The 55727-nt window shown below is 68.2% G+C and carries 60 protein-coding genes and 1 tRNA gene (2 of these 61 running past the window's edge); 21 read left to right on the top strand and 40 right to left on the bottom strand.

The genetic code is table 11. The features are described 5' to 3' along the window. From PQI66_RS02980 to PQI66_RS02965, 4 genes are all read right to left on the bottom strand, one after another. On the bottom strand, window positions 1-581 hold the 5' portion of the coding sequence (locus PQI66_RS02980) for an HAD family hydrolase (RefSeq protein ID WP_339995874.1). Its footprint begins 277 nt before the window's first position; only the first 581 of its 858 coding nucleotides appear in the window; it begins with the start codon at window positions 579-581; the stop codon falls past the left edge of the window. Window positions 582-588: 7 nt separating this feature from the next. Then, window positions 589-1056 (bottom strand): META domain-containing protein, encoded by a 468-nt coding sequence (locus tag PQI66_RS02975; RefSeq protein ID WP_339995873.1) that lies wholly within the window; start codon window positions 1054-1056, stop codon window positions 589-591. Beyond that, a complete protein-coding gene (locus PQI66_RS02970) occupies window positions 1056-1469 on the bottom strand; it encodes an META domain-containing protein (RefSeq protein ID WP_339995872.1) in 414 nt (137 codons plus the stop codon). Before PQI66_RS02970 ends, PQI66_RS02975 begins: the two co-directional genes overlap by 1 nt. Window positions 1470-1543: 74 nt before the next feature. Then, window positions 1544-3349, bottom strand: a complete 1806-nt coding sequence (locus tag PQI66_RS02965) for a penicillin-binding transpeptidase domain-containing protein (RefSeq protein ID WP_339995871.1) — start codon at window positions 3347-3349, stop codon at window positions 1544-1546. Window positions 3350-3481: 132 nt separating this feature from the next. On the opposite strand from PQI66_RS02965, the gene PQI66_RS02960 reads away from it, so the two are divergent. Next, window positions 3482-4531 (top strand): alpha/beta fold hydrolase, encoded by a 1050-nt coding sequence (locus PQI66_RS02960; RefSeq protein WP_339995869.1) that lies wholly within the window; start codon window positions 3482-3484, stop codon window positions 4529-4531. Window positions 4532-4561: 30 nt separating this feature from the next. Here PQI66_RS02960 and PQI66_RS02955 read toward each other — a convergent pair whose 3' ends face one another. Continuing rightward, window positions 4562-5305: a GAP family protein gene (locus tag PQI66_RS02955; RefSeq protein WP_339995867.1), complete on the bottom strand. Its 744-nt coding sequence runs from the start codon at window positions 5303-5305 to the stop codon at window positions 4562-4564. Window positions 5306-5393: 88 nt separating this feature from the next. Here PQI66_RS02955 and PQI66_RS02950 point away from each other — a divergent pair, with 88 nt between their 5' ends. The 7 genes from PQI66_RS02950 to PQI66_RS02920 all read left to right on the top strand — a co-directional run bounded on the left by PQI66_RS02950 (window position 5394) and on the right by PQI66_RS02920 (window position 11023). Next, window positions 5394-6617: a sensor histidine kinase gene (locus PQI66_RS02950; RefSeq protein ID WP_339995865.1), complete on the top strand. Its 1224-nt coding sequence runs from the start codon at window positions 5394-5396 to the stop codon at window positions 6615-6617. Continuing rightward, the gene (locus tag PQI66_RS02945) at window positions 6617-7279 is read left to right on the top strand and encodes a response regulator transcription factor (protein WP_339995863.1); all 663 of its coding nucleotides are present in this window, start codon (window positions 6617-6619) and stop codon (window positions 7277-7279) included. Before PQI66_RS02950 ends, PQI66_RS02945 begins: the two co-directional genes overlap by 1 nt. A gap of 5 nt (window positions 7280-7284) precedes the next feature. Beyond that, on the top strand, window positions 7285-8100 hold the full coding sequence (locus PQI66_RS02940) for a thioesterase family protein (protein ID WP_339995862.1): 816 nt from the start codon (window positions 7285-7287) through the stop codon (window positions 8098-8100). 16 nt (window positions 8101-8116) lie between these two features. After that, window positions 8117-8902: a class I SAM-dependent methyltransferase gene (locus PQI66_RS02935; protein WP_339995860.1), complete on the top strand. Its 786-nt coding sequence runs from the start codon at window positions 8117-8119 to the stop codon at window positions 8900-8902. 20 nt (window positions 8903-8922) lie between these two features. Beyond that, window positions 8923-9489: a hypothetical protein gene (locus tag PQI66_RS02930; protein ID WP_339995858.1), complete on the top strand. Its 567-nt coding sequence runs from the start codon at window positions 8923-8925 to the stop codon at window positions 9487-9489. 25 nt (window positions 9490-9514) lie between these two features. Beyond that, window positions 9515-9904 carry a hypothetical protein gene (locus PQI66_RS02925; RefSeq protein ID WP_339995857.1) on the top strand — a complete coding sequence of 130 codons (390 nt, stop codon included), beginning with the start codon at window positions 9515-9517 and terminating at the stop codon, window positions 9902-9904. 150 nt (window positions 9905-10054) lie between these two features. After that, window positions 10055-11023 (top strand): isopenicillin N synthase family dioxygenase, encoded by a 969-nt coding sequence (locus PQI66_RS02920; protein ID WP_339995856.1) that lies wholly within the window; start codon window positions 10055-10057, stop codon window positions 11021-11023. 22 nt (window positions 11024-11045) lie between these two features. Here the strand turns inward: PQI66_RS02920 and PQI66_RS02915 are convergent, their stop codons facing one another. The 3 genes from PQI66_RS02915 to PQI66_RS02905 all read right to left on the bottom strand — a co-directional run bounded on the left by PQI66_RS02915 (window position 11046) and on the right by PQI66_RS02905 (window position 12954). Further along, window positions 11046-11354, bottom strand: a complete 309-nt coding sequence (locus PQI66_RS02915; RefSeq protein WP_339995854.1) for a thiamine-binding protein — start codon at window positions 11352-11354, stop codon at window positions 11046-11048. Between the two features lie 10 nt (window positions 11355-11364). After that, window positions 11365-12495, bottom strand: a complete 1131-nt coding sequence (locus PQI66_RS02910; protein ID WP_339995852.1) for an aminotransferase class V-fold PLP-dependent enzyme — start codon at window positions 12493-12495, stop codon at window positions 11365-11367. A 72-nt stretch (window positions 12496-12567) separates the two neighbouring features. Beyond that, window positions 12568-12954 carry a RidA family protein gene (locus PQI66_RS02905; RefSeq protein ID WP_339995851.1) on the bottom strand — a complete coding sequence of 129 codons (387 nt, stop codon included), beginning with the start codon at window positions 12952-12954 and terminating at the stop codon, window positions 12568-12570. A gap of 65 nt (window positions 12955-13019) precedes the next feature. Between PQI66_RS02905 and PQI66_RS02900 the strand changes: the two genes are divergently transcribed. Then, on the top strand, window positions 13020-13367 hold the full coding sequence (locus PQI66_RS02900; RefSeq protein ID WP_339995850.1) for a DUF952 domain-containing protein: 348 nt from the start codon (window positions 13020-13022) through the stop codon (window positions 13365-13367). 54 nt (window positions 13368-13421) lie between these two features. Further along, window positions 13422-13946: a mycothiol transferase gene (locus PQI66_RS02895; RefSeq protein ID WP_339995849.1), complete on the top strand. Its 525-nt coding sequence runs from the start codon at window positions 13422-13424 to the stop codon at window positions 13944-13946. Between the two features lie 399 nt (window positions 13947-14345). On the opposite strand, the gene mgtE is transcribed toward PQI66_RS02895, so the two are convergent. From mgtE to PQI66_RS02875, 4 genes are read right to left on the bottom strand one after another with little or no spacing between them, the layout of a single operon-like run. Continuing rightward, entirely contained in the window at window positions 14346-15680 is a 1335-nt protein-coding gene (gene mgtE / locus PQI66_RS02890; RefSeq protein ID WP_339995848.1) for a magnesium transporter, read from the bottom strand. A gap of 31 nt (window positions 15681-15711) precedes the next feature. Beyond that, window positions 15712-15897, bottom strand: coding sequence for a hypothetical protein (locus PQI66_RS02885; protein WP_339995847.1), 186 nt, complete (start codon window positions 15895-15897; stop codon window positions 15712-15714). A 19-nt stretch (window positions 15898-15916) separates the two neighbouring features. Further along, on the bottom strand, window positions 15917-16603 hold the full coding sequence (locus PQI66_RS02880) for a YceI family protein (RefSeq protein ID WP_339995846.1): 687 nt from the start codon (window positions 16601-16603) through the stop codon (window positions 15917-15919). 34 nt (window positions 16604-16637) lie between these two features. Next, a complete protein-coding gene (locus tag PQI66_RS02875; RefSeq protein WP_339995845.1) occupies window positions 16638-16997 on the bottom strand; it encodes a hypothetical protein in 360 nt (119 codons plus the stop codon). 138 nt (window positions 16998-17135) lie between these two features. Between PQI66_RS02875 and PQI66_RS02870 the strand changes: the two genes are divergently transcribed. Together PQI66_RS02870 and PQI66_RS02865 are read left to right on the top strand one after the other, a co-directional pair. Next, window positions 17136-17507 carry an RNA polymerase-binding protein RbpA gene (locus PQI66_RS02870; protein ID WP_038548667.1) on the top strand — a complete coding sequence of 124 codons (372 nt, stop codon included), beginning with the start codon at window positions 17136-17138 and terminating at the stop codon, window positions 17505-17507. 484 nt (window positions 17508-17991) lie between these two features. Then, window positions 17992-19113 carry an HNH endonuclease signature motif containing protein gene (locus PQI66_RS02865; protein WP_339995844.1) on the top strand — a complete coding sequence of 374 codons (1122 nt, stop codon included), beginning with the start codon at window positions 17992-17994 and terminating at the stop codon, window positions 19111-19113. Here the strand turns inward: PQI66_RS02865 and PQI66_RS02860 are convergent. From PQI66_RS02860 to PQI66_RS02780, 17 genes are all read right to left on the bottom strand, one after another. Then, entirely contained in the window at window positions 19110-19922 is an 813-nt protein-coding gene (locus PQI66_RS02860; RefSeq protein ID WP_339995843.1) for a polyprenol monophosphomannose synthase, read from the bottom strand. The genes PQI66_RS02865 and PQI66_RS02860 overlap by 4 nt on opposite strands. Before the next feature lie 7 nt (window positions 19923-19929). Further along, complete coding sequence (gene lnt / locus PQI66_RS02855) at window positions 19930-21507, bottom strand: apolipoprotein N-acyltransferase (protein ID WP_339995842.1); 1578 nt, start codon at window positions 21505-21507, stop codon at window positions 19930-19932. Further along, complete coding sequence (locus tag PQI66_RS02850) at window positions 21504-21989, bottom strand: FxsA family protein (protein ID WP_339995841.1); 486 nt, start codon at window positions 21987-21989, stop codon at window positions 21504-21506. The genes lnt and PQI66_RS02850 overlap by 4 nt, the downstream gene beginning before the upstream one ends. Before the next feature lie 10 nt (window positions 21990-21999). Continuing rightward, complete coding sequence (locus PQI66_RS02845; protein ID WP_339995839.1) at window positions 22000-22731, bottom strand: SDR family NAD(P)-dependent oxidoreductase; 732 nt, start codon at window positions 22729-22731, stop codon at window positions 22000-22002. Further along, complete coding sequence (locus PQI66_RS02840; RefSeq protein ID WP_339995838.1) at window positions 22728-23840, bottom strand: M24 family metallopeptidase; 1113 nt, start codon at window positions 23838-23840, stop codon at window positions 22728-22730. Before PQI66_RS02840 ends, PQI66_RS02845 begins: the two co-directional genes overlap by 4 nt. Before the next feature lie 30 nt (window positions 23841-23870). Continuing rightward, complete coding sequence (locus PQI66_RS02835) at window positions 23871-26573, bottom strand: DEAD/DEAH box helicase (protein WP_339995837.1); 2703 nt, start codon at window positions 26571-26573, stop codon at window positions 23871-23873. Beyond that, complete coding sequence (tatC, locus tag PQI66_RS02830) at window positions 26560-27573, bottom strand: twin-arginine translocase subunit TatC (protein ID WP_339995835.1); 1014 nt, start codon at window positions 27571-27573, stop codon at window positions 26560-26562. Before tatC ends, PQI66_RS02835 begins: the two co-directional genes overlap by 14 nt. Continuing rightward, complete coding sequence (gene tatA, locus PQI66_RS02825) at window positions 27566-27817, bottom strand: Sec-independent protein translocase subunit TatA (RefSeq protein ID WP_339995833.1); 252 nt, start codon at window positions 27815-27817, stop codon at window positions 27566-27568. The genes tatC and tatA (PQI66_RS02825) overlap by 8 nt, the downstream gene beginning before the upstream one ends. Before the next feature lie 22 nt (window positions 27818-27839). Further along, window positions 27840-28076, bottom strand: a complete 237-nt coding sequence (tatA, locus tag PQI66_RS02820) for a Sec-independent protein translocase subunit TatA (RefSeq protein WP_339995831.1) — start codon at window positions 28074-28076, stop codon at window positions 27840-27842. Between the two features lie 42 nt (window positions 28077-28118). Next, window positions 28119-29189 carry a WYL domain-containing protein gene (locus PQI66_RS02815; protein WP_339995830.1) on the bottom strand — a complete coding sequence of 357 codons (1071 nt, stop codon included), beginning with the start codon at window positions 29187-29189 and terminating at the stop codon, window positions 28119-28121. Then, window positions 29186-30190: a helix-turn-helix transcriptional regulator gene (locus PQI66_RS02810; RefSeq protein WP_339995829.1), complete on the bottom strand. Its 1005-nt coding sequence runs from the start codon at window positions 30188-30190 to the stop codon at window positions 29186-29188. The genes PQI66_RS02815 and PQI66_RS02810 overlap by 4 nt, the downstream gene beginning before the upstream one ends. After that, the gene (gene pafA, locus PQI66_RS02805; protein WP_339996015.1) at window positions 30187-31584 is read right to left on the bottom strand and encodes a Pup--protein ligase; all 1398 of its coding nucleotides are present in this window, start codon (window positions 31582-31584) and stop codon (window positions 30187-30189) included. The genes PQI66_RS02810 and pafA overlap by 4 nt, the downstream gene beginning before the upstream one ends. 56 nt (window positions 31585-31640) lie before the next feature. Then, window positions 31641-31865 carry a ubiquitin-like protein Pup gene (locus tag PQI66_RS02800; RefSeq protein ID WP_339995828.1) on the bottom strand — a complete coding sequence of 75 codons (225 nt, stop codon included), beginning with the start codon at window positions 31863-31865 and terminating at the stop codon, window positions 31641-31643. Between the two features lie 70 nt (window positions 31866-31935). Next, window positions 31936-33474, bottom strand: coding sequence for a depupylase/deamidase Dop (dop, locus tag PQI66_RS02795; protein ID WP_339995827.1), 1539 nt, complete (start codon window positions 33472-33474; stop codon window positions 31936-31938). After that, entirely contained in the window at window positions 33471-35129 is a 1659-nt protein-coding gene (gene arc / locus PQI66_RS02790; RefSeq protein WP_339995826.1) for a proteasome ATPase, read from the bottom strand. The genes dop and arc overlap by 4 nt, the downstream gene beginning before the upstream one ends. A 56-nt stretch (window positions 35130-35185) precedes the next feature. Beyond that, window positions 35186-36022 carry a tRNA (adenine-N1)-methyltransferase gene (locus tag PQI66_RS02785; protein ID WP_339995825.1) on the bottom strand — a complete coding sequence of 279 codons (837 nt, stop codon included), beginning with the start codon at window positions 36020-36022 and terminating at the stop codon, window positions 35186-35188. A gap of 86 nt (window positions 36023-36108) precedes the next feature. Then, window positions 36109-38097 (bottom strand): thioredoxin domain-containing protein, encoded by a 1989-nt coding sequence (locus PQI66_RS02780; protein ID WP_339995823.1) that lies wholly within the window; start codon window positions 38095-38097, stop codon window positions 36109-36111. Window positions 38098-38182: 85 nt separating this feature from the next. Here PQI66_RS02780 and PQI66_RS02775 point away from each other — a divergent pair, with 85 nt between their 5' ends. The 3 genes from PQI66_RS02775 to PQI66_RS02765 are packed head-to-tail and all read left to right on the top strand — an operon-like array spanning window position 38183 to window position 41786. Further along, a complete protein-coding gene (locus PQI66_RS02775) occupies window positions 38183-39592 on the top strand; it encodes an FAD-binding oxidoreductase (protein ID WP_339995822.1) in 1410 nt (469 codons plus the stop codon). Next, a complete protein-coding gene (locus PQI66_RS02770; RefSeq protein WP_339995821.1) occupies window positions 39589-40983 on the top strand; it encodes an FAD-binding oxidoreductase in 1395 nt (464 codons plus the stop codon). The genes PQI66_RS02775 and PQI66_RS02770 overlap by 4 nt, the downstream gene beginning before the upstream one ends. Further along, window positions 40980-41786, top strand: a complete 807-nt coding sequence (locus tag PQI66_RS02765) for a RecB family exonuclease (protein ID WP_339995820.1) — start codon at window positions 40980-40982, stop codon at window positions 41784-41786. Before PQI66_RS02770 ends, PQI66_RS02765 begins: the two co-directional genes overlap by 4 nt. A gap of 15 nt (window positions 41787-41801) precedes the next feature. Here the strand turns inward: PQI66_RS02765 and PQI66_RS02760 are convergent, their stop codons facing one another. From PQI66_RS02760 to PQI66_RS02735, 6 genes are all read right to left on the bottom strand, one after another. Next, window positions 41802-42731, bottom strand: a complete 930-nt coding sequence (locus tag PQI66_RS02760; protein ID WP_339995819.1) for a Sir2 family NAD-dependent protein deacetylase — start codon at window positions 42729-42731, stop codon at window positions 41802-41804. A gap of 9 nt (window positions 42732-42740) precedes the next feature. Further along, window positions 42741-43529, bottom strand: coding sequence for a DUF1266 domain-containing protein (locus PQI66_RS02755; RefSeq protein WP_339995818.1), 789 nt, complete (start codon window positions 43527-43529; stop codon window positions 42741-42743). Window positions 43530-43643: 114 nt separating this feature from the next. Beyond that, window positions 43644-45236: an aspartate ammonia-lyase gene (gene aspA / locus PQI66_RS02750; RefSeq protein WP_339995816.1), complete on the bottom strand. Its 1593-nt coding sequence runs from the start codon at window positions 45234-45236 to the stop codon at window positions 43644-43646. Window positions 45237-45280: 44 nt separating this feature from the next. Further along, entirely contained in the window at window positions 45281-46126 is an 846-nt protein-coding gene (gene hisG, locus PQI66_RS02745; protein ID WP_339996013.1) for an ATP phosphoribosyltransferase, read from the bottom strand. A 64-nt stretch (window positions 46127-46190) separates the two neighbouring features. Then, window positions 46191-46454, bottom strand: a complete 264-nt coding sequence (locus PQI66_RS02740; protein ID WP_339995814.1) for a phosphoribosyl-ATP diphosphatase — start codon at window positions 46452-46454, stop codon at window positions 46191-46193. A 44-nt stretch (window positions 46455-46498) separates the two neighbouring features. After that, a complete protein-coding gene (locus tag PQI66_RS02735; RefSeq protein WP_339995813.1) occupies window positions 46499-47242 on the bottom strand; it encodes an HAD family hydrolase in 744 nt (247 codons plus the stop codon). Between PQI66_RS02735 and PQI66_RS02730 the strand changes: the two genes are divergently transcribed. Then, complete coding sequence (locus PQI66_RS02730) at window positions 47229-48053, top strand: thioesterase family protein (RefSeq protein ID WP_339995811.1); 825 nt, start codon at window positions 47229-47231, stop codon at window positions 48051-48053. The genes PQI66_RS02735 and PQI66_RS02730 overlap by 14 nt on opposite strands. Here PQI66_RS02730 and PQI66_RS02725 read toward each other — a convergent pair. The 3 genes from PQI66_RS02725 to PQI66_RS02715 all read right to left on the bottom strand — a co-directional run bounded on the left by PQI66_RS02725 (window position 48037) and on the right by PQI66_RS02715 (window position 50619). Beyond that, the gene (locus tag PQI66_RS02725) at window positions 48037-48435 is read right to left on the bottom strand and encodes a hypothetical protein (protein ID WP_339995810.1); all 399 of its coding nucleotides are present in this window, start codon (window positions 48433-48435) and stop codon (window positions 48037-48039) included. The two genes, PQI66_RS02730 and PQI66_RS02725, sit on opposite strands and share 17 nt — an antisense overlap. Beyond that, the gene (mshC, locus tag PQI66_RS02720; protein WP_339995808.1) at window positions 48432-49712 is read right to left on the bottom strand and encodes a cysteine--1-D-myo-inosityl 2-amino-2-deoxy-alpha-D-glucopyranoside ligase; all 1281 of its coding nucleotides are present in this window, start codon (window positions 49710-49712) and stop codon (window positions 48432-48434) included. Before mshC ends, PQI66_RS02725 begins: the two co-directional genes overlap by 4 nt. 79 nt (window positions 49713-49791) lie before the next feature. Next, complete coding sequence (locus PQI66_RS02715) at window positions 49792-50619, bottom strand: undecaprenyl-diphosphate phosphatase (RefSeq protein ID WP_339996011.1); 828 nt, start codon at window positions 50617-50619, stop codon at window positions 49792-49794. Window positions 50620-50760: 141 nt separating this feature from the next. On the opposite strand from PQI66_RS02715, the gene PQI66_RS02710 reads away from it, so the two are divergent. Both PQI66_RS02710 and PQI66_RS02705 read left to right on the top strand, forming a co-directional pair. Then, window positions 50761-51903 (top strand): hypothetical protein, encoded by a 1143-nt coding sequence (locus PQI66_RS02710; RefSeq protein ID WP_339995806.1) that lies wholly within the window; start codon window positions 50761-50763, stop codon window positions 51901-51903. Between the two features lie 4 nt (window positions 51904-51907). After that, window positions 51908-53041 carry a quinone-dependent dihydroorotate dehydrogenase gene (locus PQI66_RS02705; protein ID WP_339995805.1) on the top strand — a complete coding sequence of 378 codons (1134 nt, stop codon included), beginning with the start codon at window positions 51908-51910 and terminating at the stop codon, window positions 53039-53041. Between the two features lie 25 nt (window positions 53042-53066). Here the strand turns inward: PQI66_RS02705 and PQI66_RS02700 are convergent, their stop codons facing one another. After that, window positions 53067-53624, bottom strand: a complete 558-nt coding sequence (locus PQI66_RS02700; protein ID WP_339995803.1) for a YbhB/YbcL family Raf kinase inhibitor-like protein — start codon at window positions 53622-53624, stop codon at window positions 53067-53069. Window positions 53625-53862: 238 nt separating this feature from the next. On the opposite strand from PQI66_RS02700, the gene PQI66_RS02695 reads away from it, so the two are divergent. The 3 genes from PQI66_RS02695 (at window position 53863) to PQI66_RS02685 (ending at window position 55358) form a co-directional block, all read left to right on the top strand. Next, a tRNA-Leu gene (locus PQI66_RS02695) sits at window positions 53863-53951 on the top strand. A gap of 76 nt (window positions 53952-54027) precedes the next feature. Then, the gene (locus tag PQI66_RS02690; RefSeq protein ID WP_339995801.1) at window positions 54028-54705 is read left to right on the top strand and encodes a TVP38/TMEM64 family protein; all 678 of its coding nucleotides are present in this window, start codon (window positions 54028-54030) and stop codon (window positions 54703-54705) included. Window positions 54706-54728: 23 nt separating this feature from the next. Then, window positions 54729-55358, top strand: coding sequence for a DNA-binding protein (locus tag PQI66_RS02685; protein ID WP_339995799.1), 630 nt, complete (start codon window positions 54729-54731; stop codon window positions 55356-55358). Here the strand turns inward: PQI66_RS02685 and PQI66_RS02680 are convergent. Next, window positions 55255-55727 carry the 3' portion of an SPFH domain-containing protein gene (locus PQI66_RS02680; RefSeq protein ID WP_339995798.1) on the bottom strand. It continues 748 nt past the right edge of the window, so only the last 473 of its 1221 coding nucleotides appear in the window; the start codon falls outside the window, past its right edge — the gene reads right to left on this strand; it ends in the stop codon at window positions 55255-55257. The two genes, PQI66_RS02685 and PQI66_RS02680, sit on opposite strands and share 104 nt — an antisense overlap.

Genomic DNA, 55727 nt, shown 5'->3' with positions numbered 1-55727 from the left:
ATCACCTCCACGAACGGGGCACCCGAGAGCGTGATCTCCACGTCGTCGAGCGCGCGGACCTGCTCGGCGACCTCGTCGAACAGGGCAGCGGCACGCACCGTCGGATGACGGAAGACGAGTTTTCCCGCCGGTGCCGACACCAGCCCGGCAACATCCGTCCGTTCCATCGACGCGGGGTCGCGGCTGTGGTCGACGGCCGACGCCAGCGCGGCGTAGTTGTCCTCGGCGAGGAACCGGGCCCCGCAATCCCGCACCGTGGCGAAACAGGTTCCGGGGACGCGAGCGAGGACAGTCGTGATCACCCGGGTGAGTGACTCCGGTGCAGCCTCGAGGCTGAACAACACCTCGCCACTGCCCAGGTGTACACCGCTGGCACCGTTACCGCAGACCGCCCAGCCGGCGAATCCGGTACGCCCGTTGACGGCGTGGACACCGCGGACGTTGCGGGCGGTGGCAGGCACAACCAGCACACCCGCCGCCCGGACGGAGTCCAGTGCGGCGACAGTGCGGTCGCTGACCGACCTGTCGCTCCGCAACAGGGTGTGGTCCAGGTCGGTGGCGACCAGCCGGACCAGAGTCATTCCGGTGTCACTCCGGCACGTCGCCGGGAACCAGTGTGCCGAGCTCCTCGCCGTCCTGCCCCCGGACAGTGAGCGAGCTGTCGCCCAGTTCGACGGTGCTGACGCCGAGCAGCCACTGCGACCAGCCGTCACCGCAGGCCATCATCGTGGTCGGGAAGGGTTCCACCGTGGCGGTGGTGCCGTCGACGGAGTAGGTGGTGGTGATGCCGTTGCAGGCGTCGCTGCCGGTGATGCCGCCGTCGCCGTCAAAGCTCAGGTAGCCCCTGCCGTCAGGGTCCACCCACGTGCCGCTGAAGTCGCCGGGGGTGGCAGGGGGAGTATCAGTGGGCGTGTCTGCGGGGGTGTCGGTCACGGTGCGAGCCTCCGAAGTCTGGGTTGTCGGGGATGCGTCCTGGTCATCGGCATCGCCACAGGCGGTCAGGCCCAGCGTGAGCGCCAGGGCGGCGCAGGCGACGGCCGTGCGTCGTGCCCGCATCAGAAAGCCGGGCGGAGAACGCCGAGGACACCACCGTCGTCACCGTGGACGACGAGGAGGGCACCGTAGTGGTGGATGGTCGACACCCCCTGCAGCCACTGACTCCACGGCCCGGTGCAGGCCATCATCGTGGAGACGAACGGGTCGACGTCGGCGACGTTGCCGGAGACGGTGTAGGACGAACCGACGCCGTTGCACCCGTCCGTCCCCGAGATCCGCCCCTGGTCGAACGTGACCTTCGCGCCGCCGGCGGGATTCGCATCGACCCAGGTGCCGGTGAACGGGACGGCGGGGAGAGACGGGACAGATGAGCCGGGGATCCCCGGCTGCGCGGCAGCGGTCGGGATACCGACCAGGCCGACAGCGGCCAGGGCGGCGACGGCGCCGGTGAGAACCTTGCGTGTGAGGGTCATGACGTTCCACTCCTTGGTGGGGTCGGTGAGGCTCGCTTCTACTGCCCGCTCCATCGCCGCCCACTGGCGGGACGTTAGCCGGTGATCTCGTCCAGGGCATCGTCGCGCAGGAAGTCCCCGGCCATCTCGACAGCCGGCCCGGATGAGTCCGCTCCCTCGATGAAGACACAGAAGGCCAGGTCGCCGACGCTGCCGACGAACCAGCCGTGGGCGTCCCCCTCGCCGACCTCCGCGGTACCGGTCTTGCCCCCCAGTCCGTCGATGTCGCTGAGCGAGGAGGCGGTACCGGAGGACACCGTCTCCCTCATCATCGACCGGAGGGCGTCGACGACGTCCGGGGTGAGGGGGTCGGGTGCCCCGTCCTCCCGGTCGCTGGTGGTCTCCTCCCCCTGGATCACCGACGGGGTGACCATGGCACCGTTGTTGGCGACGGAGGCCTCCATGAGTGCCAGGCCGAAAGGCGAAGCGAGCACCTCGCCCTGTCCGATCGCCGACTCGACCCGCGCGGCACCGGGTTCGGTGACCGGCACCGAACCGGTCATGCTCGTCATCCCCGGTGCGTCGAAGTCGACACCGACCCCGAGCTGCGCTGCCGTGTCCTTCAGGTCCGACGGTTCGAGGTCGCGGGAGATCAACGCCTGGGTGGTGTTGCAGGATTCGGCGAACGCGGTGTGCATCGGCACGGTCCCCAGGTCGAAGTCATTGTCATTGGGGATGACCCTGCCGTCGACCTCGATCTCCGCGGGGCACTCGACCTGCTCGTCCGGGCTGACCGTCCCGCGGGTGAGAGCTGCGGCGGTCGTCACCGTCTTGAACGTGGATCCGGGAGGGAACTGGCCGGTCATCGCCGGGGTGCCCTGACCGTCTGCCGCCGCATTCTGCGCGGAGGCCACGAGACCCCCGGTGGACGGATTGATCGCCACGATCGATGCTGCGCGGTCTTCTGCGTCGAGGGAGTCGAGGGCTCGTTGCGCCGCTGCCTGGACCCCCATGTCCATGGTCGTCCGGATCGGATCAGAGCGCTCGGGGTTCTCACGTCCCAGGACCTCGCCCTCCAGGCCCTGCTCCTCGTCGCCGGTGGTGGTCAACGTCCATCCGGCGGTGTCATCGAGGCGCTTCTCCCAGTACGTCCGTACGTCAGCGTCGACCGGGGACGACGTCCCGTCCGAGGACAGCAGGCGGCCCTCCTCCCGTGAGCTCACCCCGGCGATGTCGTCGAGGGCGCCTGTGACGTCCGCGGCATCGTCCGGACGCAGCGAGAACAGCGCGGTGCCGTCCTCTCCTGCCTCGGTGATCTGTGCGGCGATGTCGTCGGCGTTGATGTCGTCGATCGCGGGTCGTACCGCGTCAGCGATCGCGGAGGCCTGCTGATCGGGTGCCATCCCCTCGGTGGTGGTCGCCGTGAAGACGGTCACCGTGGTCCAGGACATCTGGGTGTCGTTGCGGGCGTCGAGGACGGGAAGGTCGTAGGTACGGTCGTCGGAGTAGGCCACCGTCGTTTCCGGAGTGAGCGACGAGGCGAAGATCCGTGGGTCCCAGGCCACGGGGTCGTTGCCGCCGTCTGTGGTGGACAGTGAGCCTTCTGAGGTCACCTCGTCGCCGGAGGGGACGGTCCAGGTCGTTGTCGTCGTCCCGTCGTCGATGTCCAGGTGCACCGCGGTCTCGCCGGTGGATTCGTCCAGGCCGGTGAGGTAGCGCTCCGCGGTGTCCGGGTCATCGGTCTGCGCGGCGGCCCCGGCCCAGTCGCCCTCGTTGACCAGGCTGATGAAGTCGTCGGTGGGGGAGTCGCTCCACGGCATCGAGCATCCGCCGAGCAGGAGAGCGGTGGACAGGATTGCTCCGGTGGCGGGCAGGACGGTGCGACGGACGGGTGTTCTCATGGCTCCAAGTTCACCGTCCACGGTCCGTGGATGCAAGCGTTCCGGACAACAGGGTAGTTTCTGTGTCAAACGGGAGTGCCGGTGATCCGACCTCCCGCAACCCTTCCAGACCCTTCCAGGAGGCCACCGGACATGATCGAGAACGACTTCTACACCGCACAGACCCAGGGGCCCTACCAGACCGCGTCCATCGGACGGCTCGACCTCGAGGACGGGGGAGTGATCGACGACTGCTGGCTGGCCTACGCCACCGCCGGCACCCTCAACGACGACAAGACTAACGCGGTCCTCATCCCCACCTGGTACTCCGGTACCCACGGGACGTGGTTCCAGCAGTACATCGGTCCCGGGCATGCACTGGACCCGGCAGAATACTTCATCATCTGCGTCAATCAGATCGGCAACGGCATGTCCGTGTCGCCGAGGAACACCGAGGACGACTCCATCGCGATGTCGTCGTTCCCGGCCGTGCGGATCGGCGATGACGTCGTGGCCCAGCAGCGTCTGCTCGCCCAGGAGTTCGGCATCGAGGAGCTTTTCGCGGTCGTGGGTGGGTCGATGGGGGCGCAGCAGACCTATGAGTGGATCGTGCGTTTCCCGGACAGGGTCCACCGTGCCGCCGCGATCGCCGGGACGGCACGGAACACCCCACACGACTTCCTGTTCACCCAGACCCTCAACGAGGCCATCGAATCCGATCCCGGCTACGCCGGGGGAGAGTACACCTCCCACACTGACGTCGCCGAGGGCCTGCGGCGGCAGTCCCACCTGTGGGCCGTGATGGGCTTCTCCACCGAGTGGTGGAAGAAGGAGGCATGGCGCGGACTCGGTCTCGACTCACCGGACGCTGTGCTGACGGACTTCCTGGATCCGCTGTTCATGTCGATGGATCCGAACACGCTGCTCAACAACGCATGGAAATGGCAGAGGGGAGACGTGTCCCGGCATTCCGGCGGCGACCTTGCCGCAGCACTTGCCCGGGTAACCGCCACGACGTTCGTGATGCCGATCAGCGAGGACATGTTCTTCCCGGTCCGTGACTGTGCCGCCGAACAGGAGTTGATTCCCGGCAGTGAGCTCCGGGTCATCGCTGATGACGCGGGACACCTCGGTCTGTTCAACATCAGCCCGGACTTCATGGACCAGGTCGACGCGAACCTCACCGACCTGTTCTCTCGATAGAGGACCCGCACACCGCGGCACCGGAGAATGTCACTGGAGAAATGAGAGGGCTGTCGGTGCGGTGTTCAGGACGATGACCACCCCGACGATGCCCACCGCCCACGAGAATGCCCCCGCCGCGCCGCGCACACTCCAGTCGTGGACGCGGGCGAGCAGACCGTCCAGACGGGCGCCGCCCACCAACCGTGCCACCGCCAGAACCGCGGCCGGAACGACCATGACGACACAGTAGGCAGCGAGAACCGCCGCCGACCGTGCGAGGCCGGTGCCGCTGTCGACGATGATGCCGATCGCCGCCAGATAGGGGACCATGGTCGCCAGTTCCGCGAGGCCCGCCAGTAGCGCCAGCCCCGTCAATGCCCGGTAGCTGGTGCTCGCCCCGCGGACCCGCTCCGACCACCGGCGTGCACCGGCCTCCGGGTCGCCACCGCGGCGGCGGATAGCTTTCGGGTCGATCCGGAACGACCACACCACCAGAACGACACCCAGGACGGCATACACCGTCATCGCCCCCGACGAGGTCAGTGTGTCACCGAAGCGTTCGAGCAGCGGGAGGGCTCCGGCGGTGAGCGCGACGCCCACCGCCCAGTAGAAGACACCGATGACCGCCAGATAGTAGAAGGTCGCCGCGACGACTTTCCGGGCGCTCCCACCGGCGCCGCCGCTGACGACGAGAAGCAGGAGCGGCACGACGAGAGTTCCGATGCTCGTCGAGTCGACGAGCGCCAGGACAGTCAGGGACACGTAGCTGAGAGAGTCGGGGAGAGAATCCATGTGCTGGATCATGCTCGGGCGGGCGACCGGGCGATCTCCTCCATCGGTAGGAGATTTCAGGTCAGCGTCCCTTGCTAGCCTTGTTTCCATGGACACCGGCCGCTTTCCCGTCATCAGCAGAGGTGACGTCCGTGCCGCGGTGCTCTACATGGCCGTGGTTGTGGTGCTGTACCTCTCCGGGGTCGCCAACCAGCCGTTGCTCAGTGGTGTATTCGAGGCGACACCCTGGCCGCCTGTTGTTTCACTGGTGTTGATGCTGACCGGTGCGCTGTGCACCCTGTTCCGGTCCTCACGTCCCGGACTGCTTCTCGTGGTGGTTGTTCCCGTGAGCGTGCTGGAGCTCCTCGGCGGTCACCAGGTCAGTGCCTACATCCTTCTCGTGGAAGGGCTGTGGGCACCGGTGGCGAGGGGCAATGCACGATCCGCGGGATCTGCCACCGTCGCGGGAGTGGTCGTCGGCGCCGTGATGGGGGTGACGATGGTGGTGAGCTGGGGCGACACCGTTGCTCTGGGGACTGCGGTGGTCGTTGGGGCGATGATCATCGTCGTCACCGTGTTCACCCCCCTGGCCTGGGGATGGGAGGTACGACACCACAAGGTGGCCCAGGAGGCGGCCGAAGAACTCGCCCGTACTGAACACGAACTCGCCGGTGAACGCGCCGCCCGCGAGGTCGAGTCGGACCGGTTACGGATCGCCCAGGACCTGCACGACGTGGTGGCGGGGCATCTGACGGCAGTCTCCCTGCACACGAGTCTTGCTCTGGGCCTGGATGAACCCGCGGCACGGGCGCGGTCCCTCGAAACCGCCAGGGACAGTGCGGAGGCGGCGTTGGGCGACCTCCGTGATGTGATCGGCGTGTTGGCGGGGCCCGGGCCCACGGCGGGACGGCAGGCGGCATCCACGGTGCCGACGCTGAACTGGGAGATCTTCCGACAGCGTCTGGGGGAGGAGGCTGTCGTCGAGACCGACCCGCAGGTCGACGACCCCGCGATCGTGCCGACCAGCGTCCGGTCCGTTCTCCTGCATATCTGCGCGGAGGCCGTCACCAACGCCGTGCGGCACGGCACCTCACCACGCTCTCTGCGCGTGGTCGTCCACTCCGGTCGGGTGGAACTGGACTGCCGGAACCGTTGTCTGTTCCCGGCACAGACAGGACCGGCACAGTCAACCACACTCGGACTACGGACCATGGACAACCGTGCACGCGCGCTCGGGGGCGAGGTCGTCGCCGGTACCTGCGGTGAGCGCCCCGACACCTGGATGGTCCAGGCACGCCTGCCGTTGCACACGACCGGACATGGGGTGCCGTGATGCCCAGTGCGCCGATCCGGGTCGTCGTCGCAGACGACCAGGAAGCCTTCCGGGCGGGGATCGTCACCCTCGTCGATTCCGCTCCCGACATGACCGTGGTCGGCGAGGCCGACGACGGCCCGTCCACGGTGGAGATCGCGACCCGGGTACGTCCGGACGTCGTCCTGACCGACGTGCGGATGCCCGGCGCGAGCGGAATCGAGATCACCCCCGCCCTGCGCTCCACCGGGTGCAGGGTCCTGGCGATCTCCGCCTTCGGGCTCGACGGCGACGTCCTCGACGCCATCAGCGCAGGTGCCGACGGATACCTGGTGAAGACGGAACGTCCGGCCAACATCCTTGCTGCAGTGCGGTCCGTGGCCCAGGGAGACGCCGCACTGTCCAACGAGACCACCACCGCCGTGCTCACCGCGCTCCGGCAACGCGCAGAGCCCGCTCAGGGGTCGAACCCCGGGGATGACCACGTGAACGTCCACCTCACGGGGAGGGAAGAAGAGGTCCTGGACCTGGTGGCCGCCGGGCTGTCCAACCACCAGATCGCCACGGAGCTCTACATCAGCGAAACGACGGTGAAAACCCACCTCGGCAACCTGTTCGCCAAGATCGGTGCGGCCTCGCGTCTCCAAGCTGCCCTGTGGCACCGGGAACACCGGGTACAGTGACCCTGGTGAGTGAATACGCAGACGTCAGCGCCGTCACCCCGTGCGGCGACCACCTCTGGACCGCCGAGATCGATCCCGGCTGGACCATCCTGGGTAACCCCAACGGCGGCTACCTGCAGACGATCATGGCCCGGGCAGCGGTGGCGGACGCCGAGGAATCGACGGACGAGGCCACCCACCCCCATACTGTCGCCGCCTCCACCCATTTCCTGCGGTCACCACGTCCTGGGCGAGTGGAACTGACGTCCGAACTGATGCGCGCCGGGCGGACCACGACCCAGGTCCGTGTCCGGATGAGCCAGAACGGTCAGATCACCGGTGAGTCGCTGTTCACCCTCGGAACGCTGACGGAGGCCGACATCGACTGGTCCACTCGGAACCTCCCGGATCCCGGGGCGCCGTTCGCCGACTGCACGCGGTTCACTCCACCCCGCGAACAGTTCCCCGTCGAGATCTTCCACCATGCCGGACTGCACCTGCACCCCGGTCAGACTGCTCTCACAGAAGGAAAACCCCGTGGCCTCGGCGAAGTCAGAGCCTGGGTTGAGCTGCCGGACGGAGAAGACTTCACCCCGGAATCACTGCTACTCGCTGCCGACCTCCTGCCACCGGCACCGTTCGACGTCAAACCGGGCGGATGGGTGCCGACGATTGAACTGTCGACCTACATCCGCGCGGTACCTGTACCCGGACCGGTGAACGTCCTGTTGACGGCCAACCTCATCCAGGGCGACCGGGTCGACGAGTCGGCGACCGTCTGGGATTCGGAGGGCAACCTCGTCGCCCAGTCCCATCAGTTCGCCGGCATCCGGTTCAGCTGACGGGGGGCTACCGACCATGAAGTACACCCACGGGCACGGCCCGGCGGCCCTCGCCAACCACGTGACACGCACTGCGCAGGACTCGGTGGCGTTCGTCCTCCCGTACCTCCACCGCGACTCCCGCGTTCTCGACGTGGGGTGCGGCCCTGGCTCGATCACCCTGGACCTTGCCGCCGTCATCGCCGGTGAGGGCGGTGCGGCGTCCCAGGTCATCGGTGTCGAGAACACCCCGGCACCCGTGGAAGCGGCTCAGCAGCTGGCGCATCAGCGCGGAATCGGTGCAGTGTTCATGACCGGTGACGCCCGGGCACTGCCGTTCCCGGACGGCACCTTCGATGTCGTCGTCGCCCACCAGGTGCTGCAGCACCTGGGCGACCCGGTCGCTGCGCTCCGCGAGTTCGCACGCGTCACCGCACCCGGCGGTGTCGTCGCGGTACGGGACGCCGACTACGACGCTATGTTCTTCCATCCGCAGCCGGCGGGACTGCTCGACTGGCAGCGGGACTACCGGCGTCGGGCACGTGCCAACGGGGGAGAACCCGATGCGGGGCGGTATCTGCTGCAGTGGGCACGTGCCGCGGGCTTCGGGGCCGGACAGCTCACTTACAGCACGACGACGTGGCAGTACAGCTCCGGGACGGGTGCCTCGTGGCTGGCGGACAACTGGATCCGCCGCACCCGCGACTCCGATGCCGTCACGGCGGAGGCGACCGACCGCATCTGTGCCGGGTGGAGGACGTGGAGCGAGGATGCCGCCGCGGTGTTCGTGATGCCGCACGGCGAGTTGTTGATCCGGGTGTGACCTGATGGAAGACTGGTGCCATGAGTAACCAGCAGCCCTACCGGCAGGACCCGAACCGTGGCTACGGTCAGCAGTACGAGCCGACGCGGCAGTATGCGCCTCAGCAACCGCAGCAGAACCAGGGCTACCGGCAGCAGTCCAGTTCACAGCAGCCGCCCCGGAACCAGCCCGAGAACCTGCTGGCCGGACGGTTCGACACGAAGAAGGTCGTCATCAACCTGGTGATCCTCGGTGTCCTCTGTGCGGTGATTTCTTTCGCGGTCCTGTTGGTCGTCGACCTCATCGTCTCCGCCGTGACCGGATGGGCGGCCCAGGGCCCGGGTGCCGCGGTCGTCTACGGGGCGATCGCCGGCATTGTCGGCGTCCTCGCCGGCCTGCTGTACATTCCGGTGGTCGGCACCGGCAACGAGAACCTCTTCGGCGCCGCGATTCTCGCCCTGGCGATCGCCGCGGGCGTGGTGTACGTCCTGCTCGGCGGGCTGCTGGACGGAGACTGGAATACGCTGCTCACCCTCGGCGCGATCCTGTGCACCGCCGGGACGGCCTATGTGGCGCCGACGCGTATCGAGTCCGCCCGTGTGAGGTAGAGGGCAGCAGGGACAGGAGGGGACGATGCCGCGGACGTCAGCTGTAGACGGTGAGATCACCCGGGTGGTACAAGCCACCGGAGTGGCCTGGGACAGCATGGTCCGTGCCTTCGAGGCTGCCGGGGGCGCGACGTCGTCCCATACAGATCTGGCGGCCGCGGTACACCCGCTGATGGTCGGCTCCGGCGTCGACAACCCGGGGTGGTGGGGGCAGGGGGCCACGGTGGCCTACGAGAAGCAGATCGGCCGTCGGGCCACCGGGCAGTCGAGTGCAGGGGACTTCCAGGTAGCGGCGTCACGCACACTGGATGCGGCGACCCCGGGACCGGCAGGCCACGGTCGTCCTGGCGCTGCTCCGTCGAGGACGGAACCTCCCTCGAGGTCGCGGTGGCGCCGAAGAATCCGACGCGGGTAACGGTGACTCTCACCGTCTCCGGAATGGCGTCGGCCGAACAGCGGGAGACGATGCGTGCAGTGCTGAAGGAGATCCTCGCCGACCTGTGACGGGCGTGTACGATATTGCCCACACCGCAGGATGAAGAAAGGCAAACCTTTGACGGTCACGATGCTGGATATCCCTCTGATCGACATCGCCGAGTGGCGCACTGCGCCCGCGGAGCGCCGTGGGGAACTCGCCGCACGTCTGGACCGTGCCATGCAGGACTCCGGGTTCTTCATGGTCAGCGGGCACGGTATCGAGAAGACATGGTCGACCGATCTGCGTGCCGCGGCGGCCGAGTTCTTCCATCTGCCGGACGCCGTCAAGGAAAGGTACCGGACCGTCGTCGGTGGCCGCGGATGGATCCGTACCGGTGATGAAGCCAACGCCTACTACGGTGACGAGGTCGACCCGGACACCGCCGATCTCAAGGAGACACTCACGTTCGGTCGCGAGCACCGCACCGGTGACGAGAACATCGATGCGGTGTACTTCCGTCCCAACGTGTACCCCGGCGAGGTCCCGGCGCTGGAGGAGCTGGTCGTCCGGTGGGCGGACGCAGCCCGTGAGCTCTACCGTGACCTGCTGGAGATGCTCGCCACCGCGCTGGGACTGGACGAGCGCTACTTCGTTGACCGGGCGGAGAGTTCGCCGCACACCTTCAACATCAACCGGTATCCGGCACTGTCGGTTGTCGGACGGGCGAAACAGGGCCAGTACCGGATCGCCCCGCACACGGACTGGGGGATGGTGACGATCCTCGACCGTGAGCCCGGCTACGGCGGACTGCAGGTCCAGACGGTGGACGGGGAGTGGCAGGACGCGCCCTACGTCGAGGGGGCGCTGACGATCAACATCGCCGACCTGCTTGCCCGCTGGACCGGGGACCGCTGGCGGTCGACCCGGCACCGGGTGCTGGCGCCGAGTGAGGACGCGCCCTCCGAGGAGCTGTACAGCATCATCGCCTTCATGGAGCCGGACATGACCCAGGTCGTCGAGCCGCTCGCTCCTCCCGCCGGAGGGGGAGCGGACTATGCGCCGGTACGTGCGGCGGAGTACTTCAGCGAGCGCAATGCGGCGGCGACCGTGAGCTGAGAAGCGAGGTTGCGCGCCGCCCTCAGCGACCGTCGTCGATGGCGCGGTTCAACCGGTCGACCTTCCCGGTGATCTCGCCGTCGTGTCCGGGACGCAGGTCCGCCTTCAGCACGAGTGAGACGCGCGGGGAGTGCTCGCCGACCGCCTCGCAGGCGCGTTTGACCACCGGCATCACCTGGTCCCACTCGCCTTCGACGGTGGTGAACATCGACGTCGTCTCGTGGGGGAGACCGGACTCGCGGACGACCTCGACCGCCTTGGCCACGATGTGGGCCATGGAGCCGTCGGGTTCCGGGGTCGTTGCCGGGGCAATGGAAAACGCGAACAGCATAACGGCAAGCCTACATTCCCAGTGTGTCCAGGGCCTTCCGTAGCCGGTCAACGGTTCCGTCGACGTCGGCGAGCTTGTCGAGGCCGAACAGGCCCAGCCGGAAGGTGGAGAAGTCCTCCGGCTCACCGCACTGCAGCGGTACGCCGCCGGCGACCTGGACGCCGGCCTCCTTGAACTTCGCCCCGGACTTCACGGCCGGGTCGTCGGTGTAGGCCACGACGACACTGGGGGCGGCGAACTCGCCGCTGGAGATCGTGGTGATACCGCGCTCGTTGAGCAGGGCACGGACCTTGGTGCCGAGGTCGATCTGTGCGGCACGCAGGTTCTCCAGCCCGCGGTCACGCGCCTCGACCATGAGCTCGGCGTTGTGCGCCAGCCCGTCGGTCGGCAGTGTGGCGTGGTAGGGGGTACGTCCCTCACCGTATTCGTCGGTGATGAACAACCACTTCCTGAGGTCCACGGCGAAGCTGGTGGAGGTTGAGTTGTTCACGGCGTCGCGCCCTGCCTCGCTGAGCATGACGTATCCGGCGCACGGGGTTCCGCTCCAGCCCTTCTGCGGTGCGCTGACCAGTACGTCGACGCCTGTGTCGGTCATGGAGACCCAGGAGGCGCCGGAGGCGACGCAGTCGAGGACGACCAGTGCGCCGACCTCGTGTGCGGCCTCCGCCATGGCGGTGATGTAGGCGTCGGTGAGCTGGATGCCGGCGGCCGTCTCCACGTGCGGGGCGATGACGACCTCGGGACGCTCACGACGGATCGCGGCGGTGACGTCCTCGATCGGGGCGGGGACCCAGGTGGAGGTCGGTTCGTCGCCCGTCTGCCGGGCCTTGAGCACGGTCACGTCGTCGGTGATCCGGCCGGCGTCGATGATCTGCGACCACCGGAAGGAGAACAACCCGTTGCGGACGATCAGTGTGCGCTTGCCGGTGACGAGCTGCCGGGCGACGGCTTCCATGGCGTAACTGCCCCCGCCGGGGACGACGGCGACGGTGGCAGCGTCGTAGGTCGTGGTCAGGATGTCGCGGATATCCTGCATGACCTTGGTGAACCGGGCCGACATGTGGTTGAGGGACCGGTCGGTGAAGACGACGGAGTACTCGAGCAGTCCGTCGGGGTCGATATCATTGTGTGGGAGGTTCATGCCCTTATTCTCTCACAGAGTGATCTGTCTCTCAGTATGAGGGGTGACATCGGCGTCCGGCCATCGGGCGGGTCAGATGGAGCCGTCTGCGACGACGATCGCGTCGATCTGCACCGAGGCTCCCAAGGGGAGTGCGGCGACCTGCAGGGTGGTGCGGGCGGGGTACGGTTCTGTGAACCACCGGGAGTACTCCTCATTGATGGCTCCGAAGTCGTCGTACGAGGTGAGATAGACGGTGGTCCTCGCTATCTGGGACCAGGCGAGTCCGTTCTCGGTAAGGAGTACACCGAGATTGTCCATCATCAGTGAACATTGCTCACCCACGTCGTCGGAGACGAGTTCGCCGGTCCGCCGGTCCTGACCGATGATCCCTGCTGTGTACGTGATCCCGTTGTGTGTGGTCAGGTGGGAGAACGGTGCCGAAGACTGATGAAGTGCGGAACTGTAGAAGTGGTCCATGGGGATTCAGCTTAGATCCCGGGCGGGGTGCTGCGACGGAAAGCCGTCTACGGCAGAGTGGTGACATGACGATCTACCATATCGCGCACGTTTCTGAGTGGGCTGATGCTCTGCAGGAAGGGGAGTACCGGGTCTCGACGTCTGGCCTGTTGTTGGACGAGACCGGATTTATTCACGCGTCCACAAGGGAGCAGGTCGCGTCGACGGCCGAACGTTTCTACCGTGATGTGACCGCCCCTCTGTGCGTCCTGGTCATCGACGAGGGAGCCGTCCGACGTTCCGGTACCGAGGTCCGTGAGGAGGAGGGCGACGACGGTCAGCGGTACCCGCACATTTACGGAGTATTGAAACCGGACTGGGTTGTCGATGCGCGGCCTGCCCGTTTCGGGGAGGACGGACGGTTCACCTGGTGACTTTGCGCGGGGACACCGGTCACGACGGGGGCGCGGCGCGTACGGTGGACCGGTATGAAGGCTACAGAAGTTCTGCAGGATCTCACCGGCCGTGTGCGCGATGCCGTGGGGGAGATTCCCCGGGGTCTCCCGACAGGCGTCGTCAACGCACACCCGTCGGGCCACCCGAATTCAGTGGCCTGGCTGCTCTGGCACTCCGGCAGAGAACTTGATGTCCAGCTGTCTGGTCTCACCGCCAATGAACAGGTCTGGACGTCGGAGGGGTACGACAGTTCCTCGGGTGTTCACGGGGCAGGCGATTCGATGGGATTCGGACAGTCACCTGCTCAGGCGCGGGAGGTGACTGCCGCTGAGGTCGGTCCGGTCATCGACTATGTGGCTGCCGTCTGTGACGCTGTGGACACCTATCTCTTCACGTTGGGTGACGCTGACCTCGACGCAGTCATCGACGATGCCTGGGATCCGCCAGTCACCAGAGGTGTTCGTCTCATCAGCATCCTGCATGACGCCGTGATACACCTCGGCCAGGCTGCCTATGTGCTGGGTACCGACAGTGAAGGCGTCGAAGACTCACAGTGAGCGTTCGCGGCGCGGGGCAGCGTGCCAGATCATTGAAGTGTCATAATGTATATTATCGGCGAAAAGGGGAAGTCGGCCCGTGGGGTGGGAACGCGGCATGGGTCTGTGGCGTTCTGTCGGGTTCCTGTCGCCCGCGCGTCGACGCTCCGGTGTTGTCTGGCCGGGTCTCGTTGCCGGGGTTGCCTGGGTCGCCGTCAGCCGTCGCACATCCGCGACCGGCGGCCCGTTCATTCGGTGACATCGTGCGATGGTCTGCACGTACCCCGCACGTACGGCAATCGCGGGAAGTCATGGCGGCATCGGTCCCCGCGCAGTGTGGCAAGCCAAGAGGATCAATGCACCTATCAATTCGTCACTGTGACGTAAATGGGGTGGGCTTCCCCTGTGTCGCGACCGTGCCTACAACATGCTCGACAGAATGACCTGGGCGATGCTGAAGTAGATGACCAGGCCGGTCGCGTCCACCAGGGTCGAGACCACCGGCGTCGAGAACACTGCGGGGTCCACCCCGATCTTGCGGGCGATCAGCGGAAGCACACCGCCGACGATGCAGGCCCACGTACAGATCGCCACGATCGTCAATGCCATCACGGCGCCGATGCGCCACTCGTAGAACAACGTGATGAACGGGAAGATCAGCGCGCCGAGGAATATCCCGAGCATGAATCCGACACGGACCTCCCGCCAGATCACCCTCCAGATGTCCCGCGGGCGGACTTCGTCGACGGCAAGTGCACGAACCACCGATGAGGCGGCCTGCGACCCTGCATTGCCACCGGTGCCGGTGATCATCGGCACGAACGTCGCCAGGACAACCACCTTCGCCAGTGTGTCCTCGAAGAACGACATGACGTTGACCGTCAGCACAGCCGTCAGGATCAGGACCAGGAGCCAGACCCCACGTTTGCGGGCCAGGTGGAACACCGTCGCCGTCAGGTACGGCTGCTTCAGCGGTTCCGAACCACCGGAACGGTAGACATCCTCGGTGACCTCCAGTTCCAGGATCTCCATGGCGTCGTCGACGGTGATCACGCCGAGGAACCGTCCCTCGTCATCGACCACGGGCAGCGCGAGCAGGTCGGCCTCCTGCACCAGCCGCGCGGCGACCTCCTGGTCCTCGGTGGCGTTGACGGCATGGGTCTCGACGTTCATCAGCTCGGACACCGGGGTGCCGTCGGCGGCGGTCACCAGTGAGGCGAGATTCACGACGCCGACGAGCTGTCGCGTGGAATCCGTGACAGCCAGGACCGCAATATCGCGGTTCCTCAGTTCACGGCCACGCAGTTTCTTCAGGGCCTGTTCCCTGCTGTTGCCGACGTCGATGACCGTGGGGACGGGCGTCATGACACGCCCTGCCGACTCGTTCGGGTACCCGAGCAGTTCGGCGGTGATCTTCCTGCGCTCGGCGGGCAAGTCAGCCATCATGCGGGCGGCGACCGCTGCGGGCATCTCCCCGAGCAGCTGCGCCCGGTCATCGTCGGGCAGGTTGAGCAGGAGATCGGCGAACCGCGCCTCCCTCAGGCCGGTCAACAGCTCTGCCTGGTGGACGACGTCCAGATACTCGAACACCTGGATGGCGCGGTCCTTGTCGAGGAGCCGGAACATCACCGCCTGCTCGTCGCTTCCCCGTCGGGACATTTCGTCGGCGACGGCAACGGTCGAGAGGCCGTTGAGCTCGGCCTGCAGAGCGGCCACGTCCTGGCGTTCCAGAAGGCCGGTGATGTCGTGTCCCACGGGGACCTCCTGAGATCTGTGACGGTGACTGCTATGTACGGTACCGCTCGTCCCGGTACAGTTTCAGCAACTGCCAGGACGTGACGCCGATGAAGAGTACACAGACGGCGGCGAAGATGTACCCGAGGGTCCCGCCGGTGAACGCCATGAAGGCGGTGGCCGCGATCAGTGCGGCGAGCCGGATCCACCGGGTGAAGACCATGACGTCTCTGTCCATGGTGATGTCCTCTCGAAGGTCAGCTCTGGAGGCCGAAGACCAGCAGCAGGTCCACGGTGCCCTCGTCGGCGATCTGTGACGCGACGAACTCCGGGGTGACGATACCGAAGTCTTCCCGCTTGACCGGTACCTGGCCTTCCACGATGACGTTCTCCCCTGTCCTGAGCACCCTCAGGTCGGTGGACACCTCGTTGGTCTGGCCGTGCATGGTGAGTTCGCCCGTCACGGTTACCGTGTCGACACTACCGTCCTCGGGGAGGGACGACAGGTCCACGGGGTCGGTGATACTGAAGACGGCGTCGGGGTACCGGTCTGTGTGCAGGATGTTGTCCCGCACGTGGATGTCGCGCTTCTCGATGTCAGACTCGATGCTGGCGACATCGACGGTGACCCGGCCCTCCTCCAGGATTCCGTCCGTCACCACGAGTGAACCGTGGACGGAGGATGTCCTGCCTGAGGTTGACTTCTCCTGACCTGGCAACACCTCGTCGAACGTGTAGCCCGCTTCGGTGGAGTTCTCCCCCGCTCCGGCGACAATGTCCCAGTGGCCGTCCAGCCCCACCGAGGCAGGCTCACCGCTTCCGTCGGCGATGGATGCGGTCTGCAGGCCCTCACTGGTGAGAAGTCTGTACACCGGGGGGCCGACGATGGCGATGGCCAGAGCGACGACCGCGACAACTACCAGCGTGACAATACCTTTCCGCATGTCTGTCCATGCTAGCCGTCTGTCGCCCGCAGCCCTATTCGCTTCTCCCCCGGACCCCCTCCGCATCCCGGGCGAGGGTGACCAGCTCCTGGCAGAGTTCGAGGACGCTGTCCGTCGGTTCGCCGTCGGACACCGCCGCGTGAATGTCCTCGGCGGCGCACCGGACCTCGAAGAGTCGGTCGGTGAGTTCATCCGCTGTGGCCCTGGGCAGGATCACCGAGTCTGCGGGGATGGTCGTGTCCTTCAACGACTGGCGTTGTTCGTAGGCTCGCTGGCGGCAGGACTGGCTGCAGTAGCGGCGCCGGCGCCCGGGTCCCTCCTGGATGATCTCACGGTTGCACCATTCGCACCGCTGGGGTGAGGACCGGTGGGTGTCAGGGGCGTGATCGCTCATGTCGTCCATCATTGCACCTCTGCTGTAGAGTGATGTGGTTGAGCTTTGTGGTGTCGCCCGGGAATTATCCGGGCGTCTCGTCCGTTGTACCGGAGGAATGATCCACCACGTCCGCATGATGAGAAGGGTGATGCACCGATGGCAGATCGCGTACTGCGTGGCAGTCGTATGGGAGCGGTGTCCTACGAGACCGACCGTGACCACGACCTGGCTCCCCGCCAGATGACCAAATACCAGACTGAGTCCGGTGAGATCTTCGAGGTAGCCTTCGCCAATGACGCGGAGATCCCCAGCGAGTGGATGTGCAAGAACGGCCAGCTCGGCCAGCTCATTGAAGGCGTCGGGCAGGACGCCAAGCCGCAGAAGCCGGCACGTACCCACTGGGACATGCTGCGTGAGCGCCGCTCGCTCGAGGAACTGGACGTGCTTCTCGAGGAGCGCATCGAACTGCTGCGCAAGCGTCGTCGCACCGCGATGAAGCTGATGAAGGAGCAGGCGGCGAACTCCTGAGTCCTTCGGCGATGACCTGGTAGAAGCCCTCTGGCAGTGCCGGAGGGTTTCTATTTTTCTTTCTTTCGATTCGATCATAAGTTCGATGCTTGTTTAGTTGCATCATTCTGTGTCCGCATGGTTCGGTAGTATGTTCGACATGGATGACACCGCGTCACAGCCTGCTCCCCCACCTCCCGAGCACGACCCTCCACAGGCGAGGCCGGGGCACCCCGATCTCGTGTTTGTTTCCGGAATCCTCATTGACTGGGGTGAGCTGTACGAACCCTCGTTCACGTTCCGACAGTGGTCGATCGAGACGTCGACGGACACTGCCGCCGTCGCAGTCAGAAGGATGAACCGTGCGATGATCGAGATCGCCGTCCAGTGCGTTCCTCAGGGCGCCGTCGATGTTGTGGCCCATCACGCGCGCCTTCAGTCCAGGCTGTCGCTGACGCGGTGCAGGGCTGAAACCTACACGGACATCGGGTTACTGTGCGCCCGCATGCCCCGGCTCAAGGCTCACCTGCTCCGGGGGATGCTGAGCTTCGACCATCTCCGGGTATTGGCGCGTAGCGCAGACGGTATCCGGCCTGACGACACCGACGCAGCGGAGGAGGCCCTGATTACCGTCCTCACTCCCCGACGGGACAGGCAGGTGATGCCGGGGCCGCGCGCGATGGTGAAGAAGATTCTCAAGGCGATGCACAGGATCGATGAACTCGCGCGTCCCGTCGACCACACGGATCCTGAACCACCACCCGTCAGTTGTGCGGAGATGATAGGAACGACGGGGTCGGCCCTGACCTCCGACGCTGTCGGGCCACCCGCCGGTGTCGATCCCCGCGACTGTGGTACACCCACCCGACGCGTCAGTGTCGACACCTATGACCCCTGCGCCACCGTAGTCACCGCAACGCTCCCGCCTGAGGAAGCTGAGGAGGTCGTCGCCGTCCTCGACGCGGTCTGCCGTGAAATGTCCTGTTCACGCGCAGACGGCCTGCTTCATCTGGTCCGCGGTACCGCCGATGTCAGCGTGACCCTGAACATCTACCGCGAGATCAACAGCAAGGTTGCTGCGACATCAGGCGGGCACTGGCTCGACGCCGTCGCGACCGACGCATTCATGGAGCGCGTCACCCACCTCCGGATTCCCGGCCACGAAGCCACGGACACCTATACACCCACCAGGAGGATGGTGGAGTTCCTGGAAGGCGTGTACACCAGTTGTACCTTCCCCGGGTGCGAGGTACCCGCAGCGAAATGCGATATCGACCACGTGCGTCGCTACAACCACGGGGATCCGGACTCCGGCGGGCCGACCGACACCGGGAACCTCCATCCCCTGTGCCGTTCCCACCATCTCCTCAAGACACTCGGCTGGGTCGACGCCACCAAGGCCGGTGACGGCTCGGTGATGTGGTCGAGCGTCGACGACGGGCACACCTATGTCACCGAACCGACGGGGCCTCTCGCCGGATTCGCGAGAACCAGCTTTGCCACCCTGGCGAGCAGGCGCTACAGGACGGTACGGGAGCACAATGAGAGACGAAAGGCAGTACGTGCATCCCAGCAGGCGGTACTCACCGCGGCACGCAGAGCGAGCACGGAAGAGGTGCCGTTCTAGCGACCGATCTTCTGCCTGACCGAATCCCTGCCCAACCGCCAGAACGCCCCGGCAAGAGTGCTGATCTGGGCGGCACGGTGGCGGATCCCCCACGCCGTCACGACCATCAGACTGTCCTTGACGAAACTGCCCGCCAGCTTGGACTCCCCGATCTCCCGCTCGGTGAAGGTGATCGGTACCTCGTCGACGGCGAAACCGCCCTGGACCGCCCGGAAGGCGAGGTCGACCTGGAAGATGTAACCGGCGTTCGACAACTCGTCGAGGTCCAGCGACTCCACCAGCGACCGGCGGTAGGCGCGGTAACCGGCGGTCATGTCGGAGAGCCCGCCGCCGAGGGCGATGGAGATGTAGATGTTCCCCGCCTTGGACAGGAACCACCGGTTCCACGGCCAGTTGACGACCTTTCCGCCGGGAACGTAACGCGACCCGACGACGAGATCCGACCCTGCGTCGACCTGCTCCAGCAACCGGTCCAGCTGCTCCGGGGCATGGGAACCGTCGGCGTCCATCTCGCACAGCACCTGGTAGTCATGCTCGAGCCCCCACCGGAAGCCGGCGACATAGGCACCGCACAGGCCGCCCTTCCCCTCACGGTGGAGGACGTTGATGTGCCCGTCGCCGGCGGCGAGTTCGTCGGCGAGTTCTCCGGTGCCGTCCGGACTGTTGTCGTCGACGATGAGGATGTCCACGCGGTCAGGCTCTGCCGCACGGAGGCGACCCACGATGAGCGGGAGATTCTCCAACTCCTCGTAGGTCGGGATGATGACCAGGGTGCGGTCACTGGGGTTCGTCGAATGTCCCGTAGCCAACCTCTGCCTACCTCTTCTTCTGCCGGAAATTCTTCTGCCGGAAACCTGTATAAAGCACGAATGCTACGCCAACGGCGGCGAGGATCCACTCTCCGACGGGGCCGATGCGTGCCGACAACGTCTCAGTATCGCGCACCGGAACGTCCTCCTGCAAAAGACCCGCACGGGAAATCTCCGTCCGGTCCATCACAGCGCCCTCCGGTGACACGATCGCCGAGACCCCTGAGGTCGCAGCGACAATAACGGACCGGTCGTACTCGATCGCCCGCATCCGGCTGATCGCCAGCTGCTGGAACGTCATGTCGGTGAACCCGAAGGTCGCGTTGTTCGTCGGACTGGCGAAGAGCGTGGCCCCGGCGCGCACCGCATCACGGAACGCGCCGTCGAAGCTCACCTCGTAGCAGGTCGCCACACCGACCCGCACGCCGTCCATGTCCACCACGCCGTCGCCGTCGCCGGGCTTGAAGTCACCCGCCATGTCCACGTACGGGCTGACGTGGCGCAACAGGTCACGGTAGGGCATGTACTCGCCGAAGGGCTGGAGGAACTTCTTCACGTGCTGGTCGCCGGCACCGGTCTCGGGATCCCACACCACGGCGGTGTTCCGGGACCCTTCCTCGTCGCGGGTGAGTGTCCCCACCAGCAGGGGTGCCCCGACGGCCTTCGCGGCGGCGCTGATCTGCTCGGCGGCGCTCTCGTTGACGAAGGGGTTGATGTCCGAGGCGTTCTCCGGCCAGATCACCAGGTCCGGGCGCGGTCGCTCCCCCCGGTCGATCTCCTCGGCGAGTGCGAAGGTCTGCGTGAGGTGGTTGTTCAGTACGGCGCTGCGCTGGGAGTTGAAGTCCAGCCCGAGCCGTGGAACGTTGCCCTGTACGGCGACGACGTTGAGGGTCTCGTCGACGTCACCTCCCCACGAGGTCGGGACAGCGCCCAGGACGAGTCCACCGCCCACGGTCACGGCCACGGCGGAGGCCGTGGTGACGTAGCGGCGGCGCGTCAGCAGCGCGAGCGCCACACCGGTGAGTACCACCGCGAAGGTGACCAGGGCAGGCCCGGCCACCGTCGACCACTCTGCCAGCGGCCCGGTGATCTGGCCCCACGCGACCCGGGCCCATCCGAATCCACCGAAGGGCCATGAGGCGCGGAGCCACTCCGTGGCCACGAACCAGGCAGGCACCGTCACGAGCAGAAGGGCCGATCGGCCGTGACGTTTACGGCCGCCCCTGTCCCACGCCCGTGCCACGACGCAGATCAGTCCCAGGCCCAGCCCGAAGAGCAGGCTGTAAAGGGATTCGAGGAGGGACAGCCCGATCCACGCGATGGCACCGACGTACTCGCCGACCCAGGGCAACAGGAACAGGAAGCACACCAGGCCCTGGACCCAGCTGAGCCACATCACCCACCGTCGGACGTTACGGGGCCCGGTCGCGTCCGTGGGAGCGCCTGACACCGCGCGGTCCACCGCGATGAAGAAGAGCGCGAAGCCCAGTGGGGCCGCCCACCACAGACCGGTGGGCTGGTAGGAGGCGAACTGGGCCACCCCGGCGGCCGCTGCAGCGGCCGTCAGCAGGAGGAAACGGATCACGCCCTGTCGTCCCTGCTGTCATCCCTGTCGTCGAACTCGTCGGTGCGGTGGTCGATGACCTCGCCCCATCCGTCCACGTCCCGGGTCTGCGGCATGCTCACACCGGAGACGGTCGTGAAGGACGCGCCGCCGAAACTGGTGATCCTGCGGCGCAGCGCGCCGCCCAGCCCGCGACGCACCAGCGAGCGGGTCGGCGGCAGGAGCAGGACGATGCCGAGCACGGCGGTGACCAGTCCGGGCAGGGCGACGAGGACGGCACCGACGGCGCTCAACGCGGCGTCGGCGGTGAGCCGGCCCGGGTGTGCCCGGTCGGTCATCGACCGCCGGACAAGTTCACGGAACTGCCACCCGGCGAGCAGCATGCCGCCGATGAACGTCGCCAGGACCAGCAGGACCGTCCACCCGAACCCGATCCACTTCCCGACCAGGAAGAACACGAGGATTTCGGCGACGATGTACAGCAGGGGCAGCAGTCTGGGCATACTCCCCACCCTACCGCGGTGCCCGTCGCCACAGTGCTCTCGGGACCAGCGGCATGATCCGGGCCAGGACGGCGAGTTTCCGGGGGACCCACACGTCGCTCCGTCGCGAGGCCAGTGCGGTCACCGTGGCGTCAGCGACGACGTCCGGCGTCACCGACATCGGCGCCGGGTCCATCCCCTCGGTCATGCGTCCGATGACGAATCCGGGACGGACCACCGTCAGCCGGACCCCGGTGCCGCGCAGCGCGTCCTGCATGCCCTGGCAGAATCCGTCGAGGCCGGCCTTCGCCGAGCCGTAGACGTAGTTCGGTCGACGGACCCGTGCACCGGCGATCGAGGAGAAGGCGACGAGGTCACCTCGTCCGCGTGCCGCCATCCGCGTGGACAGTTCGGTGAGCAGGACGGCCTGGGCGGTGAAGTCGGTGTGCAGGATACGTTCGACCTCTCCCCCGTCGTGCTCGGCGAGGTCCTGGTCGCCGAGGACCCCGAAGGTCGCGACCGCGGTGTCGATCGGACCGGACGCCTCGATGGTGTCGATGACGCCTGCCTGACCGGTGCAGTCGGAGGCGTCGAAGTGGACGGTCTCCACCCGGGTTGCCCCGGCCTCCTGACATGCGGTCACCAGGTCCGCGAGGGCGTCGGGGCGTCGTGCGGCCAGGACGATGTCGTTGCCGGCGGCGAGCCGGGTGATGATCTCCGCTCCGATCTCGCTGGTGGCACCGAACAGTGCGATGCGTGTCATGCGGGCACCTCTGACGTGCCGACGGCGGTGAGGTCGTGCGTCGTGGTGTTGAGCGGTGTGCAGCCGTCGGCGGTGAGGACCACGATGTCCTCGATCCGCGCACCCCACCGGCCGGGGACGTAGATCCCGGGTTCGACGGAGAAAGCCATCCCCTCGGTCAGCACGGTGTCGTTCCCGGCGATGATGAACGGTTCCTCGTGGCCGGAGACACCGATGCCGTGACCGGTGCGGTGGGTGAAGTAGTCGCCGTACCCGGCGGCGTCGATGATCTCGCGGACCACGCTGTCGAGTTCGGCGGCGGTGACACCGGGCCGCGCGGCGGCCACTCCCGCGTCCTGCGCGTGCTGCAGGACGCGGTAGGCCTCCTGCTGCTCCTCGGAGGCGGCACCGAGCACGTAGGTGCGGGTGCAGTCGGAGTGGTAGCCGGAGTCGAGGGTGCCGCCGATGTCGACGACGACCACGTCCCCCTCACCCAGGACGCGGTCGGAGTAGCTGTGGTGCGGGTCGGCCCCGTGCGGTCCGGAACCGACGATGACGAAGTCCACGGCGACGTGCTCGGCGAGGATCAGGGTGGTGAGCTCGGCGGCGACCTCGCGCTCGGTGCGTCCCGCCCGCAGCAGGCCCGGAACCTGCCGGTGGACGGCGTCGATGGCGTGGCCCGCGCGGGCGAGTTCGGCGATCTCGACGTCGTCCTTGACCATGAACACGTCACGCAGCACCGTGGTGGCGTTGCGGGTCCGCACTCCCCTGCCCTGGAGGGTGAGCAGGTGGTCGGCGGTCATGGTGCCGGAGACCGCGACGGTGGCACCGTCCGGCAGGCCGAGCAACTCCACGGGATCCTCCCCGTCGTTCCACGGCACGACCTCGACCCCGGCCTCCCCCGCCACGCCGTCACGGAGGGCGGCGGCGTCCACGCCGGGGACGACGATTCTACGCGACGACGGGCCGACCACCAGCGCGGCGAAACGTTCGTGGGTCTCGATGTCGGAGTCGAGGAGGAACCGCAGGTCCGGGCCGGGGGTCAGCACCGCCGCGGCGAGACCCTGCTCGTCGAGGAGCCGTGCGACGGCGTCGAGACGGGCGGTGTAGGTGGGGACAGGAAAGCTCATGGGAAGCCAGTGTAGGCCAGAGCCGGTCCCCTACGCGCCCAGTTCCACCACGCCCCGCCGGATCGCCGGTACAGCCTTCCTGGCGGAGGCCTTCACGGAGGACGAGTACCCGGTGTGACGGATCTGCTCCAGCAGGTCGATGACCCGGTTGCACCAACGCACGAAATCACCGGCGCTCAACGTCGCCCCGGACGCTTCCGCGGCACGCAGGCAGTAGTCCAGGGGTGCGCCGGCAGCCCACTGGTGCACCGCCGTGGCGAAGCCCATGTCCGGGTCACGGGTCAGCGGCAGCCGGTGCCGGGACTCGTCGGAGACGAGCTCGCCGTGGATGCGGAAGACCGCGCTCACCGCGTCGGCCAGTGCTTCCGTGGGGACACCGTCCTCGTGACGGCCCTCGCTCTCCCGCCGGTTCTCGAAGACGCAGGTGGATACCACGGCGGCGAGCTCGGCGGGATCGAGGTCGTCCCACACACCGCGACGCAGGCACTGGGCGACGAGGAGATCCGCCTCATGGTGGACCTGGGCGAGTCGCCGCCCCTCCGCGGTGACGCGGGTGCCGGTGCGGTCGGCGGACGGGGCCGCCTCGTCCCGCTCCACGTAGTCGAGCTCACCGAGGAGGTCGAGGATACGGTCGAAGGTCCGTGACAGTGACTCGGTCTCCGGGGCGACGACCTCCAACTCGCGTTCGAGGGTACGTCGGGCCGCGACGACCCGCTCCGCCGGGCGTACCAGGTCCTCACGCTCGGCCAGCAGGTGGACGGGATGCACGTGTACCTTGTCGCGGAGTTCGGCGGCCTTTCGGGAGCCGCTCTTCGCCTTCGGCTTGAGGACGCGTGGCCGGTCGACCTTCTGCCGACGCAGGTTGGACGCCACGGCGCGGGCGTTGCGCTTCGGACTGCGCTGGACGCCCTTGTGCAGCGACATGTGCCCCAGGGGGACGGGGACGTTGCCGAACGTCTCGGCACTCACCGGGCCGCACCACCCGTCCTCGGTGATGATCCAGGGGCGGGGACGGCGGTGGTCGGAGTCGCTGCGGGCCACGGTGGCGAGTTGCGGATGCCGACCGGTCGGCAACGCGATGATGTCGCCGACGGACAGGCTGGACAGCAGCCGGGCGGTCTCGGCCTGCCGGTCGGAGGCGGAGTCCTTCTTCGCCCGACGTTCCTCCAGGGTGAGGTCCCGGCGGAGTCCGGCGTACTCGATGGCGTCCTCGGCGCTGACCTTCGCCCCCCGGAGCGAGGACAAGGCCTTCGACAGGTCCCGTTCCAGGCTGGCGAGGTCGCGTCGGCGCCGGCTCGCCCGCTCCGCCTGTTCCACCACCGTGGACGCCGCCTGGTACTGGGCGAACGAGCGGTCGAGCAGACGGTGGGACTCGGTGTAGCCCTTCGTGGAGATCAGGTTGACCGCCATGTTGTACCCCGGGCGGAACGTGGAGTCCAGGGGGTAGGTGCGGGTCTGGGCGAGGTTGGCCACCGCGTACGGGTCGATGCCCTTGGACCACAGCACCAGTGCGTGGCCTTCGGTGTCGATGCCCCGGCGGCCGGCGCGTCCGGTGAGCTGGGTGTACTGACCCGGTGTGAGGTCCACGTGGGCCTCGCCGTTGAATTTGATGAGCTTCTCGAGCACCACGGTGCGCGCGGGCATGTTGATGCCCAGTGCGAGGGTCTCGGTCGCGAAGCAGACCTTCAGCAGGCTGCGGGAGAACAGGTCCTCGACGATGTGCCGGAACGCGGGGAGCATCCCGGCATGGTGCGCCCCGTAGCCGTTGCCCAGGGCCCGGCGCCACTGGCGGAACCCGAGCACCCCGAGATCCTCGGACGGGATGCCGTCGACGCCCCTGTCGACGGTGGCGAGGATCTCGTCGCGTTCGGTGTCGGTGGTCAGACGTACACGGTCGACGAGCAGCTGACGGACCGCACCGTCGCAGCCGGCGCGGGAGAAGATGAAGTAGATCGCCGGGAGCATCGATGCGCCGCGCATCTGGGCGACGACATCGGACCGTTTCGGCCCCTGACGCCGGCCTGACTCCTCCGCCCGGGTGGCCGCGGCGACGACGGCCCGGTTGACGTCGGTGTCCTTCCCGCTGCCGTAGAGCGGCATGATCTGCGATCCGACCATCATCGACTGGTGCAACGGGACGGGACGGTGGGTGGTGACCACGAGGTCGGTCTGGCCGCGCACCGTGGAGAGCCAGGAGCCGAACTCCTCGGCGTTGCTCACCGTCGCCGACAGACTGACCAGGATCACCGACGGGTCGAGGTTGAGGATGGTCTCCTCCCAGACCGGCCCGCGGGACGGGTCGGCGAGGAAGTGGACCTCGTCCATCACCACGTGGGTGAGGGTGTCGAGACGGTCGGAGTCGGCGTAGATCATGTTGCGCAGGACCTCGGTGGTCATCACGACCACCGGGGCGTCACCGTTGATGCTGACGTCGCCGGTGAGCAGGCCGACCCGGTCCTCCCCGTAGCGTGCGACGAGGTCGTGGTACTTCTGGTTGCTCAGTGCCTTGATCGGGGTGGTGTAGAAGCAGGTGCCGTCGAGGCGGAACGCCTCGTGGACGGCGAACTCCCCCACCACGGTCTTTCCGGCGCCGGTGGGGGCGCAGACGAGGACGCCGCGGCCCTCGGCGACGGAGGTTGCGGCGGTGAGCTGGAACTCGTCCAGCGGGAAGGGGTACGCGGCGGCGAAGGCCGCGACGGCTGCCGGGAGGGTGCCCGGGTCAGAGGAGGTCATCGAGATTGTTGTGGTCCATCCTGGGTGTCGTGGGGGTGGGGGTGGGGGTCGGGGCCGCGCGTGGTGCGCTGAGCCGGGAGGCGGGGGCGATCGAGGACGCTGTTTCGTCGTCGAGGTCATCGGGAACACCGTCGACCCCGTCGATGCCGGCCTTCCTCGCACGCCGTCGGTCGTTGACGCGGGCGATCTGGATCGCGATCTCCATCATGAAGACCAGCGAGATCGCGAGGATCACCATGGAGACGGGATCCTGTCCCGGGGTGATGAAGGCCGCGAAAATGAAGAGCACGAGGATGATGTACCGACGCTTGTCCTTGAGGACCTGGTAACTGAGAATTCCGGTGAGATTGAGCATCACCGTGATCAGCGGCAGTTCGAAACTCACCCCGAAGATCAGCAGCAGGCCGAGGGCGAAGTTGAAGTACGAACTGCCGTTGAGCGCGGCGATCTGGGCTTCGTCACCGATGGTGAGCAGGAACTCCAGTCCGAAGGCCAGGACGAAGTAGGCCAGAACTGCGCCGATGACGAAAAGAAGTGTTGCCGCAGTGACGAAGGTCTGTGTCCAGCGCCTCTCATTCTTCCTCAGTCCCGGGGTGATGAAACCCCAGATCTGGGTCAGCCAGACAGGCGCCGACAATACCAGCCCGGCAAGGAAGCCAACTTTGAGCCGCAGCATGAACATTTCGAAGGGGCCGGTTGCGAGGAGGCGGCATTCGCCGTCGGATGCTCCGAACCGGTTCTCCGGGGGCAACTGGCAGTAGGGGTCCTTGAGGATCTCGCCGAGACTCGGGGTGCCGAAAACCCCGTTGGAGTACCACAGATACCCCAGGACAGTGCCGACACCAATCGCTGCCAGCGCGATCAGGATCCGTCGCCGGAGTTCCTTGAGATGCTCGACGAGAGACATCTCGGCATCCGTCGGGCGACGCTGCTTCCTCGCCAGGCGTCGTGTGCGCGGCACACGGACCCGACGGGGAGCCTCAGGGGAACTGTCAGCCATTGCTCTTCGGGGTGGTCTTCAGGTCATTCAGCTCCGTTGCGGCGACAGGCTCGTCGTACACCGTCGGCGCGGCAGCGGATTCGACCGCGGGAGTGGTGCCGTCCTTCTTCATCTCGGTCATCTCCGACTTGAAGATACGCATGGACCGCCCGAGGGAGCGTGCCATGGTCGGCAGTTTGGCGGCACCGAAGAGAAGGACGAGTACGAGTACGACGATGAGCAGTTGCATGGGTCCGGGCATCATGGGGTTGTCGCTCCTCGGCCGGTCAGGCCTGGTTGTTCTTGTCGTGGTCGGTTACCGGGTCGGTGGCACCAGCGTCAGTGGTGGGGCCGCCGTCGACGGAGGACGGCTGTCCGTCGTTCTTCATCTCGGTCATCTCCGACTTGAAGATGCGCATTGACCTGCCGGCGGACCGGGCGAGCGTCGGTAGCTTCGTTGCCCCGAAGAGCAGGACGATGACGAGGAGAATAATGAGTATCTCAGGCCAACCGAGGGATCCCATGGGCTAGTGCCTTTCCGTCGTGTGGATCAGTCACCGGTAACCCTACGCCAGAGAGCGGTAGGCATCCAGCGCAGCACGGGCGCGGCGGGCCACGCGGTGGGAGAGATCACAGCCGGTGTCCGTGGTGTCAGCGTCGGCCGCGGGGCTCTGTGGCGCCACCGACCGGATCGTCGGCGCGTAGGCCAGGAGGAAGCGCTCCAACCAGTCCCCTGTGTCCGGGATCGCCGCACGCAGCGCGCCGGTGTCGTCGTCGATCTGCCAGATCGGCAGGTACTCGAACATCCACGCCGCGCCGTTCTCCAGCTCGATCTCGGCCCAGCGCTGACCGTCACGGTCGAAACCGAAGGGGTCGTCGGCGTCGATCTCACGCTCCCGGGCCTCCGGGGCGACCCGGTCCGTGACCCGGACGCGGGACATCCGGGACACGTTGAAGCAACGCTGGACGTCGGTGTCGTCCCGGGCCCACAGGTACGCCTGTCCGTCGATGAACTCCAACTGGTCAGGGACGAGCTCACGGTGACGCACCGAGTCCGAGGACGCCGAGCGGTAGGTCAGTACCACCCACCGGCGCGTCGACAGTGCCTCCCGCAGGGCCGGCAGGTTCCCGGCCAGTACGGCAGACCCCCCGTCTGCGGGGGTGCCGGCTCCGGCGTCAGGTCGCGCAGGTGTGGTGAACTCGTCGGCGACGAAACGGTCGCGGCGGTCCCGGACGTCCCGCTGCAGGTCACGGATCACCTCCGCGGCGGCGTCGATGTCGGCGCGCCCGGGGCCGGTGACCACACTGGCCAGCCGGTCCAGACTGAGCAGCAGCGCGCCCGACTCCGCGGTCGTCAACGACGGCGCGCGGTCGAGCCCGAGCGACGACATGACGTCGACGTGCATGCCCGAGGTCGTGAACTCCAGCAGCGAGCCCGGGAGATACGGTGGAAGGCCGCAGGTCGCGGCCTGCGTCAACTCACGACGGAGTTGGGGCACGCTCACCCCGAACTGTGCCGCGGCCCGCATCAGCGAGCCGTCCGGATGGCGACGGAACCAGGCGACGGCGGTCAGGATGCGCCGGACCTGCCAGGTGGTGTAGCCGACGGTGCGTCGGCGCGGGGCGGACTCGGTCATGGCCGGTCCTCCTGTCCCCCGAAGGTGCGCACGGCGTCCTCCAGGTGGGCGATGATGTCGGACACGAGGTCGGGTGGGTCCACCACCAGCACATCCGTGGCATAGGAGGCCGCGGTACGGATCAGCCAGCGTCGGTCGACGGGACCGAGCGGGTGCCCACCGTCGTCACCGGCAGGACCGGCGAGCACACGGAGTTCCTGGGCGCCGTCGGTGAGGAAACGTACCCGGGCGGTGACCATCGTCGAGGAGGCCTTCAACCCCTCGGTCACAAGCTCGGCGGCAGGACGGCCCGGCGCGCGGTGCCGGATCAGTGTCGCGGCGGTCTCCAGGTCGGCGATGCGGGACAGGCGGAAGGTGCGCTGCCCGTCCCGGTCGAGATCGAATCCGGTGAGGTAGAGCCGGCCGTCAACGGCGGCCACCGCCCAGGGGTCGAGGTGGCGCACCTGCGGTTGTTCGGTCAGCGCCGGCCAGTAGTGGAAGGTCAGGCTCAGATTGCGGTCCAGACAGACGTTCAGGGCCTCGATGTCGGCGTCGGTGAGGTCGACGGCGTCGGGCACCGGGGCGGAGAAACCGGGATCGCCGCCGTCGGCGTCGGAGGCAGGGGCAACGGTCGACAACTTCTGCAGCGCCTGGCGCACCGGCGCGGCCAGGGACTGGTTCGGTACCCACTGGACCGCCGGCCGCAGGGCCTGCCACCGGGCGTCGGTGAGGGCGAGGTCAGGAAGGAAACTGGACGTGGGGTCAAGGCCGTAGTGCAGTTCGGGGTGCCCGTCGGTGTCGGTCCCGGTGGATTCGGTGACGACGAGGCCGAGGTCGTCGATCAGCGAGCGGTCCCGGTCGAACCGCCGGCGGACGGTGTCGGCGTCGCCCGCGTAGCCGTCGACGTGACTGTGGATCCAGGTGAACGGACGGGGGTGGTCCGTCAGCGCGAGGATGAGGTTGAGCAGGCGGGAGGACGCCGGGTCCCAGTGCACCTCCGCCGGGCGGTTCCGGGTGCTCACCGCGGGTCCTCCTCCAGGATCTCGAGGAGCTGGTCCAGGCCGTCGGCGGTGGGGGTGAACGGGTCCGGGAGGACGATCTCGGCGCCGCCGTCCCCGTTGACCTTCAGGCGGGTCCAGTCCACCGTGGTCTGCCGCGCGCTGGCTTCCGCCGCGGTGAGGAACCGGCCGCGTGCGGCGGCGCGTGTCGTCGGCGGGGCCGTCTGTGCGGCGGTGGCGATGTCGGCGGGGTCCACGAGGGTGGCCGCCTGCCCCCGACGTGCCAGCATGTGGAACAGTCCGCGGTCCGGGTTGATGTCGTGGTAGGTCAGGTCGACCTGGGCGAGCCGGGGGTCGGTGATGTCGAGGGATCCGCGTTCGGCGACCCGGTCGAGGAGCTTCTTCTTGATCACCCAGTCGATCTCGGTGTCGACGGCGGAGAAGTCGCCGGATTCCACGCAGTCGAGCACCCTCCCCCACAGGTCGACCACGGGGAGGAGTTGGGAGGTCGGGGTGCCGGAGTCGGTCTCCGGTCGGTTGTCGAGCCAGTCGACGGCCGCGGCGTGGAAAGCCCGCTGGATGCCCAGCGGTGTCGCGGTGCCTCCGTCGCGCAGGGACAGTGGTGTGGTGCCGGTGGCGTCGCGGGCGATCTCGCGGATCGAGCGGATCTCGTTCGAGAGTTCGCAGTCCGGCAGGGCGACCCCGGCCTCGATCATCTCGAGCACCAGCAGAGCGGAGCCGACCTTCACCGCGGTGGTGGTCTCGGACATGTTCGAGTCACCGACGATGATGTGCAGGCGGCGGTACCGGGAGGAGTCCGCGTGCGGTTCATCGCGGGTGTTGATGATCGGGCGCGAGCGTGTGGTGGCGGACGACACCCCTTCCCACACGTGGTCGGCGCGCTGGGACAGGCAGTAGCCGGGGCCGAAGTTCTCGTTCGGGGCCCCGGCGGTCGGCACGCTGATCTTGCCCGCGCCGCAGATCAGCTGGCGGGTCACCAGGAACGGCAGCAGCTGGGCCGAGAGGCTCTTCAGCGGCATGTCCCGGCCCACCAGGTAGTTCTCGTGGCAGCCGTAGGAGTTGCCGACCGAGTCGGTGTTGTTCTTCAGCAGGTAGACCTTGCCGCCGATCCCGCGCTCGTTCAGTGACGCCTCGCACCGGGAGGCCAGTTCATGGAAGATCTGTTCCCCGGCACGGTCGTAGGCGACCAGCTGGTGCAGTGAGTCGCACTCGGCGGTGGCGAACTCCGGGTGCGCGCCGACGTCGAGGTACACCCGGGAGGCGTTGGGCCAGTAGACGTTGCTGCTGCGGTACTTCTCCACCACCGGGGCGAAGAGGTGCCGGGCGACCTCGTCCGGGCCGAGCCGACGGTGACTGTCGAGCACGCTGGTGATACCGAATTCGGTCTCCAGGCCCATGATCCGGCGGGTGAACACGCGCGGTCCGGACGACACAGGCGGTACGGGCGACGTGACTACTGCCCGCCCTTCTGCACGTAGGACTTCACGAACTCCTCGGCGTTGGACTCCAGCAGACCGTCGATCTCATCCAGCAGGTCGTCGGTGCCGCTGACCTTGAGCTGCTCCTGCCCGGAGGCGGCGTCAGTGTCGTGCAGGCCGGTGTCCTCGTCGGCGGGCCCGCGGCCCCCGTGCACCTGGCCCTGGTGAGAGCCGCCCGTCGAGCCTGATCCGGCTGCCATGTGGAACCACTTCCTTCAGGAATGCGTGAATGCGTGGGTGATAGTGAAACTGTGTTCTTGTGCCTACAGGCTAGCAGTCGACGCCGTCGAGGGAGCCGGGAATGAGTTCGCCCAGCACCCGGACGAGCCCGGCGGCGTCAGTGACGTCGGTCAGGGCGTCCTGCAGCTGCTCCGCGGTCCCCTGCAGCGGGTCGGAGAGCAGCACCCGTGTCGTCGACGACGCCCCGTAGGGGGTGTCCAGGACCAGCGTGTCCCAGTTCGCCGCGAGCAGTTCGTCGGAGAACCGCCGGGCGACCTCGCCGCGCAGCCAGGCGCGGGTGTCGGTGGGCGCCTGGCCGGCTGCGGCGGCGACGTCCTCGGCGGGGACGAGGGTGCGCATCCGGCCCTTCCGGACCAGGGCGTTGTACAGCCCCTTCGCCGGGTCGATGTCGTGGTACTGGATGTCGACCACAGCCAGCGTGGGATGGTCCCAGTCGAGGCCACGGGCCCGGTAGGCGGTGAGCAGACTGAGTTTGGCCGTCCAGTCCAGCCGGTCGGCGGTGCTGGCGGGGTCCCGCTCCAGGTCGTCGAGAATCTCCCCCCACAGTTCCAGCACGAGGTCGTCGGTGGTGTGGCGGCGGGTGGGCGGGACGGCGTCGGTGACCCGGCGACGGATCTCGCGCTGGATGTCGACCGCGGTGCGTTCCACGTTGCCGTAGAGCCGCAGCGGGGCCGCGCAGTCCAGGTCCCGGGAGACCTGCTGGACGGCGGCCACCGGCTCGTAGAGGGCCAGGTCGGAGAAGTCCGCGCCTGCGCCGACGGCGTCGAGTACGAGCGCGGTGGTGCCGAGTTTGAGGAAGGTGGCGTACTCCGAGAGGTTCGCGTCCCCGATGATCACGTGCATCCGGGCCCAGTCGTCGCCCACGTGGGACTCGTCGCGGGTGTTGATGATGCCCCGGTTGAGCGTGGTCTCCAGGGAGACGGTGGTCTCGATGTAGTCGGCGCGCTGGCTGATCTGGAAGCCCGGGGACTGGCTCTCGGCGCCGAGGCCCAGACGTCCGGCGCCGGTGTAGATCTGCCGGGTCACGAAGTGCGGGATCAGTGCGGCCTGGACGGCGTCGGTGTTGTAGGCGCGTGGGTAGAGGTAGTTCTCGTGGGAACCGTAGGAGGCGCCCTTGCCGTCCACGTTGTTTTTGTGGATCTTCAGGGTGGGCTGGTCCTCGATCTCCCCGGACGCCTGCGCGGCGGTGTGCATCACCCGTTCGCCGGCCTTGTCCCAGATCACCGCGTCCCAGGCGTTGGTCGTCTCCGGCGAGGAGTATTCGGGGTGCGCGTGGTCGACGTAGAACCGGGCACCGGAGGTGGTGACCACATTCGCCGAGCCCAGGGCGTTGGGGTCGATGACCGGGGCGGTGCGGTAGCGGCGCAGGTCGAAACCGCGCACATCGCGCAGTGGGGACTCGGCGTTGTAGTCCCACCGGGTCCGCCGGTTCACCCCCAGCCCTGTCGCCCCCGCGTAGGCGACGACGGCCTGGGTGGACGTCTCGATCGGGCTGGCGTGGGGGTCGCCCTCGGCGATGATGCCGAACTCGGTCTCGGTGCCGATCAGGCGGCGGGGCGCGTCGCTCACTGGTCGGCCTTCCGGTCTGCCCCACGGTCGGCCCCACGGTCGGCCATGGTGATCTCCACGACCCGGCGTGACGAGTGACCGGAGATCCGGGCCCATTCGGCGGGATTGGTGGTGTCGGGCAGGTCGTCGTTGTCCCGGCATTCCTCGTCGACGGCGGTGTCCACGTGGGCCTCGGTGACCCCGTCGCCCTCGTCGCGCAGCACGTCCTTGATGGCGAGCTTCTTGACCCGGTCGACGATGTTGGCCAGCATCGCACCCGAGGCGAAGTCGCGGAAGAACAGGTCGGTGTGGGTGCCGTCGGCGTAGTGCAGCGTGAGGTAGGGGCGGTCGTCGGAGTAGAGGTTGTCGATCACCCGGGCGCGCAGCCCGGCGGCGGCGGCCTCCGGCCCCCCGGCGGCCTCGCTGAGCGCACTCGACATCGGGACCTCCGCGGTGAGGTACTTCTCCAGGATGTCGGCGGCGGCGGCACGGTCGGGTCGCTCCACCCGGATCTTCACGTCGAGACGACCCGGACGCAGGATCGCCGGGTCGATGAGTTCCTCCCGGTTGGAGGCGCCGATGACGATGACGTTGCGCAGACCCTCCACGCCGTCGATCTCCGCCAGCAGCTGCGGCACCACGGTGGACTCGACGTCGGACGAGACACCGGTGCCACGGGTGCGGAAGATGGCCTCCATCTCGTCGAAGAAGATGATCACCGGCTGACCGGCGGAGGCGATCTTGCGGGCGCGTTCGAAGATCAGCCGGATCTGACGCTCGGTCTCACCGACGAACTTGTTGAGCAGCTCCGGGCCCTTGATGTTCAGGAAGTACGACTTCGCGTCCGGTGTTCCCGCCTCGGAGTTGATCTTGCGGGACAGGGAGGACGCCACCGCCTTGGCGATCAGCGTCTTGCCGCAGCCGGGTGGGCCGTAGAGCAGCACGCCCTTCGGGGGCAGCAGTCCGTAGTCGCGGTAGAGCTCGGGATGAAGGAACGGCAGCTCGACGGCGTCGTGGAGCTGTTCGATCTGACTCTCCAGGCCACCGATGTCGGTGTAGGAGACGTCCGGGACCTCCTCGAGCACCAGGTCCTCGACCTCGGCGCGGGAGATCACCTCGAAGGCGTACCCGGCGCGGCGGTCGACGATGACGCTGTCGCCGGGGCCGACCTGTTTCGCGGCGAGTTCCGAGGTGAGGGCGCCGGCGCATTTCATCAGGGCCTCCTCCCCCAGCTTGTCGGCGACGACGATGCGGTCAGCGTCGACGACCTCGACGACCGTGCCGATGTCGCCGGCGTCGGCGTAGCCGCAGACCTCGACGACCTGCTGACCCTCCCCCAGTCGCACCAGGGCGCCGGGGTGGAGCTCTCCCGGGGAGACCCGGGGGCTGACGGCCAGTCGCATCCGACGTCCGGCGGTGTAGACCTCGGCGGTCAGACCACCGTCCCCGGTGTCCAGCAGGGTGCCGTAGGTGCTCGGAGGTTCGGCGAGGGCGTCCAGCCGGGAGTTCAGTTCGTCCAGCTTGTCGCGGCTGGACTTGAGCATCTCGGTGAGTTTCGCGTTGCGGGTACCCAGGGTCCGGTTGGCCAGTTGCAGCTGGCGGTAGGACTCAGGGCCGGAGTCGACCCGGGCGGTCGGTCCGTCATGGAGATTCTGGTCCGTGGTGTGCTGCGTCATAGGGGGCCAGTCTACATGCGGAGGAAAGGTAGCCTATCCAGTACCGCCGAAATGCACTACTTCCGCGCCCGTCGCTGTGGCCGCGGCGCCACGGTACCGTCGGCGAGTCGACGTGCCCAGACCAGGAAGGCGGTGTGGGCGTTCATCCGGTGCTCCGGGCGGGTGGCCAGCCCCTCGACCTTCCATTCGCGGACCAGCGACTCCCACGCCTTCGGTTCGGTGAAGCACCCCAGTTCACGGATGCCCTCCATGACCTTCATCAGCTGAGGGACCGTGGCGACGTAGGTCATGAAGACTCCGCCGGGGATGAGCAGGTCGCGGACGGTGTCCAGGCATTCCCAGGGGGCGAGCATGTCCAGGATGACCCGGTCGACCGGGCCGTCGGTGTCCTCGACGGTGACGTCGTTGAGGTCGCCGAGACGCAGGTCCCAGTTCGCCGGGTGCTCCCCCATGTACTCGGTCACGTTGTTCTCCGCGTACTCCAGGTGGTCCTCGCGGATCTCGTAGGAGATCAGCTGACCGTGCCCGCCGACGGCACGGAGCAGCGTCATCGACAGCGCACCGGAGCCGGCCCCGGCCTCGAGGACCTTGGCACCGGGGAAGATGTCGCCCTCCACCAGGATCTGCGCGGCGTCCTTGGGGTAGATCACCGCGGCACCGCGGGGCATCGAGAGCACGTGGTCGACCAGCAGGTGCCGGAAACACAGGTACTCGCCGCCGACGTGGGAGACGACGACGGTGCCCTCGTCGCTGCCGATGATGTCGTCGTGCCTGATCTCGCCCTTGTGGGTGAAGTAACTGCCACCGGTCTCCAGGGTGATGGTGTAGTGGCGGCGTTTGGCGTCGGTGAGCTGGACCCGGTCGCCGGGCTGGAACGGGCCGGAGTAGGCCACGGTGTTCCCCTTTACGTTGGTGCGGCAGTGGACCCGATCAGTGTAACGGCCGGTCGGCGCACACGCGCTCAGCGGGCTCGGAAGGCTCACAGGGCCGTGGGGACCCCGCAGACCCCCGCCCGGCACACCTGGACCACCGCTGTCCCGGGTGCGTCGCCGGTGCCGAGCATCCGGGCGCCCTGTTCGACGGGCAGGACCAGGCAGGACGTCCCCAGCGTCGAGCGCAGTGCCGAGACCTGCTCCGCGGACGCCCCGGAGACGGTGGCCTGGACGGGGCCGGCGAGGTGGCACTCCAGCGCACTCAGCCAGCCGCCGGCCTGCGCCAGATGCTGGTCGACGACGCCGGTGTGGGCGTCGAGGATCCGACGTGCCTCGGCCGACCAGCGGGCACCGAGGGCACGCAGGTCGGCGTCGTCGAGGGAGGTGGCCAGTGTGCCGGCCATGCTCAGAGCTTCCGCCAGCACCGACACCGCCGAGGGTGTCGCCCCGTCGTAGGGGTCCCGGGGGCGCACCCCGGTACCGGCGACAGACGTGGCGGCGTCGTACCAGGTGCCCGGGCCACGGTGGAAGGTGAGCTGGGTGTGGCGCACCAGTTCCGAGACCGCCGCCGGGACGTCCAGCCCGCCGCCGGTCTCGTCGGTCTCGCCGGTCTCGCCCCGGTGCTCCCACAGGCGGACGAGGGCGAGCAACAGCCAGGCGCAGTCCTCCAGTGTGCCTGGTGCCTGCGGGGAGCCGGTGCACCGCACCACCTCGACGATGCCGCCGTCGGCGTCGGTGGTCACCGCGTGACCCCACAGGGCGGTGGTGACCGCGGCCCCGGACCCCGGGTCCCCGGCCTCGGTGAGCGCGACCGCCGCCATGGCGTTCCACGCCGTGACGACCTTGCCGTCGACCGCGGGGCGGGGCCGGGACGAACGCGCCTGCCGTAGGGCGTCACGCAGCTCAGACGACAGCGGCAGGCCCTCGCGCCGGGTGAGGACGACACGTCCGTCCACGTCACCGTCACCGGACAGTCCCAGACCCTCCAGTTCACCGGGGGCCCAGGTGTAGGTGAATCCCTCGACGCGGGTGCCGTCGACGACGGTGTCGGCGTCGAGTCCGCTGGCCAGCAGCCCGGGCACACCGGTGCCCAACCCGTGGGTCAGGAACGACCGGGTGAGTCCGACGGCTTCAGCGACGAGCGCGTCGTCGGGCCGTCGGGCGCTGTAGGCGGCCAGGGCGCGCAGCAGCAGGGCGTTGTCGTACAGCGTCTTCTCGAAATGCGGGACCGTCCAGTTCTCGTCCACGCAGTAGCGGTGGAAGCCGCCCTCGACCGGGTCGACCAACCCGCCCTGCAGCAGCGCCGCCGTCGTGCGTCCCACGATGTCCAGCACCTGCGTCGAGGCGGTGTCGGAGTCCGTGCGCTCCGCCCACCGCACCAGGCCCAGCAGCGCCGCCGCCGGCGGGAACTTCGGGGCACCGCCGAATCCGCCGGTCGGGTGCTCGGAGGCCCGCATCTTCTGCACGATCCGTGTCGGCAGTTCCGCGGTGGCGTCCTGTGCGGCCCACGACGCTCCCGCACCGTCCTCCTCCCCACTGGCCTGGATCGCCTCGTTGAGCCGGGCGGTCAACTCGTCCACCCGGTCCCGTTCCTCCGTCCAGGTCCGCGCCACCGCCTCGAGGACCTGGCGGAACGACGGTCTGCCCTGCTTCGGGACCGGCGGGAAGTAGGTGTCGGCGAAGAACGGCCGCCCCTCGGTGTCCGTGACCACCGTCATCGGCCAGCCCCCCTGCCCACTCAGGGCGAGGGCGGCCTGCATGTAGTACGCGTCGACGTCCGGGTGCTGCTCCCGGTCGACCTTCACCGCCACCATGTTCCCGTTGATCAGCGCGGCGGTCTCCGCGTCGCTGAAGGACTCTGCGGCCATCACGTGGCACCAGTGACAGGTGGCGTAACCGATCGACACCAGGACGGGCACACCACGCTCCCGGGCCTCGGCGAAGGGTTCCGGGCCCCAGGGCTGCCAGTGCACCGGGTTGTCGGCGTGGGCCTGCAGGTACGGGGACGTCGATCCGGCGAGACGGTTGGAGTTCATGCCCACCACGGTAGCCGGAGGTGCCCGGCAACCACCGGTACGGCGCTGGCACGGCGCTGGGACGGCAGCGACTACAGTGGCGGCAATGACGTCCCCGACCTCCCCCACCGTCACCGGAATCGCCACACGACTGGGCCCGTTGTTGTCCGGGTCGGTGACTACCGACCCGGACGTGCTCACCGCCCACGCCACCGACCAGTCGCTCTACAGCCCGGTCGGGGCTCCTGCCGCGTTGATCCGGGCCACCACGGTGGAGGACGTCGTCGCCACCTTGCGTTTCGCCCACGACCACGGGATCCCGGTGGTCCCGCAGGGGGCCCGGTCGGGTATCTCCGGGGGCGCGAACGCCGTCGACGGCTGCCTCCTGCTGTCGGTGGCGTCGATGAACCGCGTGCTCGAGGTGGACGAGGCGAACATGACCGTCACCGTGGAGCCGGGGATCATCAACAAGGACCTCAAGGACGCCCTGCGCCCCCACCACCTCGCCTATCCACCGGACCCCGGCAGCGTGGCCATGTGCTCCATCGGCGGCAACATCGCCACCAACGCCGGCGGCATGTGCTGCGTGAAGTACGGCGTGACCCGCGAGTACGTCCGCGAGCTGACCGTTGTCCTGGCCGACGGGACGGTCACCCGGCTCGGACACCGCACCGTCAAGGGCGTGGCGGGCCTCGACCTGGCCGGCCTGGTCACCGGGTCCGAAGGCACCCTGGGGATCATCGTCGAGGCCACGCTCAAGGTCGTGCCCCTGGGGCCGGACCCGCTGAGCGCATTGGCGACCTTCCCCACGGTCCGGTCCGCCGCGGAAGCGGTCTCGGCCTACATGGCCACCGGAGCCACCCCCTCCCTGCTGGAGATGATGGACGCCGCCACCGTCGCCATGGTCAACGAGCTCGGCGACTTCGGTCTCGACACCGAGGTCGGCGCCGTGCTGATCATGCAGTCGGACTCGGTCACTGCGGCACAGGACACCGAAGCCTTCGCCCGGGTCGCCGAAACGCACGGCGCGGCGGACGTCGCCTTCGCCGACAACCCGGTCGACTCCGACCTCCTCGTCGCCGCCCGGCGCTGTGCCCAACCCGCCTGGGAGCACTACGCCCGGGCGCACGGGGGCGGCCAGCTCCTCGACGACGTGTGCGTCCCCCGCTCCCGTATCGCCGAGTTCTGTGACCGGGTGGCCGAGATCAGCGACGACACCGGCGCGCTGGTCACCGTCATCGGCCACGCCGGCGACGGCAACATGCACCCCTCGGTCTTCTTCGACACCGCTGACCGTGACTCCGTGACAGCCGCCCAGGACGCCTTCGACCGCATCATGGCCCTCGGGCTGGAACTCGGGGGCACGATCACCGGCGAGCACGGTGTCGGCAACCTCAAGAACCGTTGGCTGGCCAGCGAACTCGACGAGGGTAGCCGGCGCCTGCACCGCGAGATCAAGAACGCCGTCGACCCCACCGGGGTCCTCAACCCCGGAAAGATGCTGGAGCACCTGTGACACGCGTCCCCGACACCCTGACCGCGTTGGCTGCCCGACTCCAGGGCACGCTGAGCACCGACCCCGACGTCGTCGCCTCCTGTTCCACCGATGAATCCGTCCACCCCGGCACCGGCGACGCCCTCGCCGTGGTGCGCGCCGGGTGTGTGGAGGACGTCGCTCTGACTGTGCGCTTCGCCCACCACCACGGGATCCCGGTGGTCCCGCAGGGGGCCCGCTCCGGACTGTCGGGTGGAGCCTGCGCCGAGTCCGGCTGCATCCTGCTCTCGGTGGCGTCGATGAACCGGGTCCTGGACATCGACGAGGCGAACATGACGGTCACCGTGGAGCCGGGGATCATCAACAAGGACCTCAAGGACACGCTGCGTCCCCACGGACTGGCGTACCCACCGGACCCTGGTTCCGTGGCGATATCGTCGATCGGCGGCAACATCGCCACCAACGCCGGCGGCATGTGCTGTGTGAAGTACGGCGTCACCCGCAGGTACGTCCGCGAGCTCACCGTCGTGCTTGCTGACGGCACGGTGACCCGGCTGGGACAACGCACCGTCAAGGGGGTCGCCGGACTCGACCTGGTGTCGCTGTTCACCGGCTCCGAGGGAACGCTGGGCATCATCGTGGAGGCCACGCTGACGGTCATCCCCCTGGGACCCGACCCCCTCACCGCACTGGCGACGTTCCCGACGGTCGGCAGCGCCGTGGAGGCCGTCGCCGCCTACATGGCGACCGGGGCGTCCCCCTCCATGCTGGAGATGATGGACGGGATGACCATCGGCCTGCTCGCCGGGATTGGCGACTTCGGACTCGACGCCACCGTCGGTGCCGTGCTGATCATGCAGTCCGACGCCGCCACCGCCGCGCAGGACACCGCGGCCTTCGCCCGTGTTGCCGAGGCACACGGCGCAGTGGACGTCGCGTTCGCCGACAATGCCGTGGACTCCGAGCTCCTGGTGGCCGCCCGACGCTCGGTGCAGATCGCCAACGAACGGTATGCCGCCGCCCATGGCGGTGGCCAGATGATCGACGACGTGTGTGTCCCGCGCAGCCGTCTGGCCGACTTCTGCGCCGGTGTCGAGGCGATCCGGGACGACACCGGGACCACCGTCGCCCTCGTCGCCCACGCCGGTGACGGCAACGTCCACCCGTCGGTCTTCTACGATCTCGCCGACGAGGACTCCGTGGCCGCAGGAACCGAGGCGTTCGACCGCATCATGCGGCTCGGACTTGAACTCGGGGGTACGATCACCGGCGAACACGGTGTCGGTGCGCTGAAGTCGGCGTGGCTTCCGCGGGAACTTGATGAGGCGAACCGCCGCCTGCACCGCAGAATCAAGGATGCCGTCGACCCGACCGCCGTCCTCAACCCCGGAAAGATGTTGGAGGCCCTGTGACCCGCCGTCCCCTCGCCCTGTCACCCTCGCGTGTCGGTGACTACCGGCAGTGTCCGCTGCTCTACCGCCTGCGGGCGATCGACCGGCTGCCGGAGCCCAGTACCGTCGCGCAGGTCAAGGGCACCCTGGTGCACGCGGTCCTGGAGGACCTGCACGGCCTGCCGCGGGAGGAGCGCACCTACCCCGCCGCGGTGAAGATGCTCACCCCGCACTGGACGGCGATGAAGGACGCGGACGCGCAGCTTGAGGAGCTGGTGCCCGCCGAATCGACGACGGACTTCCTCGTCGAGGCCCGGTCCCTGGTCAAGGGCTACTTCGCGATGGAGAACCCCTCCGGTTTCGACGCGGAGTCGGTGGAGAAGTTCGTGGACACCACCCTGCCCAACGGGGTACCCGTCCGGGGGTTCATCGACCGGGTGGATGTCGCCCCCACTGGCCAGGTCCGCGTGGTCGACTACAAGACCGGGAAGAAGCCCATCCCCCGGTTCTCCGAGCAGGCGGTGTTCCAGATGCGCTTCTACGCCCTTGTCTGGTGGCGCCTGTTCGACCACATTCCCGAGCAGCTGCGCCTGATGTACCTCAAGGTCCGCGACGACATGGTGCTCTCCCCCACCCCGGCGGAGCTGAACTACGTCGAGCGCGACCTCGGTGAGATCTGGACGGCGATCGGCCGGGACGCCCGCAGCGGCGACTTCGCCCCGAAGACCTCGAAGCTGTGCGGCTGGTGCTCCTTCCAGGCGTTGTGTCCCGCCTTCAACGGCACACCGCCGGACTACCCCGGTGTGCCGGAGGAGTTCGCCTGAGTGGAGGCCCCGGGGTCAGGAGATCCCCAGGGTGTCGATGAGGTCGAGGAACGCCGGGGCGACGGGCGTGCGCCACACGACCCCGGCCTTGGGGTCGGCCCGCCCGGGCCCGCCGTTGATCACGGCGACGGGCTTGCCCTGCTTCCGTGCGTCAAGCACCAGACGGTAGCCGCTCATCACCGCCAGGGATGATCCGACGACCAACAGACTGGAGGCCTCCGCCAGCATCCGGGTGGCCTGCCGTTTGCGTTCCTGCGGCACCGGTTCGCCGAAGTAGACCACGTCGGGCTTGAGCAGCACCGAGCCACATCGCTCGCACCCGACCATGGAGAACCTGCGGACGTGGTCGTTGCCGAGGGTGACATCGCCGTCCGGGTTGACCAGGGACGGGTCCAGGGCGATGCTCTCCAGGTAACCGGGGTTGTGGGCCACCAGGCGGGCGTCGAGCGCGGCCCGGTCCTCACGGTGCCCGCAGTGCAGGCAGATCACCCGGGAGAGGTCACCGTGCAGGGAGAGCAGGTTCCGGGTGCCGGCGTCGGCGTGGAGACCGTCGACATTCTGGGTGACCACCCCGGTGACGAGCCCGGCCTGCTCGAGTTCGGCGAGCGCGTAGTGCGTGAGGTTCGGCCGCGCCGCGGCCATGTGCCGCCAGCCTACGAAGGAGCGGGCCCAGTAGCGGTGTGAGGCTTCAGGATCGTGCCGAAACTCTTGGTAGGTCATGGGGCGGTGCCGGGTCAGTGAGCCGGACGGGCCGCGGTAGTCCGGGACACCGGAGTCCGTGGACACACCGGCCCCGGTGACCGCCAGCGCCGGTGCCTGCAGGAGCTGACCGGCGACCAGGGACAGTGCGACGTCCGGCGCGGTCGGGGTGGTCGTCTCCGAGACCACACGGGCGATGGAGCGCAGCGCGGACCGGTGGGCCGGAGTGACGGGATCAGGGAGCACCCCCTCAGGCTACGCCCGCAGTTCCAGCCGGTACCACGGCGAGTCGGGGTGGTTGAGGACCACGGCAACGTCGCGGACGAAGTATAGACAGGAGTCGTCCAGTCGACCGTCGGCGACCGCGCGCCCCACTACGGCGCCGTCGGCGTAGTCCTGCCAGGTGGTGTAGGTCGACTGCGCCAGACCGAGGGCGTCGGACAGCATGCCGGAACACCGGTCCTCCGTGATCAGCCCGCCACCGTGGGCCAGCCACAGCAGATGGACGGCGACGGAGATGTCCCAGGCCGTGGTGTCCACCGGCGGAGTCTCCGGCAGCGCCAGGGCCGCCTCGTCCTGGAGGAACGGGATGATCAGGTGGTGGTGGGCAGGATCGACCGGTCCGAGCACCGTATGGGCGGCGGGACGGTCGGCCACGGGGGTGTCGCACAGTGACTGCAGGGCCGGAAGGTACTGGCGGTAGTCCGCGTCGCCGGCGTCCCGGAGCCGGTCGGCGGCCGTCCGGAGGACGTCCTGCGCGGTCCGGATGCCGAACACCCGGGCCAGGTGGTGGCGGTGGACCTCGCCAGGATCGACGACGAAGAGTTTCTGGAACCCCTCATTCGGGGGGTGTGCTTCCGGCGGGCCGTTGACCGTCCGTCCGTCGGTCAGCCCGTGCGGCAGGCCCAGTGCCCAGCTACGGGAGGAGCCTTCGCTCCGGTCGGGGTCCCAGGTCAACCGGAGTCCCCGTCCGGACGGGGGAAGCTGCTGCAGGAGAGAGCGGTAGGTGGTGGCAGTCGTGGTGTTGTCTGCAGGGTAGGTCACACCGACAATGTTAGCTACATGAACTAACTGGTGTGGGAGGTCGTCGTCTCCTCCCCTCGTCCGGGGACACCCGGGGAACACCCCCGGTGTCCGCTAGGGACCCGCCGGGGCCCGTCAGGACTCGACGTACAGCTTTCCTCGCCACACCGGGTGCAGCAGGTTCTCCTTGCTGAGCACCTGGTCGACGGTCTCGGCGTCCAGCAGACCGCGCTCGAGCACGACCTCACGCACCGACTTGCCCGTCCGCGCGCACTCCTTGCCGACGAGGTCGCCGTTGTGGTGGCCGATCAGCGGATTGAGGTAGGTCACGATGCCGATGGAGTGGTCCACGTAGGACCGGCAGACGTCCTCGTTGGCCGTGATCCCCACGACACACAGCGTACGCAGGGTGGTGCAGGCCCGCGCCAGCAGACGGATCGACTCGAACAGGGACTGGGCGATCACCGGCTCCATCACGTTGAGCTGCAGCTGGCCGGCCTCGGCCGCCATCGAGATCGTGACATCGTTGCCGAAGACCTTGAAGCAGATCTGGTTGACGACCTCCGGGATCACCGGGTTCACCTTCGCCGGCATGATCGAGGAACCGGCCTGGCGTTCCGGCAGGTTGATCTCGTTGAGGCCCGCGCGCGGGCCTGAGGAGAGCAGCCGCAGGTCGTTGCAGATCTTCGACAGCTTCATCGCCACCCGCTTGACCACCGAACTGGCGTTGACGTAGGCGCCGGTGTCGCTGGTGGCCTCCAACAGGTCGTTGGCGGCGAGCACCTTGAGGTCGGTGACCTCCCGCAACGCCGCGATGACCTGCTGCTGGTAGCCGGACGGGGCGTTGACTCCCGTGCCGATCGCCGTTCCCCCGAGGTTGACCTCGAGCATGAAGTCGGCGGCGCGGGTGAGCTGCGACTGCTCCTCGGAGAGGTTCTGGGCGAAGGCGGTGAGCTCGTCCCCGAGGCTCACCGGCACCGCGTCCTGCAGCTGGGTGCGGCCCATGGTGATGACGTCGCGGAACTCGTCGCCCTTGTTGGAGAACGCCCGCTCCAGTGCGCTGAGGTGCCGGATCAGGTCCTGGAAGGCGGTGTGGATGCCCAGCCGGAAGCCCGTGGGGTAGGCGTCGTTGGTCGACTGGCTCATGTTGACGTCGTCATTGGGGTTGATGACGTGGTAGCTGCCCTTGGGCTCCCCCAGGTACTCCAGGGCGAGGTTGGCGACGACCTCGTTGACGTTCATGTTCGTCGACGTGCCCGCACCACCCTGGTACACGTCGATCGGGAACTGGTCCATGCACCGGTGGTCCAGCAGGATCCGGTCACACGCCCAGACGATGGCCTCCGCCTTCTCCCGCGGAAGGGCGTGCAGGCGCTGGTTGGCGATCGCCGCGGCCTTCTTCACCTGCACCATGCCCCGGATGAACTCGGGGAGCTGGTTCAGCGTGGTCCGGGAGATCTGGAAGTTGTCCACCGCGCGCAGGGCGTGGATCCCGTAGTAGGCGTGCTCAGGGACCTCCATCGTGCCCAGCAGGTCTTCCTCGGTACGGAAGCTGTCGGCGGCGTGTGCGCTGAGTGAGTGGGTCTCGGCCGCCGTGATCAGCTGGGTCGACGAGGTGACGGGCGTGGACCTCGGCCGGGATGCGGGCTGGGACGCGGGCTGGGACCCGGCCTGGGACGCGGCCTGGGCTTCAGGTTGGGGTTCGGGCCGGAACTCGGGAACGGTCATGGGGTGTGGACCTTTCGTGGTGGAAGGGGCGACGTGTGGTGTGGTCAGATCCGTGCGATGCGGATGTCGCTGGCGAGGATGGCTTCGGCGCCGAGCGCCGAGAGGTTGTCCATCAGGGTGTTGGCGTCCTTGCGGGGAACCATCGCGCGCACGGCGACCCAGTTGTCCTGGGCCAGCGGGGACACCGTCGGCGCCGAGAGGCCGGGGGTGACGGCGGCGGCGCTGTCGAGGATGTCCCGGGAGCAGTTGTAGTCCAGCATCACGTAGTTCCGGGCGTGGAGGATGCCTTCAATGCGCTTGAGCAGGACCTGCTGGCGCTCGTCGACGGAGGCGCCCCGGCGTCCCACGACCACCGCGGTCGAGCTGATCACCGGGTCGCCGAACGGACGCAGTCCCTGCTGGCGCAGGGTCCGACCGGTGGAGACGACGTCGGCGATCGCGTCGGCCACGCCCAGCCGGATCGAGATCTCCACGGCACCGTCCAGGCGGACGACGGTGGCGTCGATCCCCCGGGACGTCAGGTCGCGCCGGACCAGGTTCGGGTAGGACGTGGCGATGCGCCGTCCCTCGAGCTTCTCGACGCTCCACTCCTCGTCGGCGGGGGCGGCGTACCGGAAGGTGGAGTCGCCGAAGCCGAGCTCCAGCAGTTCCTCGGTCTCCTCGCGGGTGTCTGCGGCGAGGTCACGTCCGGTGATGCCCATGTCCAGGTGCCCACTGGCCACGTAGATCGCGATGTCCTTCGGGCGCAGGAAGTAGAACTCCACGCCGTTGTCGGCGTCGACGACGGTCAGTGACTTGGAGTCCCCGCGTCCGGGGTACCCGGCCTCGGAGAGGATCTCGGTGGCGGTCTCCGACAGTGAGCCCTTGTTCGGTACAGCGACCCGCAGCAGCTCGGCCGGGGTGTCGACGACGGAGGACACGGGGGATGATGCGGACTGTGTCACGGCGGGCACCTCAGAGGAACTTGTAGACGTCGGACGGGGTGAGGCCGCGGCCGACCATGACGACCTGCAGCCAGTAGAGCAGCTGGGAGATCTCCTCGGAGAGTTCGTCGTCGGACTGGTACTCCGCGGCGAGCCAGACTTCGCCGGCCTCCTCGACGATCTTCTTGCCCTGGAAATGCACCCCGGCGTCGAGCGCCTCCACGGTGCCGGAGCCGGCGGGACGATCCGCGGCACGCTGGGACAGTTCCTCAAACAGGGAGTCGAAGTTCTTCACGGCACTCATTCTGTCACATCCGGCACACCGGCGCGGGGACGCGGTCACCCTACACGGCTGCGTCCCAGCTGTTCCCAGAATGCACGCAGATCGGACAGTCCGAGGCCGCTGAGGTCAGTGCGCCCGTCCCGCAGCGACGACACCGGGACAGCACCCTCGGGAACCGCTGCTCCGTCGGCCGGGAGCCCGACCACCCGGCACCCTGCGGCCACCGCGGCACGCATGCCGTTGGTGGAGTCCTCGAACACCAGGCAGTCGTCCGGAGCGACGTCCAGGCGACGCGCGGCGGTGAGGTAGGACATCGGATCGGGCTTACCGGCGGACACCTCGTCGCCGCAGACGGAGCCGACGAAGAAGTTCCCGCCGACGGTCTCGAGCGCCTGGTCGGTCAGCGACCGGAAGGTGTTGGTCACCACCATCATCGGCAGCTGCGCGTCGCGGCCCTCACTGAGCAGCCCGTGGACGCCGGGAAGCAGGTCGAGTCCCTGGGCGAACAGGACGGACACCCGGGCGTAGAGCCAGGAGATCCACCGGTCCACCTCGTCGTCGGTGGGCTCCAGCCCGGCCCAGCGGGCACACCGGCGCACCGTGCCGTCGGCGGTCCCCCCGACCGTCTCGGCACGGACCGCCGGGGTGAGCTCGCGTCCCATGGCCGCGGCCATGGCGTAGGTCGCCTCGCCCCACCGTGGCTCCGTGTCGATGAGCGTGCCGTCCATGTCCCAGAGAATCGCCTTCATCCCTGCCATCTTGCCCGCCCGGATAGAATCCGACACCATGAGCTTCGTCACCGCCCCCGACACCGACGCCTACTTCCTGCAGGGAGCCACCTTCACCGACGACACCGGGACAGTGTGGACCGACTTCACGGCCACACGGCACACCGTGAGTCCGTGGGGGCCGGACCTGCAGCACGGCGCTCCCCCGTCAGCCCTGGTCACCCACGTGCTCGAACAGTCCGTCCCGGAGGGCGGACGCCTGGTCAGGGTGACGACCGAGCTCCTCGGCGCCGTGCCCGTCGACCGGCTCCGCGCCACGGCGCGGGTGGTGCGCCCCGGGCGTCGGATCTCCTATCTCGAGGCTGTGGTCACCGACAGCGCCGGACGGGAGGTGGTGCGCGGGAGCGGCTGGTGGATCCGGTCCACCGACACCCGCGAGCTGGAGAACCCGGACGTCCCCAGCGCCTCAGACCTGGTGCCCTGGGAACAGTGCACCGAGGCGGAGACCTTCCTCACCGCATGGAAGAGCCCGTACATCGACACCCTCGAGACCCGGGCCGCCGAGCGGCAGCTCTGGGTACGCAGCACGGTACCGGTGGTCGCCGGCGCGGAGGACACCCCGTGGACGCGGCTGATGTCGGTGGCCGACGTCGCCAACGGGATCGACCGAGTGCTCGACCCCGCGCAGTGGCTGTTCATGAACACCGACCTCACCGTCGCCCTGCACCGCCTGCCGGACGGGCCGTGGACGGCGGTGCGGGCGGAGGCCAACGTCGGTCCCGACGGTGTCGGGCTCACCGTCGGGCGTCTCTACGACCGTCGGGGGCCGGTGGGAACCACCACGCAGTCACTGCTGGTGCAGGAACTCACTCCTGTTCGATGATGCGGTCCAGGTCGTCGAGGACCTGCCCGGCGTCCGCCCCGACCTCCTCGCACAGGACGGTGACCAGGGTCCGGAAGTCCGAGATCTCCTCGTCCTCGTAGACGGCGCCGGCATGACGGTCGCTCAGGGCGCGCAGGGCGTCGTGGGCGGAGATCACCTGCAGGACGACCTCCCCGGACGGGTCGGCGCGCACCCCCGCCACCAGCCGGTGGAGGATTTCGGCGGCTTCGTCCACGACGGACGCGGGGAACGGCGCCTCCCAGAACTCGCGGTCCTCCTCGCGGAGGTAGCTTCCGGTCGCCATCGAGGTGAGGTTCTCGAGGAAGTCGTGTCGGGCGGCGTCGGTCGCCGCGGCGAAGGACCTGTCGTCGGAGGCGCTCACAGTGCCACCCCCAGCAGGGCGGCGCACAGGGTGCGCAGCGTGGCACCGGCCGATGTCCCGGGGTCGACGACGGCCTCCGTCCCCGCTCCGACAGTGCCCACGTCCCGGCACCAGGCGTCGATCAGGTCCAGGGCGGTCGGGGTGTCCAGGTCGTCGGCCAGCGCGGCACGCACCCCGGCGACGAGTCCGGTGGCGCGGTCGGCGGGGAGTCGTTGCGCTGCGTCGGCGGCCCGACGCCACCGTGACAGCCTCTCCTCGGCCCGCTGGAGGACCGCGTCAGACCAGTCGCGGTCGCGACGGTAGTGGTCCTCGTAGAGTCCCAGCCGGATCGCGGACGGGTCGTGGCCCTCGGCGGACAACCGGGACACGAACACCAGGTTCCCCAGGGACTTGCTCATCTTCGTGCCGTCCAGCCCGATCATGCCGGTGTGCACGTAGTGCCCGGCCATCCGGTCGACGCCGTGTGCCGCCTCGGCATGGGCGGCGGAGAACTCGTGGTGCGGGAAGCGTAGGTCACTGCCGCCGCCCTGGATCGCGAACGACGACCCCAACCGGTTGGTCGCGATCGCCGAACACTCGACGTGCCAGCCGGGGCGTCCCGGACCGAAGGGCGACTCCCAGGCGGGTTCACCGTCCCGGTGGGCACGCCACACCAGGGCGTCCATCGGGTGCCGTTTGCCGGGGCGCTCCGGGTCACCGCCGCGCTCGGCGAAGAATCCCGCCATGGTTTCCTCGTCGTAGCGGGACTCGTAGCCGAACTGGTCGGTGAAGGTGTAGTCGACGTAGATGTCCGGGTACTCGTCGTCCATCCGGTAGGCGGCACCGGCGGACAGGAGTCGGTCGACCATGTCGATGACTTCGTCGACCGACTCCATCGCACCGATGTAGTCGCGTGGGGGGAGGACCGAGAGGGTCTCCATGTCGGACCGGAAGAGGTCGATCTGACCGGTCCCGAGGTCGCGCCAGTCCACCCCGTCGCGCTCGGCGCGTTCGAACAGTGGATCGTCGACGTCGGTGATGTTCTGCACGTAGTGCACGCCGTGGCCGTTGTCGATCAGCTGGCGGATCGCCAGGTCGAAGGTGACGTAGGTGGCGGCGTGGCCGAGGTGGGTGGAGTCGTAGGGGGTGATCCCGCAGACGTAGACCCCCACCTCCCCTGCGTCGGTGAGAAGGCCGGTGTCGACCGGGAGGACACGGTCGGCGGCGGTGTCGTGGAGTGTGAGGGCGACACCGTCGCCCGGGAGGACGGGGATGTCAGGGGTGGGCCATGAACGCATGGGCCCTGATTCTAGTCACCGCGGCCGGCCATCCGCCCCACCGGCCCGTCCCACGGTGCGTCCCCGACCGGGTCATCGATCAGGCGTTGATGACGCCGGTCGCCAGCAGCACGAGCACAGCCACACCGACCGGGATACGCCACAGCGCGAACCAGGCGAAGGAGTGGTTGGCCACGAACTTCAGCAGCCAGGCGATCGAGATGTAGCCCAGGACGAAGGCGATCGACGTGCCGACGAGCAGCTGCACACCACTGGCGGCCTGTCCGGCGGCCGGGGCGAAGGCGTCGGGCAGGCTGAACAGGCCCGACGCCAGGACGGCGGGAATGGCGAGCAGGAAGGAGAACCGGGTCGCGACCTCGCGGTCCAGGTTGAGGAACAGACCTGCCGACACCGTGGCGCCCGAGCGGGAGACACCCGGCACCAGTGCGAGGCACTGGGCGAAGCCCATCAGCACGGCGTCCTTCATGGTGAGTTTCTCGTAGGTGCGCCGGTGGGTGCCGACCTTCTCGGCCCAGATGAACACGAACGAGAACAGGATCAGCACGATCGCCGTGATCCAGAGGTTACGCAGGTTGTCGCGGATGAGGTCCTTCGCCAGGAAACCGATCAGCCCGACCGGAATGGTGGCGACGATGACCATCCAGCCCATCCGGTAGTTGAGGTTGTCGCGCTTCGTCCGGTCGAAGACACCGGCGAACCAGGCCGACAGGATGATCCAGATGTCCTTGGCGAAGAACACCAGGACCGCCAACTCCGTACCCAGCTGGACCACCGCCGTGAAGGACGCGCCGGCGTCCTCCCCCCACACCAGTTGGGAGACGATGCGCATGTGTCCGGAGGACGAGACCGGGAGGAACTCGGTGAGTCCCTGGACGATCGACAGGATGATGGTCTGCATCCACCCCATGTCGGTGGTGGTGACGGCGTCGCCAGCGGATGCGGCGAGATGTGAGGAGAGCTCCATGGCAGAAGAGCGTACCCTGCGGCGGCGGCCGCCTCACGTCGGGCGGGGGCGGTGTCCTGCACCCGGTGTAGTAGCGTGAACGGCGTGAGAAGCCTGGTGAACCGGCCCCGGACGTGGCCGAAGAAGAGCATGGCGGCGACGGTGGCTCTACCGGCTGCCGTGGCGCTGACACTGTCCGGATGTGCCGAGCAGATGTACGGAACCGACGGTGACGACGGGGAGGGCGGGGACGGCGAGACCATCGTCGGCGTCGCCGCCGAGCCGGTGGACTCGCCCGGGGGGGCGGACACCTCCGATGCGACGGGGACGCTGGACGACGGAGACGAACTGCTGGGTCTGGTACGCGCCGGGGTCGGCGACGCGGTCTCGGAAGACTCCCCCGCCCCCGTGGCCGCCCTGCAGCAGGGCCGGCTGAGCATCGGCCCGCTCGCCGATGTCGCCGCAGGACGGGCCGACACCGTCGACGTCGACGACGACTGCACCACGGTCACCGGAGCCGTGGACGGTGTCGTCCTCGGGTGCGGGACGACCGTACGCGTCCTCGACGCCGACGGGCAGGAACAGCGTCGGATCGACGCCCCGGGCGAGGTGACCTCGGCGGCCGTCCATCCCGACGGCGCGGTGGCCCTGACCGTCGAGTCCGACAGTGACGTGCACTGGTTCTCCGCCGACGGCGGGGACGAGGGCACCGAGGACGTGACAGCCACCGGCAGTGCCATGCAGTTGGTCGGCAACACCCGCAACGGTGGGGACGACGGTCCCCAGTGGCGTGCCGCGCTCATCGACGCCGCGCAGACCAGCGTGACCGACCTCGACCTCGTCGACCGGGCCCGGGTCGCGGCCCTGCGCATCGGTCAGGGTGTCGGCACGGTGTCGGCGGGGACGAAGGCGGACGGGGTCCTGGTGGCTTCCGACGCACGCCGAAACCAGGCGCTGGTCTACACCGTCACCGACGTGATCAGGCACACCCAGTCCGTCCCCACCGGCGAGGGGGCGTGGGCGGTGCTGTGGGACTCCGACCGTGAGGTGATGTGGGTCTCCACCACCGGTGACAGTCAGCTGACCGGCTATGAGCTGTCCAGTGGAACTCCCGTCGAGATCGGTCGGGTGGCCACCGCCCCTGATGTCCGGCACATCATCGACGACGGCAGCGGTGACCTGCTGCTGGTCACCGCGGACGGCACCCGCGAAGTGATCTCCTCCGGCGACCTGCCCCGAAAGGACTGACCCCATGACCTCCACGACCTCCACCACGTCCACGAGTGGCTTCCGCCGTGCCCGGGGTGTCGTCTACGACGCATCCCTGACAGTACTGTTCCGCCTGCGCGCCGAGCGTATCCACGGACTGATGTCGCGTGCCCTCGCCGCCGCCGCTAGCTCGGCGTCCGCCCGGGCGGCATTGCGTCGCAGCTTCGTCGTCACCGATCCGGTGCTCGCGCAGACGGTCGCCGGTGTGCGCTTCCCCCGTCCCCTCGGGTTGGCCGCCGGATTCGACAAGAACGCCACGGAGGTCGACGTATGGGGTCCCCTCGGATTCGGGTCGTCCGAGGTCGGTACCGTCACGGCCGTGCGGCAGCCGGGCAACCCCACTCCCCGCCTGTTCCGGCTGCCCGCCGACCGGGCACTGCTCAACCGCATGGGGTTCAACAACGAGGGCGCCCAGGCGGCGGCGAACCGGCTGCGGACCCGGGTCGAGTCCGAGCCGGTGGGCGTCAACCTCGGAAAGACGAAGACCACCCCGGCCGACCGGGCACCGGCCGACTACTTCGAGTCCGCGCGTGCCGTCGACGACGTCGCCGACTACCTGGTCATCAACGTGTCGTCGCCGAACACCCCGGGCCTGCGCGACCTGCAGGCCGTGGAAAGTCTGCGTCCCATCGTCGATGCCGTCCGGCGGGCCAGCGACCGGCCCCTCTTCGTGAAGATCGCCCCGGACCTCTCCGACGCCGACGTCGACGCGGTGACTGACCTGGCCCTGGAGCTGGAGCTCACCGGACTCATCGCGACGAACACGACGGTCAGCAGGGACGACCTCCGGACACCGGCCTCTGAAGTGACGGCGTTGGGGGCGGGAGGGATCTCCGGGGCACCGGTGGCCACACGGTCACTGGAGGTGCTGCGCCGGATCAGGTCGCGTGCCGGTGACCGGTTGACGCTCATCGGTGTCGGCGGGATCGAGACCGCCGAACAGGCCTGGGAGCGGATCGGTGCCGGGGCGACGCTGCTGCAGGGCTACACGGGGTTCATCTACGGCGGCCCGGACTGGATCCGGGACATCCACCAGGGGCTGGCCGGGCAGGTCCGCCGCCACGGGCTGACGAACCTCGCTGAGGCCGTGGGTGCCGAACTCCCCTGGGAAGACTGAGGAGCACCGGGGACGCCGGGAAAACTCAGTTCTCGGCCCAGCCCCACAGCAACCCGCGGGCGGTGGCGGTGAAGTTGAGGTTGAAGCCGAGGATGGTCGGCGTCGACCGGTCGTTGATGTCCAGGAACTGCGGGACAGCATGGACGGCGAAGATGTAGCGGTGCGGGCCGTGGCCGGCGGGGGGTTCGGCACCGTAGTACCCGCGACTCCCTGAATCGCCGCGCAGGGCGACGGCACCGTCCGGGAGGCCTGCGAGTTCGGCGTCGCCGGTGCCCGCGTCCAGCGAGGTGACGGACGCCGGAATGTTGTACACCGACCAGTGCCAGAATCCCGATGTCGTCGGTGCATCCGGGTCGTAGCACGACACCGCGTAGGACACGGTGCCCTCCGGGCCCTCCGACCACGACAGCTGCGGGGAGGTGTCCTGTCCGCCGAGCTGTGCGGACGGGAGCCGGTCGCCGTCGGAGAAGTCGGCACTGGTGACGCTCAAGGGGGGAAGGTCAGTCAACGGCGCGTAGGGGTCGGCGGCCGGGAACCGGTCGTCGAGGTACGTGGGCTGATGGTGTCGGGTGGAATCATTCATGGCCCCAGTATGCCGTAGGACCGTCTGACCTGCCGAAACTAGTTGTGTCGATATATACAGCTGCCGCCCCCGTGGGGGTCAGTTCCCGGCCTCGTGGTGGTGCGCCGTTGCCTGTGCCGGCGAATGACGGGATGACCAGCCTATTTGTCAGTGATCGGGCGAATGGCTATAGTTACCGGAGTGCGACGGACACCGGGTTGGGAAAACAACCGTAACCGTGTTCGGCGTCCGCATCCATGTCCGGGTGGCGGAATGGCAGACGCGCTAGCTTGAGGTGCTAGTGTCCTATTAACGGACGTGGGGGTTCAAGTCCCCCTCCGGACACCACGAAAGAGACCTACTTCGGTGGGTCTCTTTTTTCGTCTGCCGGCCCCCGGGGTGGGGCCGGGAAAGGGTGTGTCCGGTGAGCAGAGATCTCCGACTGTCGATCGGCGCACTCGTCGGTCTCGGTGTCCTCGTCGTCCTGGCCACCGTCCTACTCCCCTCCCCGGACATCGCGACGATCAGGGCGACGGTCCAGGGCAGCGGCCCCCTGGCCTGGGCAACCTTCCTGGCGCTGATGGTGACTGCCACCCAGTTGCCGGTCCCCCGCACCGTCTGGACCGTCGCTGCAGGTGTCCTGTTCGGGCCGGGTGCGGGGAGCGTCATCGCCCTCAGCGGCATGGCGCTGTCGGTGACCCTCTCGCTGACCCTCCTGCGCTGGCTCGGCGGACCGGCGGTGCGCCGAGCGGAACGCGCGCCGAAGTTCCGGGCCCTGCAGGCCGTCCTCGAGGACCGTGGGTGGGTCGCGGTGCTCGGCCTCCGGATGATCCCGGTCATCCCCTTCAGTCTGCTGAACTACGCCTGCGGCCTCAGCCGCATTCCCCTGCTTCCGTGTGTGGCGGCGACCGTCGTCGGATCGGCGCCGCTCACCGTGGCGGTCGTCGCCTCCTCGGACGCCCTGGTCAGCGGCGGTGAGCCCTGGTTTCCGGCGGTCAGTGTCCTGCTCGCGGCCGTGGGTCTGGTGCTGACCGCCCGTGAAGGGGCCCGCATGCGGGCGGCGCTGTCGGACGGACAGGCCCCGGTCAAGCCCTCACCGTAGACGGACGCTGTAGGATGGCCGACATGTATTCCGTCCACGCCCTCTACCGCGGCACGTCACTACGACGGGCCGACTACGTCCGTCAGGTCTCCGACGCGCTCGGGAACGCACACAACGTCGTGGAGGTCCGGGGCCGGGGGCCGGAGGAGTTCGTGGTGCTGGCTGATGACGCGGACAGTGCGGCGGGAGTGGTGATGAACCTCATCCAGGCCGGTGACTTCGCCATCGGCATCGGCGCCGTCGTCGGCGACCCTGGTACCGGTCAGGCTGACGGGGCGCTGCGGGACCATCTCGCCAGCGCCGCGGCCAGGGCCGTCCAGGGCGCGCGGCGTGCCGGTGTCATCCAGGCGAGAGTCGAGCTCCCCGGTCCCGGAGGAGTGCAGGCCTCCGGTGCCGGCGCGGACGTGGCCGGGGACATCGCCGCCGCGTTCACGCTGGTGTCCCATGTGCTGAGCCGCCGCACCGCCGAGGGGCGGGAGGCGACGGCTCTGGTCCGGCAGGGCCACCTCCAGAGTGAGGCGGCCGAGCTGGTGGGGATCTCGAAGCAGGCTATGTCTCAGCGTCTGGCTGCTGCGGGGTGGCAGGCTGAGCAGGCGGGGTGGCTCCTTGCGGTGCATATGTTGGCCAGGACGGAGACTCTTTCTCCGGCGTGACGGGTGCCGGTTCGGCCGGGTCATCGACCGACCTGTTGGCCACCGCGTTCGCCTCCGCCACCGCCTTGGCGATCTCGGGTGCGGATTCGGTGTTGAACCAGTCTTCGGAGGTGGTTTCGTTGGCGACGTCCCGCAGGGCGTCGTCCACCGGGACCGGTTCATACCGGAAGGTGCCGTCGTCGTCCTTGTTCGCGAATGCCTTGGCGAACTGCTCGAGGGAGTCACCGAACTGCATCGGCAGCATCCACAGCTTGTTCGCGTCGCCCTGGGCCATCTCGGGCAGCTTCTCCAGGTACTGGTAGGACAGCACCTCCGGGGTGACCTGGGACGACTTGATGGCCGCGGTGACTTTCTGGATGGCCTTCGCCT

The organism is Corynebacterium sp. USCH3 (genome assembly GCF_037619475.1).
Taxonomy (GTDB): Bacteria; Actinomycetota; Actinomycetes; order Mycobacteriales; family Mycobacteriaceae; genus Corynebacterium.
The sequence above is the reverse complement of the archived record's forward strand: the minus strand, read 5'-3'. Positions and strand labels throughout refer to the sequence as shown.

Coding starts and splice junctions, on each gene's coding strand:
- PQI66_RS02975 (WP_339995873.1), bottom strand. CDS start 1,056: ATGCGGGCACGACGCACGGCCGTCGCCTGCGCCGCCCTGGCGCTCACG.
- PQI66_RS02970 (WP_339995872.1), bottom strand. CDS start 1,469: ATGACCCTCACACGCAAGGTTCTCACCGGCGCCGTCGCCGCCCTGGCC.
- PQI66_RS02965 (WP_339995871.1), bottom strand. CDS start 3,349: ATGAGAACACCCGTCCGTCGCACCGTCCTGCCCGCCACCGGAGCAATC.
- PQI66_RS02960 (WP_339995869.1), top strand. CDS start 3,482: ATGATCGAGAACGACTTCTACACCGCACAGACCCAGGGGCCCTACCAG.
- PQI66_RS02955 (WP_339995867.1), bottom strand. CDS start 5,305: ATGGATTCTCTCCCCGACTCTCTCAGCTACGTGTCCCTGACTGTCCTG.
- PQI66_RS02950 (WP_339995865.1), top strand. CDS start 5,394: ATGGACACCGGCCGCTTTCCCGTCATCAGCAGAGGTGACGTCCGTGCC.
- PQI66_RS02945 (WP_339995863.1), top strand. CDS start 6,617: ATGCCCAGTGCGCCGATCCGGGTCGTCGTCGCAGACGACCAGGAAGCC.
- PQI66_RS02935 (WP_339995860.1), top strand. CDS start 8,117: ATGAAGTACACCCACGGGCACGGCCCGGCGGCCCTCGCCAACCACGTG.
- PQI66_RS02930 (WP_339995858.1), top strand. CDS start 8,923: ATGAGTAACCAGCAGCCCTACCGGCAGGACCCGAACCGTGGCTACGGT.
- PQI66_RS02925 (WP_339995857.1), top strand. CDS start 9,515: ATGCCGCGGACGTCAGCTGTAGACGGTGAGATCACCCGGGTGGTACAA.
- PQI66_RS02920 (WP_339995856.1), top strand. CDS start 10,055: ATGCTGGATATCCCTCTGATCGACATCGCCGAGTGGCGCACTGCGCCC.
- PQI66_RS02915 (WP_339995854.1), bottom strand. CDS start 11,354: ATGCTGTTCGCGTTTTCCATTGCCCCGGCAACGACCCCGGAACCCGAC.
- PQI66_RS02910 (WP_339995852.1), bottom strand. CDS start 12,495: ATGAACCTCCCACACAATGATATCGACCCCGACGGACTGCTCGAGTAC.
- PQI66_RS02905 (WP_339995851.1), bottom strand. CDS start 12,954: ATGGACCACTTCTACAGTTCCGCACTTCATCAGTCTTCGGCACCGTTC.
- PQI66_RS02900 (WP_339995850.1), top strand. CDS start 13,020: ATGACGATCTACCATATCGCGCACGTTTCTGAGTGGGCTGATGCTCTG.
- PQI66_RS02895 (WP_339995849.1), top strand. CDS start 13,422: ATGAAGGCTACAGAAGTTCTGCAGGATCTCACCGGCCGTGTGCGCGAT.
- PQI66_RS02885 (WP_339995847.1), bottom strand. CDS start 15,897: ATGGACAGAGACGTCATGGTCTTCACCCGGTGGATCCGGCTCGCCGCA.
- PQI66_RS02880 (WP_339995846.1), bottom strand. CDS start 16,603: ATGCGGAAAGGTATTGTCACGCTGGTAGTTGTCGCGGTCGTCGCTCTG.
- PQI66_RS02875 (WP_339995845.1), bottom strand. CDS start 16,997: ATGAGCGATCACGCCCCTGACACCCACCGGTCCTCACCCCAGCGGTGC.
- PQI66_RS02870 (WP_038548667.1), top strand. CDS start 17,136: ATGGCAGATCGCGTACTGCGTGGCAGTCGTATGGGAGCGGTGTCCTAC.
- PQI66_RS02865 (WP_339995844.1), top strand. CDS start 17,992: ATGCCCCGGCTCAAGGCTCACCTGCTCCGGGGGATGCTGAGCTTCGAC.
- PQI66_RS02850 (WP_339995841.1), bottom strand. CDS start 21,989: ATGCCCAGACTGCTGCCCCTGCTGTACATCGTCGCCGAAATCCTCGTG.
- PQI66_RS02845 (WP_339995839.1), bottom strand. CDS start 22,731: ATGACACGCATCGCACTGTTCGGTGCCACCAGCGAGATCGGAGCGGAG.
- PQI66_RS02840 (WP_339995838.1), bottom strand. CDS start 23,840: ATGAGCTTTCCTGTCCCCACCTACACCGCCCGTCTCGACGCCGTCGCA.
- PQI66_RS02835 (WP_339995837.1), bottom strand. CDS start 26,573: ATGACCTCCTCTGACCCGGGCACCCTCCCGGCAGCCGTCGCGGCCTTC.
- tatC (WP_339995835.1), bottom strand. CDS start 27,573: ATGGCTGACAGTTCCCCTGAGGCTCCCCGTCGGGTCCGTGTGCCGCGC.
- tatA (WP_339995833.1), bottom strand. CDS start 27,817: ATGATGCCCGGACCCATGCAACTGCTCATCGTCGTACTCGTACTCGTC.
- tatA (WP_339995831.1), bottom strand. CDS start 28,076: ATGGGATCCCTCGGTTGGCCTGAGATACTCATTATTCTCCTCGTCATC.
- PQI66_RS02815 (WP_339995830.1), bottom strand. CDS start 29,189: ATGACCGAGTCCGCCCCGCGCCGACGCACCGTCGGCTACACCACCTGG.
- pafA (WP_339996015.1), bottom strand. CDS start 31,584: ATGGGCCTGGAGACCGAATTCGGTATCACCAGCGTGCTCGACAGTCAC.
- PQI66_RS02800 (WP_339995828.1), bottom strand. CDS start 31,865: ATGGCAGCCGGATCAGGCTCGACGGGCGGCTCTCACCAGGGCCAGGTG.
- arc (WP_339995826.1), bottom strand. CDS start 35,129: ATGACGCAGCACACCACGGACCAGAATCTCCATGACGGACCGACCGCC.
- PQI66_RS02780 (WP_339995823.1), bottom strand. CDS start 38,097: ATGAACTCCAACCGTCTCGCCGGATCGACGTCCCCGTACCTGCAGGCC.
- PQI66_RS02775 (WP_339995822.1), top strand. CDS start 38,183: ATGACGTCCCCGACCTCCCCCACCGTCACCGGAATCGCCACACGACTG.
- aspA (WP_339995816.1), bottom strand. CDS start 45,236: ATGACCGTTCCCGAGTTCCGGCCCGAACCCCAACCTGAAGCCCAGGCC.
- PQI66_RS02730 (WP_339995811.1), top strand. CDS start 47,229: ATGAGCTTCGTCACCGCCCCCGACACCGACGCCTACTTCCTGCAGGGA.
- mshC (WP_339995808.1), bottom strand. CDS start 49,712: ATGCGTTCATGGCCCACCCCTGACATCCCCGTCCTCCCGGGCGACGGT.
- PQI66_RS02715 (WP_339996011.1), bottom strand. CDS start 50,619: ATGGGGTGGATGCAGACCATCATCCTGTCGATCGTCCAGGGACTCACC.
- PQI66_RS02705 (WP_339995805.1), top strand. CDS start 51,908: ATGACCTCCACGACCTCCACCACGTCCACGAGTGGCTTCCGCCGTGCC.
- PQI66_RS02700 (WP_339995803.1), bottom strand. CDS start 53,624: ATGAATGATTCCACCCGACACCATCAGCCCACGTACCTCGACGACCGG.
- PQI66_RS02685 (WP_339995799.1), top strand. CDS start 54,729: ATGTATTCCGTCCACGCCCTCTACCGCGGCACGTCACTACGACGGGCC.